The organism is Porphyrobacter sp. CACIAM 03H1 (assembly GCF_002215495.1).
Taxonomy (GTDB): domain Bacteria; phylum Pseudomonadota; class Alphaproteobacteria; order Sphingomonadales; family Sphingomonadaceae; genus Erythrobacter.
The window spans coordinates 3345922-3398945 of the sequence record NZ_CP021378.1 but is presented as its reverse complement, the minus strand read 5'-3'; the positions used below and the strand labels follow the sequence as shown (position 1 = coordinate 3398945).

The window sequence follows — 53024 nt, the reverse complement described above, 5'->3', positions numbered from 1 at the left end:
CGACGGTTCGCCGGTCGACCAGGAGATCGCGCTCTCGCTCGCGCCCGATGGCGGGATCGTCTGCGTCACCCGCGATGTCGGCGAGCGGCGCGGAATGGAGCGCGAGAAGGCGCGGCTGCGCGAACAGCTGATGCTGGCCCAGCGGCAGGAGGTCGTGGGCCAGCTCGCGAGCGGGATCGCTCATGATTTCAACAATCTCATCGCCGCGATCTCCGGCACGGCCGAGCTGCTGCGCCATATCGACGACAACCGCGTGCGGCACCATTCGCTGCGGATCCAGTCGGCCGCGACCACCGCGGCGGGGCTGGTCGAGAAGCTGCTGACCCTCGGGCGGCGGGTGCCGCACCCGCGGTTGGTCGATCTGCGCCGCACCCTGTGGGACGTGCGCGATCTGGTCGCGCCGAGCCTCACCGATCCGCTGCACCGCATCGAGCTCGAACTGCCGCCTTCGCCGCTGATGGCGCTGACCGACGACACCGAACTGAACCAGGTGGTGCTGAACCTCGTGCTCAATGCCCGCGACGCGCTGCGCCCGGGCGAGACCGCGCGGATCAAGCTCGAGGTGCTGAGTGCCGAAGGCTATCAGCCGACGGGCAAGCTGATGCTCGGCACCGTGCCTTCCGGGCCCGCCGCGCTGATCCGCATCAGCGACACCGGGATCGGCATCCGACCGGAGGAACTGGAGCAGGTGTTCGAACCCTTCTTCACCCACAAGGGCGAGGCCGGGACAGGGCTGGGCCTTGCGGTGGTGTCCGGGATCATCGCCAGCAATCGCGGCGCGCTGGCGATCCAGTCATGGCCCGATTGCGGCACGGTGTTCGAGATCTGGTGGCCGCTCGAGCCGGTCGGTGCGGGCGATCCGGCGAGGGTCGGCGAAGCAGCAGCGCGGCCCGGCCCGGGGCTTGCGGGCAAGGCGGTGCTGGTGGTCGACGACAACCCCGCCGTGGTCGACGTGGTTGCCGCGATGCTCGAACAGGTCGGCGCCGAAGTCGGCCCGTGCCTCGATCCGACCGACGCCATGGCAGTGGTCCGCGAGGATCCGGCGGCGTGGGATCTGGTGATCACCGATTACGACATGCCGAACATGAACGGCGCACAGCTCGCCAAGGCGCTGCGCCGCTACCGTGCCGACCTGCCGGTGCTGCTGCTGACGGCGCTGCCGCGCGTCCATCAGCTGCATCAGGGGCCGGAGGGCGGCTTCGACGGTGTGCTCGGCAAGCCGACCAGTGCGGCGCGCCTTGCGGGCGCTGCCGCCGCCGCCATCGAGGCGGCCCGCGAAAGGACGAAACGATGCGCATCCTGATCGCCGACGACCACGAACTGCTGCGCGACGTGCTGCGCTCCTATCTCGAGGCTGAGGGCGGCTTCGCGGTCGATACGGTTGCCGATCTGCCCCAGGCGCTCGCCGCCATCGCCGCGGCGACGCCGCCCTATGATCTCGTGGTGCTCGACTTCGGGATGCCCGGGATGGACGGCTATGCCGGGCTGGAGAAAGCGCTGGCAGCGAGCTTCGGGCGGCCGGTCGCGCTGATGAGCGGCCTTGCCCCGCACGATGTCGCCGAGCGGGTGCTGGCCTGCGGCGCGGCGGGCTATCTGCCCAAGACCCTGCCCGCGCGCTCGCTGGTCAACGCGATCCGCTTCATGGCGGCGGGCGAGACCTACATGCCGATCGACCTCCACCGCCCCGCGCGCAGTCCTGCGGGCGAGAGCGGCCTTTCCCCGCGCGAGCGGCAGGTGCTGGCGGGGCTGTGCGCGGGGCAGGCGAACAAGGAGATCGCCCGCGACCTCGACCTGCGCGAGCCTACCATCAAGCTCCACGTCAAGCTGATCTGCCGCAAGCTCGGCGCGAAGAACCGCACACAGGCGGCGATGATCGCGCGCGAGCGGGCGCTGGTTTGAGGCGCCCGCCGCTCAGTTGCGGCACTTGAGGGCGATCACCTGCCGCGCCAGCGCCGAGGGGCGCCCGCCCGCCCGCCGGAATTCGTCGTCGATGCATTGCTGCTTCGCGCCGCGGGTGTCGGGATAATCGCCGCGCACCCGGCGGTCGTAATCGAGGACGTCCTGCAATTCCTGCGGTGACAGGTCGCTGACCGACCGCCGCCCCTCGCGCAGCGCGACCAGATTGTCGCGCGCACGGGCGAAGCGCTCCAGCACGGCGGCTTGCTGGTCCGGTGTCGGCGTCGCTGGCACGGCGGGAGACGGCCGCACCACTAGCCGCGTCTCACCGGCCTGCTGTGCATGGGCAGGCGGGGCGAAGGCAGTCAGGGTCCCGAGCGTCGCCATCAGGAAAATCCGCATCATCACCACACTCCCTCGCGCATCGCCTGCTGGCGTACCGTCTCGCGTTCGCTGGTGCTCTGCTGCGGTGCGAAGTCGGGCATCGGCGGCAGGCTCCCGCGTTGTTCGTAAGTGGCGATGAGCGTGCCCTGAACGCCCGCGCGCTGCTCGACGAGGCTCAGCAGTCCCGGCTGGGTGCCTTCGCCGAACAGGCGCTTGCCCTGTCCCAGCACGGCCGGGAAGATCAGCAGCGTCAGCCGGTCGATCAGCCAGGCGGCGAGAAGCGGAGGATAGAGCGTGCTCGACCCCTGGATGACGAGGTCGGGGCCGTCGGTCTGCTTGAGCGCCGCGACCTCGGCGATGCCGGCGAGGCGATGGCTGTTCGCCCAATCGAGGTTCGGTGTGCCGCGCGACAGGACATATTTGCGGCAGGCGGTGAAGGCGCGGCTCATGTCCGCGCTATCGTCCTCCGGTTCGACATAGGGCCAGTAGCCCGCGAAGATGTCGTAGGTGCGCCGCCCCAGCAAGAGGTCGTAGTCGCGCCCGAACAGGCGGTCCATTTCCTCGCCCACCGTCGGGTCCCACAGCTTGAACACCCACCCGCCCTCGGTAAAGCCTCCGGTGACGTCCTCGTGCGGCCCGCCCGGGCCCTGCATCACCCCGTCGAGCGAAACGAAGGCGGCGGCGTGGATCTGGCGCATCAGCCTTCTCCCCGCCGCGCCGCGTCGATGCCGGCGACGTCGATCTTCTGCATGGTCATCATCGCGGCGAAGGCCCGCGCGGCCTCGTCTCCCCCTGCCGCGAGGGCCTCGGTGAGGCTGCGGGGCGTGATCTGCCAGTTGATGCCCCAGCGGTCCTTGCACCACCCGCAGGCGCTCTCGGCGCCGCCGTTCCCGACGATCGCGTCCCAGTAACGGTCCGTCTCGGGCTGGTCCTCGGTCATCACCTGGAAGCTGAACGCCTCGGTCTGCGGGAAGATCGGGCCGCCGTTGAGGCCGATGCAGGGGATGCCGAGCACGGTGAACTCGACGATTACCACGTCGCCAGCCCGGGTGCCGGGGTTGTCGAGCGGGGCACGGATGATCGCTCCGACGCTGCTATCGGGAAAGGTCGCGGCATAGAACCGCGCCGCCTCCTCGGCGGCGTTGTCGAACCACAGGCAGATCGTGTTCTTGTGCATTCCGGACTCCTTCATGCCTTGCGCGGGCCGACGAGGCCGAACCCGGCCCCTTGAGGATCGACGGCGCTCACCGAGAAGTCGCCGCCGGGGATCTCCACCGGATCGTGCAGCACCTGCCCGCCGCCCGCGCGGATTGCGGCGAGGCCTGCATCGATGTCGGGGACGACGAAATAGAAGGTCCAGCCCGGCTGCATCCAGGTGTCGCCGACAGGCATCACCGCGCCGATCATCGCGTCGTCGTGATGGAGAAAGCGATAGGCGCCGTGCTTGCCCATCGGCAGCTCGCCCTCCTGCCGCCAGCCGGAGAGCCCGGTGTAGAAGGCGATTGCCCGATCCGGGTCGTCGGCCGCGTATTCGTTCCAGGCGCAGTGACCGGGCGGGGGCGGGAACTGCGGCTCGCCGGTCGGGGTCGCGCCGTCATATTCCATCACGTAGAACGGCGCTCCTGCGGGATCGGCAGCGAGTGCGAAGCGGCCCATGCCGGGGATCGCGAGGCCCTCCATCGTCAGTTCCCCGCCGCTCTCGCGGATCGCTGCGCTGGCGGCGTCGAGGCTGTCGACCGCCAGATAGGCGGCCCAGACTGGTGTGGCACCGGCCTCGCGCATCCCCGCATCGAGACCGAGCATCCCGCCGATCGCCGTCTCGCCGGCGAGGATCACGTCGTAGCTTCGCCCGCCGACCTCGCCCGTATCGAAGCGCCAGCCCAGCACGCTGCCGTAGAACGCCTGCGCAGCCTCGGGTTCGTGTGTCATCAGCTCGTGCCAGGTCACCGCACCATGACGCGGGCGATGCTGAGCGCCGCTCACCGGCCCAGGTCCACGACCGGCTCGAAGCCGCCGAAGATCATGCGCTTGCCGTCGAACGGCATGGGGTTCTGCGCCTTGTCGAGGCGCGGGTCGTCGAAGTCCTCTGCCATCATCAGGGCGAAGGCCGCATCGCGGGTCGCCTTGTCGGGCCATTCGATCCAGCTGAACACGACGTCCTCGCCCTGTTCGGCGGCGACCGCGCGGCGGAAGTCGGTGACCTCGCCGTTGGGCACATCCTCGCCCCAGCACTCGACCACGCGGATCGCGCCGTTTTCAACGAAGAAGGGGTCGGCCTTGCTCGCGTGATCGATGAAAGCCTGGCGCTTGTCGGCCGGCACGGCAATCACGAAACCGTCGATATACATGGATTTTTCTCCTCCTCGGCGAGCCGGTCCCGACTCGCTCCCTTGCGTGTTGTCCGAGTGAGGGTTACTTTCGTCAACAATGAAGTTACCAAAAGAAACCAAAAACGGGACGAGCCGAGCCGCCACGGGACACGGGCGGTGGTACAACGACGCCTGCGGTACAGCCTTCGGTCTGGAGGTGATCGGCGAGCGATGGGCGCTGCTGGTGGTGCGCGAACTGATGATGGGCGCAAGGCGCTTTTCCGATCTGCGCAGTGCCTTGCCCGGCATCTCGGCCAAGGTGCTGACCGAGCGGCTCACAGCTCTTGAGGATGCGGGGGTGCTGGTCCGACGCAGCCTGCCGCCGCCCGGCAAGGCGCAGGTCTACGAACTGACTGCGTGGGGGCTCGCTGCCGAACCGCTGATCCAGGAGCTCGGACGCTGGGCCGCGCAGTCCTCGGCCCACGATCCGCGCCTGCCGCTTTCGGCAGTGTCGTTGATGCTGTCCTTGCGCACCATGCTCGACCGCGAAGCCTGTGCGGCCTTTGTCGGACGGATCGGTTTCGTGATCGGCGAGGACAGCTTCATCGCCGAGCCGCAGGGGCGCGAGCTTCCGATAAGACGTGGGGCGGTGGAGGGAGCGAATGCGGTATTCCGCGCGGCATCGGCCGATGTGATCGCGGCCGGAATCTATGCCGGAGTGCCCTGGGCGGAACTCGAGGCCGGGGCCGGGCTCGTCATCACCGGGGACCGGGAACGGGCAATTGAATTCGCGCGGCTCTTCGCCTTGCCGCCCCTGCTCGCCTGATCCGCGCCTCTCCCGCCTCGTTTTCTCCTGCCGCCGCAGATCGGCGCGAGGCGTGTTGCATCCTCCACAACATAAGTGAGGGCGCATCCGCGGCACCCTGTCAGGCATGGACCGGTCGAAAGCGATCCGGCGCGTGGCCGAATGGCGGCTGCCGACCGGACGGAAATCACCTCTCGGCAAGGAGAAAGCTCATGAACATCATCCTGATCATCATCATCGGAGGCATCCTCGGATGGCTTGCCAGCATGGTGATGCGGACCGACGCCCAGCAGGGCATCTTCCTCAACATCGTCGTCGGCGTGGTCGGCGCCCTGCTCGCCGGATTCCTGATCAACCCCCTGATCGGCGGCGGCAACATCACTGCCGGCGATTTCTCGATCAGCGCGCTGATCGTGTCGTTCCTCGGCGCGCTGGTGCTGCTCGCCATCGTCAACCTGTTCCGCCGCGGTTCGGTGCGGTAACTCCGGAGAAATGCACATGAAGAACACGATCATCACTGGTGCAGCCATGGCGCTCGCGGCTTTCGGCCTTGCCGGATGCGACAGCCCTGCCGAGGAGCGGGCCGAGGAACGCGCGGACGCCATCGAAGAGAACGCCGAAGCCAGGGCAGACGCGATGGAGCAACGCGCCGACCAGCTCGACCAGACCGCCAACGGCGCGGATCCTGCTGCCGAACAGAACCTCGAAAACCGGGCCGATGCCGTGCGCGAGCAGGGCGAGGCGCAGGCTGAACGGGTCGAGGAACAGGCCGAGTAGGCCTTCTTCCGACATACCGGCGGCGCGGGGTCCGAGGCACATCGCCCGCGCCGCTTGCATGCGGGCTCGCCGAAAGGCGGGCCCGCATCATGGCGTGTCGGGCAGATCAGCAGTCGGGCAGGGCCTCGCCGCCCTCGATGATCGCCCTGAGGCCCGCGCGGCCCCGGTTGATGCGGCTCTTGACAGTCCCGAGCTTGCAATCGGCGACCGCCGCCGCCTCCTCGTAGCTGAGCCCCGCGCCCGCGATCAGCAGCAGCATCTCGCGCTGGCCCGGCGGCAGCTGGTCGAGCGCGCCTTCGATGTCGGCGACATGGAGGCGCGTCTCCTGTTCGGGCTCCTGCACCAGCAGCCGCTCGGCTGCCTCAGGTTCCCAGGCGACCAGCCGGTTACGCTTCCTCACCGCATTGTAGAACTGGTTGCGCAGGATCGTGAACAGCCAGGGACGGAAGTTGCTCCCCGGCAGGAAGGTGTGGCGCGACGACCACGCCCGCACCATCGTTTCCTGCACAAGATCGTCGGCCATGTCGCGCTGGCGGCACAGCGAGCGTGCGAAGCTGCGCAGCGCGGGCAAGGAGGCGGTCATCTCGGCGGTGAAGCAGGGCGGTGCGGGGTCGCGCTGTTCGATGGCGGCTGGCTTGGGCATGGCACCTTGTCCTTGTGTTCCTCCCCCCTGCCTTTGTCGGACACCTCGCAACCGCGTTCCCTAAACTCGGCAAGGATTCCGCGCGCTTGCCCCGCGCCACCCCGCTAAAGCGGGTCACTGGCCTATGTGAATTCGCCTGCCGCCTCTCGTCCCTATCACAGGTGCCGCCCCGCAATCGGGGCCAAGCGCAATGAAAGGAATGAGGATGCGGATAGCCCTTATGATCACCGCGAGCCTGCTGGTGGCCGCCTGCGACGGTCGCGAGGCGACCGATCAGACCGTGGGCGACGGCACCGGCATGATGCAGACCGACGCCGCCGGCGAGGACTTCGCCGACCAGCCCCCCAGCGCGCAGGGTTTCGCCCAGGCCGTGGCCATGTCCGACATGTACGAGATCACCGCCGGCAGGCTGGCGCTCGAGAAGGCCGAGATGGGCTCGACCCGTGAATTCGCGCAGATGATGGTCGACGATCACACCCGGTCCAGCCAGGCGCTCAAGGATGCGGCAGGCAGCGGCAACCAGACCTTCAACATGCCCGCCAGCCTCGACACCGAGCGTCAGGCGCAGCTGGACATTCTCGAGCGGCTCGACGGACAGGATTTCGACCGCGAATACCTGAGCCAGCAGATGGCTGCGCACCGCAAGGCACTGTCGCTGCTCAAGGCCTATGCCGGCAATGGCGATGTCGCCGAGCTGCGCCAGTTCGCGCAGAGCACGATCCCGACCGTCCAGAAGCATCACGACTGGCTGGAGCGGAACAGCGCAGGCACCGGCGCGGCAGGCGGCGCGACCGGCGCCCCGCCGCAGGCGACGCCCGCGCCATAGGCGGACGCGCCTAGCGTCACGGATGACCCCCGCGCACGATCCCATCTGGCGCGGGGGTTGTCTTGTGCCCGCACCAAAGCCGCGGTCGTCCCGGGCGCGGGCTCAGGCCTTGCCGCCGCCCGCCTCAATAAGCTGCGGCCGGCTGTCCGGGCCGGGCACTTCGGCGAGCGCCTCCATGAAGGTTTGCGACCACCAGTTCACGTCCTGCCGGGTGATGCATTCGAGCATCGCCTTGTGCCGTTCCTGCCGTTCGGCGAGCGGCATTGCGAGCGCCCGGGCGATGCCGTCGGCGATGTCCTCGGCACTGTGCGGGTTGACGATCACCGCCTCCTTGAGCTGCGCGGCGGCCCCGGCGAAGCAGGACAGCACCAGCACCCCCGGATCGGCCGGATCCTGCGCCGCGACATATTCCTTGGCGACGAGGTTCATCCCGTCGCGCAAGGGGGTGACAAGGCCGACCTTCGAGGCGCGGTAGATGCCGAACAGCTCGTCGCGCGAGTAGCCCTGGTTGACATAGCGGATCGGCACCCAGTCGATCGAGGCGAACTCCCCGTTGATGCTGCCCGACAGCGCGCTCAGGTCGGCGCGGATCTGCTGGTAGCTCGGCACATCCCCGCGCGAAGGCGGGGCGATCTGCAGCAGCGCGATCTTCTCGCGCAGCTCGGGGCGCTTGGTGAGCAGCAGTTCGTAGGCGGCAAAGCGTTCCTGCAGGCCCTTGGAATAATCGAGCCGGTCGACACCCACGATCATGTCGCGCCCGACCGCGCTCACCACCAGCCGCGTCTCGGCCTGCTTGGCCGCGAGGGAATGCACCGCGCTGCCGAAATCGGCCGCATCGAGCCCGATCGGGCAGTCGAGCAGACGCGTGCGCCGTCCTTTGTGGCACGCGTATTCGCCGTCCATCTCGGCGTCGAACTGGGCCGTCACATAGTCGATGAAGGCCTGCCGCCATTCGTCCGACTGGAACCCGATCACGTCATAGGCGAGCAGGCTCTCGACGAGGTCGCGGTGGTTGGGGAGCGACATCAGCAGGCTCGAGGGGGGCCAGGGGATGTGCAGGAAAAAGCCGATCCGGTTGTCGAAGCCGCGCATCCGCAGGCGCGCGCCCAGCGGCATCAGGTGGTAGTCGTGCACCCAGATCAGGTCGTCGGGCTCGAGCAGCGGTCCCAGCGTCTCGGCGAAACGCTCGTTGACGCGCGCATAGCCCCCGGCGAAATCGCGCGCGATCTCGGTGAGGTCGAGCCGGTAGTGGAACAGCGGCCACAAGGTGCGGTTGGCAAAGCCGTTGTAGTATTCGTCGACGTCCTGCGCCTCGAGGTCGATCGTGGCGGTCGCTACCCCGCCTTCGCGGCGGAAGGTGATCTGGCCGGTAAACTCCTCCGTCTGTTCGCCCGACCAGCCGAACCACAGTCCGTTGCTGCTCCGCAAGGCCGCAGCGAGCGCCACCGCAAGGCCGCCGCGGTTCGCGTTCTCTCCTTCGGTCTCGACCTGGACGCGGTTCGATATGGCGATGAGGCGGGGCATGGAAGGCGCTCCGTTTGGCCGGCGGGGATGCCGTGCAAGGGGGGGTGCGGGCGTGACTGCGGCCTTCGCCCAAGGCACACGTGCAAAAAACCGCCTATGTGATGAAAGGTGCGGCAGGGGCCTCGTCGAGCAACAGGCGGATGCGATCATGGACCGCCTGCGGGTCGGCGAGCACCGCATCGGCGTGCTCCGCGATCCGCGGGCCGACCGCGATCCCCTGCCCGCCGAGCACGCGGGCGGCGTCGATCGCGGCGATGTCTGTCAGGTCGTCGCCAATGTAGACCGGCCGGCTTCCCGCGAAAGGCTGGCGCTGCATGATGGTGCGCACGGCGTCGCCCTTGTCCGCGCCTGGAAGGCGCAGCTCGCACACCATGTCGCCTTCCTGGATCACCAGGTCGTGCTCCGCGGCGCAGGCATCGGCCCATGTGCGCACCGCTTCGCGCAGGCGCGGCGCGAGGCGGTAATGGATGCCGAGCCCGTAGCTCTTCAATTCGATCACCACCCCGTTGCGGGCGCCGAAGCGGGCTTCCGTCTCGCGCGTCAGGCGAGCGAAGATCCGGGCCGGGGGCGGGGCGCGCAGCCGTCCGTCGTGGCGCAATTCGAGACCGTGGCTCGCGGCGACCGTCACCGGCCAGAGCGTGCGGCCCCACAGCGCGTCGAGCTGCTCGAGCGAACGGCCGCTGATGATCGCCAGCCGCCCGCCCAGGCGTTGCAGCGCCTCGGCGACGAGGGCGCGCAAGTCCGCGCCGATCTCAACGGCGTCGGGCGTGGGGGCGGTTTCGACGAGCGTTCCGTCGAAATCCAGAAGGAGCGAGAGCGGGGCCGCGGCGCTCATTGCTGCGTCCCGGGCTGCGGCGGGAATGGAGAAGCGGTCATGCGACGTCCGAGTGGCCCGTTGGTGGAGAGGGCTTGGCGCGCGGCGAGCTTCCGGACCTTAACCCGGGATAGGAAAGCAGGCGATGGCCGCATCAAAGGCGGATCCTAGGGTGACCCCACAAACCCGACTCCCCAACCCCCGAAGAGGAGGCTCTCCCATGTCCTTTCTGGACCGCATCGCCGCCGCACTCGCCCCGGCGGCTTCCGACGAACAGCGCGCGGATGCGCGACGGCAGCTCGAGGAACTGTCGGTGGGAGAGCCCTTCGCCGAGGACATCCTCGCCCAGCACCGCCAGATCGAGGCCCTGTTCGCCGAGGCGCGCGAGGCCGCCGGGCCCGGTGCCGAGGCGGCGGTCCGGGAGCTTGCCGTGCTGCTCAACGGCCATTCGATGGCCGAAGAAGCGGTGGTTTACCCCGATATCTCCGAGCACTCGGGCAAGGCCCATGCCGGCATGGCCTACGAGGAGCACGCCATGACCAAGGTGCAACTCGCCGAGTTGCAGAAGATGGCCCCCGGGACGCGCGAATGGCGCGAGAAGCTCGATCACATCGAGAGTGCGGTGCAGCAGCACGTCTATCAGGAAGAGAGCAGCTGGCTGCCCGATGTGATCCGCCATGCGCCGGTCGAGGAGCGCCAGCGCATCAGCATGGAGTTCCGCGAGTATTTCCAGCGCTTCGATCAGGGCTGACCCGATCCCGGCCGCGCGGTTTGCGACCCGCCGCGCACCTGCCGGGCTGCGCCCGCGAGACCGACGAGTTCCCCCGCCCCCGGGACTGCTCGCGGTCTTGCGGGCGCATTTACGTCAAGGGTCGGCACAACCGGTGAAGGGCGACAAAAAACCCCGCCCATCGCTGGGCGGGGAGTTGTTGGGGCAATGACCGGACGAAGTGGAAACCGAAGGCATGTCCGGCCATCGAGTTGTCAGAGGGATCGGGAAACCCAACGACCGTGACACTCTGCCCGACTGATTCGCGGCACGCTCTAACCTGAATTATATCCGCGTTAATTGTCATAAGAGGCACCAGCGATTCGCCCACGAAAAACCGCCCTCCGGACCGCGGGGACCGGAGGGCGGCAGGGGAGCGGCGACGGACGGGGGCGTGCCCGCCGCCGCAACGTTCAGCGCGAGGTAGACCCCGATTTTCCGGTGGCCTGGCTGCCCGAACTGCTCGAGCTGCCCGAGGACGATCCGCCCTCGCTGTCGCGCTTCTTGCGCCACTCGTCGAACTTGGAGTTGAACTCGTCCTGCTGCTGCTGGCGGTATTCGTTGTAGTCGTTGTCGAACTGTTCCATCTGGCGCTGGCGCCACTGGCTGTAGCTGTGGTCATGGTGGTGGCCCTGCTGGCCCTGACCCTGCTGGCCCTGACCCTGTTGGCCCTGGCCCCACTGGCTCTGGCCGTGCTGCGAGCCGCCCATCATGGCGCTCTGTCCACCCTGACCGCTCTGGCCGAAGCCGCCCTGGCCGCCCTGACCATAGCCGCCGCTCTGACCATAGCCGCTCTGGCCGCCATAGCCGCCTTGGCTGCTCTGCCCATAGCCGCTGGAGCCGCCGTAGCCACCTTGGCCGCTGAAGCCGCCCTGGCTGCCGTAGCCGCCGTGGCCGTGGTTGTCCTGGCCATAGCCACCGCTCTGGCCGCCGTAGCTGCTCTGACCACCATAACCGCCGCTCTGGCCACCATAGCCGCCCTGACCGCCCTGCGAGCCATAGCCACCCTGGGAGCCGTACGAGCCCTGACCCTGATCCTGCTGGCCCTGGCCATAGCGGCCCTGATCGCCCTGCTGGTCCTGGTTCCAGCCCGAACCGCTCTGGCCGTAGCCGCGCTGGTTCTCGCTCGCCTGCATCTGGTCGTTGCGATCGCCTTCCCGGTTCTGGCTCTCGCGGTTCTGATTGCGCTCGTTCGCCATCTCACATTCCTTTCCGTTATGAACCCCGATCCTGCGGCTGCCCCGCAAGACCGGGCCTCAACAAGAGTCCCACCGAAGCGGTTCGGACCCCCTATCCTGAATTACCCACGGCGGACGCCCTATCGCCGTGCCGTGACGCCCCGTCGAAAGCCATGTCGGGATCGACGCACTCGGTCGAATCGGTTGCAAGAATAGGGGAATTTCCGGAGGCCTCGCGCTCGGCCGATGCACCCGGCGCACCTCATTGCGACGCATTTGCGAAAACGGGAGTGAGACGATACGCTGCGTTTACGCGGTGAAATGCAGGGATTCGACAGCGCCGATAACTTTTGATCGAGAGACAAGGTCCATGTTGGGGGACAAGTGCAAGTCTCTCAACACCTCCAGAGGAGCAAGCACGTGTTCAACGCCTTCCTGCTGCGACTTATGCATGCTGCCGAACTGAGCGATCAGGAAATCGAGGCGGTCGAAGAATTGTGCCGGCAGCCGAAGGAGATCGGCGCCAAGAAATACCTGTCGCGCGACGGCGACGAGATGGTGTCCTTTCCTGTCGTTCTCAGCGGCTGGGCGGCGCGTTACCAGATCCTGCGCAACGGCGCGCGCCAGATCACCCGCCTGCTGGTGCCGGGCGATGCCTTCTACTTCGATTCCTCGCCCAACGGCATCGCGATCGAGGAAGTCATCACCCTGAGCCCGTGCAAGATCGTCAACATCCTCCACGCCGACATGCGCCGCGTGATCGACCGTTTCCCGGCGGTCGGCGAGGCGATGCGCAACTATGGCTGCATGGAGAACGCGGTGCTTTCCTCGTGGGTGGTCAATGTCGGTCGCCGCGACGCGCTCGAGCGGATGGCGCACCTCATTTGCGAGGCCCATTACCGGCTCTCGCTGGTCGATGCGCACCAAGGCAACCAGATCTACTTCCCCCTGGCGCAGGACGATCTGGCGGACGTGCTCGGCCTCACTCCGGTGCACATCAACCGCAAGCTCCAGCAATTGCGTCAGGAGGGGCTCATCACGCTGCGCTCGAAGCAGCTGACGATCCTCGACCTGCGCACGCTGCAGCAGATCGCCGGGTTCGACAGTTCCTATCTCGCCCCGCGGGTCCAGACCCCGCGCGAACGCGAGCGGCTCAAGGTGGTGGCGGCCTGACGGCCGCCGCTCGCCCTAGGTATCCCGCCTCACCAGACGTTCCAGCGTAGCCACTATGCGCGCCCCGTCTGCGGGCTTGCTGACATAGGCGCTGCCCGCGAGATCATCGGGCAGCGTCGCTGCGTCATATCCGGTGAGGAACACGAAAGGTATCGAACGGCGGCGCAGTTCGCGGGCGAAATCGAGCGACAGGCCGTGTCCGAGATTGATGTCGAGCAACGCGGCATCGATCGGACCGTCGGCCAGCAGCGTATCGACATCGGGCAGCGTGCCCGACATCGCGATCACCCTGGCCCCGGCCTCTTCGAGCAGATGCCGGCAATCCTGGGCCTGGTAATAGTCGTCCTCCAGAATAATCACGCGGCGGCCGTTCAGCACATGGTCGGTCATGCCCGCTTCTCCCTCACGATCGCGGATCGAGAATGCTGCCGGCATCGGACAGCGGAAATTCGAGCTCGGCAAGGACGCCCGTGTCGTGGAGCGCGAAGCGACCCTCGCCCTGCAGTTCGTAGGGTACCCGCTCCTCGATCAGCTTTCGCCCGAACCCCTTGCGGTTGTGCTTCGTCTTGCGCACCGGTGCGGTTTCCTGCCAGCGCAGGCTGACCCAGCGCTTCCCGTCCCTGTTCAGTAGCGTCCAGACGATCCGGATATAGCCGGTGTCGCCGAGCGCGCCGTACTTGATCGAATTGGTGGCGAGTTCGTGGATCGCGAGGGTGACGATCTCCGCCGCATGGGGGGAGAGCGCGACCTCCGGCCCGTCGACATGACACTTGTCGGGCTGGACGGCGTGGACCAGCAGCTCCTCGCGCACCAGTTCGGCGAGGTCCACGCTCCGGCCGGGGGAGCGGGTGAGGGTGCTCTGGGTGCGACCCATCGCCTGCAGGCGACCGATCAGGTGATCGACATATTCGTCGACATGGCGGTGGCTCGGGGCCGAGAGCCGCGCGACCGAGCGGACCATGCCGATCAGGTTGCGCACCCGGTGCTGGAGCTCGGCAACCAGCAACTTCTGCCATTCCTCCTCGCGCCGCCGCTGGGTCGTGTCGATCATGGCGCCCAGCATCCGCACGGGCTTGCCCTGCTCGTCATAGAGAAAGCGCCCGCGGGCCGAGAGCCAGACGACCTCGCCGCCCGGATGGCAGACGCGGTATTCATTGAGATATTCCTCCCCGGTGCGCATGGCCTCGGCAATCACGGCTTCGGTGCGGGCGCGGTCTTCCGGGTGGACACGTTCGGCCCACACTTCGAAGCTCGGCGCGATCTCCCCCGGCTCGTAGCCTTCCATGCGGTAATGCTCGTCCGACCAGATCAGCTCACCGGTCTCGACGTTCCAGTCCCACAGGCCGACCCTGCCGATCCCGCTCGCCACCCGCAACATCTCGGCGCCGTGGGCCAGCTGGCGTTCGGCATGGCGCCGGCTGGTGATGTCTGTCGCCATGCCGAACCATTCGGTGACCTCTCCGCCATCGTCGAACACCGGGACGGCGCGCGAATAGAGCCAGCCCACCTCGCCATCGGGCCTGAGATAACGGTGCTCCAGCTCGAGCGGCTGGCGCGTTTCGATCGCCTCCTGGAGGAGGTGCCGCACCCTGTCCCGATCGGTCGGAGCGACGAAGCTCCCGATCCAGTCGATCTCCCCGCTGACCTCGCCCAGCAGGCTGTTGCCGCCGAGCTGTTCCATCAGCGTGCCCTGCGGGTTCATGCGGAAGATGAGGTCCGAGGTCGCCTCGATCAGCGACTGCAACCGGTTCTCGGAGTGCCGGAGCGCCAGTTCCATCGTTTTGCGCTCGCCGATGTCCTCGAACAGGATGCCCACCAGATAGGGCGGCTGCTCGCCGATCGGGAAGGCGAAGACATCGAACCAGCGGCCCATCGCGGGCGATTCGTTCTCGAACCGTTCGGCGACGCCGGAAAGGGCGATCCGCGCATAGGTGGCCACCCACTTGTCCTCGATGTCGGGCTGAAGCGTGCGCATCGTCTTGCCGACCGGATCCTCGAGCCCGGTGTGCTCGACGAAGGCCGCGTTGCATTCGAGGAAGCGGTAGTCGACCGGGTCGCCCGCATCGTCGAAGAGCACCTTGACGATGCAGAACCCCTCGTCGATCGCGTCGAAGATCTGCTTGTAGCGCGTGTCCGCTTCGCGCTTCTCCTCACGCGCCGCATGCTCTTGCGTGATATCGCGGATCCGCACCATGATCGCGTCGCCGGCCCCTAGAGGGGAGAAGCAGACCTCGAAGATCAGGGACTCCGTTGCGTGCTGGCGTGCAAGCGTTTCCGGAATGCCCGTGGCGCGCACGCGGGCAAAGTCGGTGAACCATTCCTCGGGCAGATCGGGATGGGCCTCGCGGAGCGTCTTGCCCACGAGATCGTGCCGACCAAGCAGGTCCGCGTGCCTGAGGTTGCTTGCGAGATAGCGCCAGTCGTCCGGCTCCGCGTCCGGACCCGTCACCGGCTCGAGGATGCAGGCTGCATCGGGGAGCGCGCGAAACGCGGCCCCGAGCAGGCTCTCGTCGCAATCGTGAGGGAAGTCCGCCATTTCGCTCGTCTTTCGCAACCCGGAGCATAGGGAGCAGGGGCCGAAGCCTGACTAACATATATCAGCCCGAGGGCCACCCCTTGTCGCTGCTGATCGAAGTTAGGGACGCTGCGGGCAGCGCACCGCTAGATCCTGGCACAGCGGCGTGCCGCTCGCGACTCCGGCCCGGAGACACGGCGGGCCGACGGGAGACAGTTGATGCGCATGATTCTAGGCCTTCTTGCCCTCGGCGCCGGCGCCTATGTGCTCGCGCGGCGCTCTGCCGGTTCCGGCACGTCGCGCGCTGCTTTCGCCGAAGGTCAGGCCGCGGGTGGAGCCAATCCGGTGCGCGATGCCGGGCCCGCGGCGATGCGCGATCCTCCCGTGCAGCCTTGGACCGAGGTGGACGAGGCAAGCGACCAGAGCTTCCCCGCGAGCGACCCTCCCGCCACTTACTGAGGCTATGTCCCCCCGGGGCCGCGGTCAGGATCTTCGCAGCCGGTTTACGGCCCGTTCCGCCGCGCCGACATGGCGCGGATCATCACACAAGTTAGTGTCATGATCCGCAGGTTCGCCTTGAGGCGGGGATGTCCAGTCCGACCAACCGGGGGTGAAGATCATGCCGACTTTGACCGCTGCAGGCATCGAGCCGTTGTTCCGCCTGCTTGGCCGGTACATGCCGCTCGACGAGCATGATCGTGCCGCGCTTTCGTCGCTCGAGACCGGCCCGGTCTGCGCCCGCGACGCGCGGACGGACATTGCCCGCGAGGGCGAAAATCCGACCGTTATCCGCCTGCTGATCTCGGGGTGGGCGTGCCGCTACAAGGACCTGCCCGACGGGCGCCGCCAGATCGTCGGCTTTTTCCTTCCCGGCGATTTCTGCGATCTCAACATCTACATCCTCTCCGAGCTGGACCACTCTATCGGCGCGCTCACGGCGGTGCGGTTCTACGAGATCCAGCCGCACCAGTTCCACGAGGTGATCGACGAACGCCCGCACCTGCTGCGGGCGCTGCTGTGGCACGAGATGGTCTCCGCGGGGATCCAGCGCGAATGGCTGCTGTCGATCGGCCAGCGCTCTCCGCTGGAGCGGCTCGCGCATCTGTTCGTCGAGCTATATTATCGCCTCAAGGCGGTGGGGCTGGCGACGGGGCTCGGCTTCGATCTGCCGATCACCCAGAACCACCTTGCCGAGGCGAACGGGCTGAGCCTCGTCCATCTCAACCGCACGCTCCAGGAAATGCGCCGCGAGGAGCTGATCGAGCTGTCCGACCGCCAGCTCAGGATCGTCGATCTCGACCGGCTGAAGCGCGTGGCCATGTTCAACAACAACTACCTGCACTTCAACCGCTAGGGGCAGCGGCGCTCAGATCTGCGGGAGGCTCTGCGCGGCGAAGCCCCAGCCCTTGAGACCCGCCGAACGCGCGCGCTTCAGCAGCGCGGGGGCATCATCGATGGCGAAGGGGTGAGCATTTTCCATCTCTTCGAGCTCGCTCCATGTCACGGGCACGGCCACCGGCGCGCCGCTGCGGGCCCGGGCCGAATAGGGCACCACCGCCGTGGCCCCCCGCTGGTTGCGCAGCCAGTCGATGAAAATGCGCCCCTTGCGCTTCGCCTTGCTCATGGTTGCCGTGAAACGGTCGGGCTCCGCCTGAGAGAGCGCCTCGGCGAAGCGGCGGGAGAAGTCCTTGTGCGCGTCCCACGAATGGCCGGGGGTAAGCGGCACGACCACGTGCACGCCCTTGCCGCCCGAAAGCATGGCAAAGCTGGCAAGGCCGATATCGGCAAGGTGCCGGCGGATGTCGCCGGCGGCCTGCTTGACACGGTCGAAATCGAGCCCCTCGTCGGGGTCGAGATCGAAAATCATGCGATCGGGCGCCTCCACGGCCTCGGCGCGGGCGGCCCAGATGTGGAACTCTATCGTTCCCATCTGGACGCATTGCAGGATGCCCCTTGCGTCATTGACGAAGAGGTAATCCTCGGTGCCGCCGTCCTTCTCGCGGATCGGCACATGATGCACCCCGTCGCCGAATGACCCGCTGTCGTGTTTCTGGAAGAAGCATTTGCGCGCCCGCCCTTGCGGGCAGCGAACGAGGCTGACCGGGCGGGCGCCGAGGAAGGGCAGCATCAGCGGCGCGATGGCGGCATAGTAATCGGCAAGCTCGCCCTTGGTCTGGCCGCTGTCGGGAAAGATCACCCGCTCGCGGCTGGAAATGGTCACGTCGGGCGCAGGATCGGGTGCGGGCTCGGGTCGCTCGGGCTTCACGGCCTTGGCCGACTTGTCGGAGCGAAGGGCGATGAAGCTCGCGTGGCGCACGCTGCCCGACGCCGTGAATTCGGCGAAGGCGATCTCGGCGACCAGCCTGGGGGTGAGCCACGTTACCCCGCGCGCCGCGGTGGCGTCCACTGCGACCGGCGGCGTCTTGCGGACGAGCGGCTTCATGCGGGCGGCGAGGTCCGCCATGGTGTCGGTGTCGAAGCCGGTGCCGACATTGCCCTTGTGGACGAGCGTGCCGCCGTCGTGCTGGGCGAGCAGGAGCGAGGCGAAGGGGCGACCGCGCGCGGACGAGGCCTTGAAGCCGGCGATGACGAATTCCTGCCGCATCGTGCACTTCACCTTGACCCAGTTGCGGGTGCGACCGTGAGCATAGGGAGCATCCGCCGCCTTGGCGATGATCCCTTCCTGCCCGGCACCGCACATCGCGGCGAACAGGCGTTCGCCCGCGCCGATCACGTGGTCGGCGACATGGACGGGCGGCGGCGCATCGCCGAGCAGCGCCTCGAGCCGTTCCTTGCGCTCGATATTCGAAAGGCCGGTCAGGTCCTCGCCGCCGACTTCGAGCAGGTCGAAGGCGTGGAAGGCCAGCGCGTCGCCCGGGCCCTGTGCGCCGTGGCCGCGCTTGAGCACGCTCTGGAGCGTCGAGAAGTCCGGATTGCCATCAGGACCGGTCGCGACGATCTCCCCGTCGATCAGCGCGCCCGGCAGGTCGAGATCGGCAATCGCGGCTACGAGGGGCGCGAACTTCTCGGTCCAGTCCTGACCCGACCGTGTGTAGACCTTCACCGTGCCGCCACCCGCCGAGACAAGCGCGCGGTACCCGTCGAACTTGATCTCGTGCATCCAGCCGTTCCCGGTCGGCACGGCATCGACGAGCGTTGCCAGCTGCGGCTTGCGGAAGCTGGGCAGCTTGCCCACCCCGGCGTTGGCGGCGCGCCCTGGCTTCTTGCGGGCCTTCGGCTTCGGCGAGGTGGGGGAGGGGATCGGCTCGGCCGCCTTGCCGGCCTCGATCTCGGCCATCGAGCGGCCTGTGGCGATGCTGGTGAGGGCCTGCTCGACGAGGGCGTCACCCTCCTCCGCATACGCGTCCGTCACCTTCCTCAACAGCCAGTTCTCGCGCTTCTCACCGGGGCGCGGCTTCAGGCGCACGAGCAGCCACTCGCCCTTCATTCGCTCACCGTGGAGCGTGAAGTGAAGGTGTCCGTCCTCCAGGTCGCCGGCGCTCTTGCCGGCCACCGGCGCCCAGGTGCCGCGGTCCCACAGCATCACCGTGCCGCCGCCATATTCGCCCTTGGGAATGGTGCCCTCGAAGGTCGCGTAGCTGAGCGGATGATCCTCGGTGCGCACCGCGAGACGCTTGACGGATGGATCGAGGGTCGGCCCCTTGGTCACCGCCCAGCTCTTGAGCACGCCGTCCACCTCCAGCCGCAGGTCCCAGTGGAGCCGGGTCGCGGCGTGCTTCTGGACCATGAAGGTGTTGCCGTGGCCTTCGCCCTTGCCGGTGATCCTGGCGGCTTCGCCCTTGGGTTCGGCGGTGCGCGCGAAATCGCGCTTGGCGTTGTAGGCCGCGAGGGGATCAGGCTTCCGCGGCATCGTCGGTTCCGGCGAGGGAGTTCCGCTTCGCCTTGCGCTCGAGCAGGGAGAGCAGCGAGAGCACCACCAGTCCGATCGGCGCGGCGGTCGCCACAAGTGGCCACTGTGCCGCTCCGCAAGCGACGCCGATGACACTTGTCAGGAACAGGTGCACGGCAGTGGTGATGTTGTGCACCTCGCCCTTGTTGAAGACGATAAGCCCGGCCCCGACGATACCAACGAATGCGCCTGCCGCCTCGAACAGGCGCAGCGGATCGCCGTTCTCCATCGGCATGGAACGGTAGAGGCCGAGTACCGAAATCGTCAGTGCGGCCGCCGCAAGGCAGATCAGGCCGTGGGTGCGCAGGCCCGCCGCATGGCCGCGCAATTCGCGGTCGAGACCAAGCAGCAGGCCGAGCATCGCCGCCATGCCGAGCCTCAGCACGAGGTCGAACTCGATCGCCGCAAGCGGCACAGGCGGGTTGAGGAACATCAGGCGCTCTTCCGCTTCGCCGCGGGCGCCCTCTTCGCGGGCGTCTTCTTGCGCGACGCAGCCCCGTCCTCGCTCCCGACCGATTTCTTGAGTGCCGCCATCAGGTCCACGACATTGCCTGCGCCCCTGCCGGCCGGCTCGCCCGCATCCTCGATGATCGCCTTGCCGGTCTTGGATTTCGCCTTGCGGGCGATCAACGCCTTGAGCGCCTCGACATAGCGGTTCTCGAACTCCCCGGCATCGAAGGGGGCGGTGCGCTTGTCGATAAGGGTGGTGGCGAGATCGAGCAACTCGGCATCGGGCTTCGCGTCGTCGATGTCGGCAAAGAAGCTGCGTCCGGCGCGCACCTCGTCGGCATAGCGCAAGGTCTCGAGCAGCAGGCCCTTCCCGCAGGGCTTCAGCGCCACGAGCTTTTCGCTCCCCCGCATCGCGAGTTGTCCGAGCGCGATCTTCTTCGACTGTCGCAGCGCCTCGCGCAGCACCACGAAGGCCTCCTCGGCCAGCTGGTCCTTGGGGGCGACATAATAGGGCTTCTCGAAATAGAGCGGGTCGATCTCGTCGCCGGAAACGAACTGCACCAGTTCGAGCGTGCGCTTGCTTTCCAGCTTCACCGCCTCGATCTCGCGCTCCTCGAGCAGGACATATTGCCCCTTCTCGACCTCGTAGCCCTTGATGATGTGGTCGCGGTTCACCGGGCCGATGCCGGGCACGACCTTCTCGTAGGCGATGCGCTTGCCGCTCGGCTTGTGGACCTGGTTGAAGCGGATGGCCGCGCCCGACTTGGTGGCGGAGAAGATCTCCACCGGGATCGAGACCAGTGCGAGGCGGATCTGGCCGGACCAATAGGCGCGGGCTGCCATGCTGTCTCCTTGCCGGTGTGCGGGCCGGATCGTCCGCCCGCTGCGCTGTGCCGCTCGCCGGAAAGGGTCGCACTAACATAGGCGTGTGCCGCCCCGGCGGGCGCGGGCGACAAGGTTCGCGAGGCCGCAACACGACTCGATCAGCGGCCGCCCAAGGAGAGAACCGATGTCCCGCGCCCCTGCCCGCAAGACCCGCCGTTACGAACCCTCGAACAACGGCAGCGTTCTCGCCAATACTGCCAAAAGCGTGCTGGTCACCGCCGGTGTCGCGGCGATCGCCAACATCGGCCGCAAGATGGTCACCCAGGCGCCGACCGCCATGGCGCGCGACTGGTGCGAGGGCCTGACCCGCGAGCACGAGGCAACGCTGGCTGCGATCGACAAGCTTGCCGCGACGTCGGCCGATCACCCCCAGCGCCGCACGGTGCAGCTAACCGCGCTCAAGCACATGATCGGCAAGCACGCGCTCCAGGAGGAGAACGTCGTCTATCCGATGCTGCGCCGTAGTCCCGAGGGCGGCGAGACCTTCGGCGATCTCCACAAGGACCACGGCGAGGTGAAGGCGATGCTTTACGAGCTGACCGAGACCGACAAGGCCGATCCCGCCTTCGATGCCACGCTCCGCAACCTGCGCGATGCGCTGGAGGAGCATATGCGCGAGGAGGAGGAGGTGCTGTTCCCGGCCCTGCGCGAGCGACTGTCCGAGGCCGAGAACCGCAAGCTCACCCGCGCCATGAACATGGCCGGCGTGATGGTCGCCTGATCGCAATCCGGACGAAAGGAACCCCATCATGGCCAAACAGGACGACAAGCGCGACGCCTTGCAGATGCTCGCAGCCGATCACCGCAAGGTCGAGGACCTGTTCGAGAAGTTCGAAAGCGCCCGCGGCGGCGCGGCCCGCAGCAAGATCGTGCGGCAGATCTGCGAGGAGCTTACCATCCACGCGATGATCGAGGAGCAGGTCTTCTACCCGGCGGTGCGCGATGCGGTGGAAGACGACATGCTCGACGAGGCGCAGGTCGAACACGACAGCGCCAAGGCGCTGATCCTCTCGCTGCGCGAAGCCGATCCCGGCGACGAATTCTACGAGGCGAAGGTCAGCGTGCTCAAGGAGCAGGTCGAACACCACGTCTACGAGGAAGAGCGCCAGCGCGGCAGCCTTTTCGCGCAGGTCCGCAAGGCCGATGTCGATCTCGTGGCGATCGGGCAGGAGATGGCCGCGCTCAAGCGGCAGCTCCAGGAACAGGCCAAATCCGGCAGTCTGCCGCCGCCGGACATGGTCGCCTTGCGCAGCTGATGACGCCCATGCCCGATCTCGCCGAACGGACGGTCCCGAAACTGGCGCAGCTCCATGCTGCGGCGCGCTCGCTGCTAGAGACGCTCGACGAGGCGGGGATGTCGCTGGTGACGGCCGAAAGCTGCACCGGCGGTTTCCTCGCCTCGCTGCTTACGGATATCGAGGGGCTGAGCCACGGCTTCGACCGCGGCTTCGTCACCTATTCCGACGCCGCCAAGCAGCAGATGCTGGGGATCGATCGCGCGCTGATCGACCGCGCCGGGGCGGTCAGCGAACCGGTCGCGCGCGCGATGGCCGAGGAAAGCCTCAGCCGTTCGCGCGGCGGGCTGGCGCTGGCGATCACGGGGTTCGCGGGGGATGCCGACCCCGAGGAGAAGGAGGGGCCGGGCGTCACCTTCGTGGCCGCTGCGATCCCGCACCAGTCATGGGTGTACCGCATCGACTACGGCGAGCGTCCGCGCCACGAGGTGCGCAATCTCGCGGCGGCTGCCGCGCTGGCGGTGGGGATGCGTGCCCTCGCGTGGCGGCAGGCGCTCTAGCCCTGACGCCTCAGCAGGCATCGTCCGGCGCGCGGGTGATGGCGAGGGCGATGTCGTGTGCGCCGCCGACGGCCAGCACCACCAGCGTGCCGTCCTGCCGCGTATGCACCGCGCTGGTCTCGCGGCGGCCCGTGACGGTGTCGACCCTCGTGATGCTGTAGCAGCCCGGTTCGAGCCCGGTGATCTCGACATGGCTGGCGATCGAATCCTGCATCCCGCCCCGCATAAGGCAGACGATTGCCTGGCGCCCGTCGCCGCAGCCTACCGCGAGCCCGGCGAAGTCGTGCACGGTAAGCCGCTCGCCCAGCGGCGCGCGAGCGAAGCTGCGCCAGTCGATGAGCGGCAAGAAGCCGGCTAGCACGCCCTGCGCTTCGTGCATCGCGGGCAGCAGCACGTGCGGATGGCGATAGGGCCAGCGCATCCCTCCGCCCGCTCCGCCGGCGGCAAGGTGCGCCCATTGGGTGCGGCGGAAGCAATCGGTATCGAACGCCTCGGGCAGGGTCGCGCGGCGATCGTTGAAAGCGTGGATTGGGCCGTGCTCGGTGTCGAGCAGCGGCCGCATCGGCGAACATTGCGCAAGAGCCTCGGAAACCAGCCGCGCGGTCGCTTCCGCAGGGGCGAGCGAGTTTTCCGGGGCATCGATGGTGCCGCGCTCGTAGAGGTGCAGGCTGACGAAATCGAGCGACGGGTGGCGCAGCACCACATCGGCAAGATCGGGGCGGGCGATGAGGTTGGGGTGATAGACCGAAACGGTCTGGAGGTGCGTCCGGCCGTGGAGGCGCTGTTCCTCGGCGCGTAGCGCGGCGGAAATCTCGGTCACGAAGTCGTGCACCGCGGCCATGTCGCCGCCCGCATACCAGGCGTCGATCTCGTTCCACAGGTCCCACGCGAAGATCGCCGGGCTTGCTCCCCAGCGCGCGGTGGCGAAGCGCAGCCGCTCGATGATCGCCGCGCGAGTGTCCGCGCAGGTGAACATGGCTTCCGGCGAGGTGCAGGGTCCGCCGCGGGCGCGCGAATAGGGGTGTCGCGACCAGTGCCGCGCCATGAAGAAGGTGTCGAAGGGGGTGACGAGAAAGCGGATGCCATGCCGTTCGCCCAGCGCGAAAATGTCGTCCCACAGCCTTACCATCGCCGGACTGAACCGGCCCACGCGGTGTTCGAGATGGCGGTGGCGTACCTGGCTGTAGTCGAGCATCAGCCTGAGGCAGGTGACGCCCTGCTTTGCGAGCGCGGCAAAGTGGCGCTCCGCCGCCTCGGGATCACGGCGCCGGTGGAGCCCGGCGAGATTGGGCCAGGTGATCGCCTCGTTGTGACCGACAGGCGTCCAAGCGGTGCCCGACTCGGTCTCGAAGTAGGGCGCCGCCTCGGCGCAGCGCACCCAGCCCCCGAGCCGGGGCTCGGGCGCGGCGACGACGCGCAGCGCCTTGGCGGCAATGTCATCGGCGCGCTTCATTCTGCCGCCACCGCTCCGGCCCCGGCCATCGCCTCGCTCCGCCAGCGCGCATCGAGCCGCCGCCACGTGGCGAGCGCCTGCCCCACGATCTGGTCCATGTTGTAGTAGCGATATGTCGCCAGCCGGCCGACGAAGGTGACGTTGGCACAGGCCCGCGCCAGCGCGTCGTAACGCTTGAACATCGCCTGCGCCGCATCGTTGGGAACGGGGTAGTAGGGATCACCCTCGTCCGCCGGATATTCGCGGGTGATGCTGGTGACCGGCGCGCGCTGGCCGGTGAGGTGCTTGTATTCCGTGATCCGGGTGTAGGGCACGGCCTCGTCGGGATAGTTCACGACCGCCACCGGCTGCGCCTGCTCGCAGGGCAGGGTCTCGTGCTCGAAACGCAGCGAGCGATAGGGCAGCTTGCCGAGCCGGTGACCGAAATACTCGTCGATCGGGCCGGTCCATACCAGGTGATCCCAGGTGATGTCGTCGGGCAGATCGTCGAAGCTCTGGCCGGTCATCACCGTGATGCGCGGCTCGTCGAGCATTCTCGCGAACATCGCGGTGTAGCCGTCTGCCGGCATGCACTGGAAGGTGTCGGTGAAGTAGCGATCATCGGTGTTCGTCCGCGCCGGCACGCGGGCGGCGACCGACTTGTCGAGCTGGCTCGGATCGAGGCCCCACTGCTTGCGGGTGTAGCCCTCGAAGAACTTGGCGTAGAGGTCCTCGCCGACCTGCGCGACCACGGTGTCGCGCGAGCTCCTGATCTCGGGCACGTCGACCGCCACCGATTTCAGATAGGCCTCGGCCTCGGCCTCGGTCGCAAGGCCCAGCCCGTAAAGCGCGTTAAGTGTGGTGCGGTTGATCGGCATCGGCACCAGCTGGCCATCGACCTCGGCGAGAACGCGGTGCTCGTAGGGCCGCCAACGGGTGAAGCGCGAGAGATACTCGAGGATGTCGCGGCTGTTGGTGTGGAAGATGTGCGGGCCATACTGGTGCACCAGCACGCCCGCCGCGTCCCTGTGGTCGTGGGCATTGCCCGCGATGTGGTCGCGCTTGTCGATGACCAGCACCGAGCGGCCCGATCCGGCGGCGATCCGTTCGGCCATCACCGTGCCCGCGAAGCCTGCGCCCACCACCAGCACGTCGAAGTGGCGCCGCTGCGGCTGCTTGGCGATCCCTGCCATCTGGCGGGTCACCAGTGCGGTCTCGACCAGCCGCGTGATCCGCGCAGCGATCCCGTCCCAGCTCTTGTCGGCAAGGCAATCACGAGCCTCGGCCCGCCAGGTGGCGTGCGCCGTGTCGGGTGCGGCGACGAGATCCTCGCAGGCTTCGACGAAGCCGGGAGCGTCGGCTGCGATGCGTACGCAATTGAGGTCGCCGTAGCCGCTCACCACGTCGCGGATCGGGGTGGAGACCACCGGCAGCCCTGCGGCCATGTATTCGGGGGTCTTGGTCGGGCTGATGAATTCGGTCGAGGCGTTGCGCGCGAAGGGCATCAGCGCGACGTCCCATCCCGCGGCATAGGCGGGTAGCTCGGCATAGTCCTTGCGGCCCAGCCAGTGGATGTTGGCGACGCGCGGGAGATCGGCCTCGGCGATCTTGACCACCGGCCCCACCATCACGAAGGCCCAGCCGGGCTGCATCCGCGCTGCCTCGGCGAGCAGCGCGAGGTCCATGCGTTCGTCGATCACGCCGTAGAAGCCGAGACGCGGGCGAGGGAGATCGGCCTGGTCTGCCGGTTCGGGCAGGCCTTCCGCCCCGCGCGCGAAATGGGCGACGTCGACGCCCGAGGGCACGCAGTGGATGTTGTCGTGACGGTCGCGGCGTGCCTCGTAGAGGCTTCTCCCGCCGCACAGCACGATGTCCGCCCGCGCCATCAGCATCGCCTCGCGCGCGGCGATATCGGCCGGCGCGAAGGCGAAATTGGCGAGCTCGTCCATGCAGTCGTAGACCACCAGATCGGCCCGTGTCCCCGAGCTGAAGCCGAGCATCATCGGGGTGTAGTACCAGAACACCCGTGGGCCAGCCCGGTCGGCGAGCGCGCCGTGCAGCAGCTCGCGCAGGGCGACGTCGGTTTCGCCCGCGTCGAGCCCTGCAGGCAGCACCGGCACGATCCGTTCGAGGCCCTCGGCCAGCGTCTCGCGCTCGAGCCGCGGTGCATCACAGCCGGGCTCCTCGCGCGGTTCCTCCCAGTAGAGCACGTCGAAGCTGTCCGCGAGGCGGGTCATGATGTGCTGCGGGCGCTGAAAGACGAGGTTCCAGCGCAAATGCGAAAAGCAGACGATTGCAGGGCGCTGAGCGGGCGTGACGGGAAAACGAGTCTGTGACGGGCGGTGCATTGCCGGAGAGCCTTTGCGGATCGAAGGGTCGTTACCGGCAAAGGGCCGGCAGCATCGCGGGGAGCGACGAGACCGCTTAGCCCCTGCCGCTGACTTCGCGGCTCACATAGATCACCAACAGCCAATTAGAGCGCAAAATTGGGAGGTTGCGAACTCATGTTATGGGGTCTTCGTATGCCCGCGTGCAGTCTTGATCATTCCAGAGACCCGAATTCCGGAAGCCGGAACGGAGTATTTGCAATGAACAGTTTCTCGATCGTCAACCTTCTACCGTTCTGGATACTCGGTTTGCCGCTGATTGTCGCAGTCTTTAGCTATTTTCGTATGCCCAGACACGCCGACCTTGTGCCACGCGATCGGCGTGCCGAGCGCCACAACATCGTCAGGGAATCGCACATCCACGCCGGCGACACCGCCGCATCGAGAGGATAAATCCCGCCATGTTCAGCCATAACAAGCGCCTGCAATACACTGTCCGCGTGTCCGAGCCGAACCCGGCGCTCGCGTCGCTGTTGCTCGAGCAGTTCGGCGGGCCCGACGGCGAGCTGGCAGCGGCGATGCGCTACTTCACGCAAGGGCTCGCCGAGGAAGACCCGGGCCGCAAGGACATGCTGCTCGACATCGCCACCGAGGAGCTCTCCCACCTCGAGGTGATCGGATCGATCGTCGCTATGCTCAACAAGGGTGCGAAGGGCGATCTGGCCGAGGCGGCGCTCGAGGAAGCCGAGCTCTACCGCTCGCTCACCGCGGGCGGGAACAGCCACACCCAGTCGATCCTCTACGGCGGCGGACCTTCGCTGACCAATTCGTCGGGCGTTCCGTGGACCGCTGCCTACATCGATTCGCGCGGCGATCCGACCTGCGACCTGCGGTCGAACATCGCCGCCGAAAGCCGTGCGAAGATCATCTACGAACGCCTTATCGCGATCACCGACGATCCGGGCATCAAGGATGCACTGGGCTTCCTGATGACCCGCGAGATCGCGCACCAGAAGAGCTTCGAGAAGGCGCTCTATTCGATCGCCGACAACTTCCCGCCCGGACGCCTTGCCGGGATGCCCCCCTACGACAGCCTCTACGTCAACGCCTCGACGGGACCGGGTGATACCGAGGGGCCGTGGAACAGCGGTCCGGAATGGGAGCGCACCGACGAGAACGACATGGACAAGCCCGCCGATGGTGGCGAGGGGACGGCGCAGGTCGAACTGCCCGCCGACAAGCTCGAAACCCTGCGCGCAATGGCGCAGCGCACCGCCTCGGGCCCCGACAGCGATCCGCTGACCGGCGCCGACCTCGGCAGCGGCAACGTCGTCGACTGAGCGGAACCGCGCCGTGGCCGATCCGGCTCTCCTCGGGATCACGGCGAGCCTCGGCGCGGGCGCGGCAACGGGACTCGGCGGCCTCGCCGTCGCCGCCTCCGGCGCACCCGATGACCGGCGGCAGAACCTGCTGATAGGATTTGCCGCCGGGGTCATGATCGCCGCGGCCTGCTTCTCCCTGATCCTGCCTGCCTTCGCGCAGATGCGGAGCGGCGGCGCCTCGGTCGCCTGGGCGTTGGCCGGGGTGATCGCGGCGGTATGGCTGGGGGCGGGCGTCATGGGCCGGCTCGGACTATGGGCCGATGCCCTCGCGGCGCGCGGCCTCGCGCCTGCGCAATTTGCGGCTTCTCCCCATAACGCCGAGGTGCGCCGCATCGCCCTCTTTGTCGTCGCCATCACCTTGCACAACGTGCCTGAAGGCGCAGCGGTCGGGCTGAGCTTCCTGACGGATGACCCCGCGCTCGGCTGGGCGACGGCGCTCGGTATCGGCATCCAGAACGTGCCCGAAGGGATGGCCGTCGCGGCCCTGCTCGCCAGTCTTGGCTGGAGCCGCGCGCGCTGCGCCGCCGGGGCGCTTGCCACCGGCCTCGTGGAGCCGCTCGGCGGCGCACTGGCGGTGGCCGTCGCACAGATTTCCGCTGCCGTGCTCCCTTGGGCGCTCGGCTTTTCGGCAGGGGCCATGCTCTTCGTGGTCGCTGCCGAGATCATTCCTCACACCCGGCGGCGGATCGAGCACGGCTCGGCCACCCCGGCATTGATGGCCGGCCTCGTGCTGATGATGGTGCTCGATATCTCGCTGGCCTGACCAGCGCCCCCCTCTCTCCCCAAACCCCCGAAGGAGTTCCCCCATGTCCGACATCGTCCCCAAGCTCGAGGAGGGCAATCTGCCCGGGCTCGAGGCCAATCTCGATCCGCAGCCCGACTGGGAGCCGCGCTATCCCGGCTCCGGGCGGCTCGAGGGCAAGGTCGCGATTGTCACCGGCGGCGATAGCGGCATCGGTCGTGCCGTCGCCGTGCTGTTCGCGCGCGAGGGCGCCGACATCGTCATTTCCCACCTCGAGGAGGAGGAAGACGCGATGGCCACCGCCGAGATGGTCGAGGACGAGGGCGCGCGCGCCGTCACCATCGCCGGCGACATCGGCGAGCGCGACCACTGCCGCGAGATCGTCGACCTTGCGATCCGCAAGTTCGGGAAGATCGACATCCTCGTGAACAACGCGGGCGAGCAGCACCCCGACAAGGAGGTGACCGAGATCAGCAAGAAGCAGCTGAAGCGCACCTTCCAGACCAACGTCTTCGGGATGTTCTACATGGTGCAGGCCGCCATGCCCTACCTCGGCAAGGGCGCGAGCATCATCAACTGCACCTCGGTGACCATGTACCAGGGCGCGGAGGAACTGCTCGACTACTCGGCCACCAAGGGCGCGATCACCGCCTTCACCCGCTCGCTCTCGCAGAACCTCGCCGGCAAGGGCATCCGCGTCAACGGCGTCGCGCCGGGGCCGATCTGGACCCCGCTCAACCCCTGCGGCGGGGCAAGCGAGGAAAAGCTGGAGCACTTCGGCGAAAGCACCCCGATGGGCCGTCCGGGCCAGCCCAACGAGGTCGCGCCCTCGTTCCTGTTCCTCGCCTCCGAGGATTCAAGCTACATGACGGGGCAGGTGCTGCACCCCAATGGCGGGATCATCGTCGGTAGCTGAGGCATGGACTTGCCCGATCTGACCACGCTCCTGCCCGCCGGCGAGGGGCTGAGCGCGCTGCTGTGGACGCTCGCCGTGGCGGCCATGCTGGCGCTCGCGGCGCTGATGCTGCACGCCGTGCTCGGAGCGATCGCCCGCCGGGTGGCGCGCGGCACCCGCACCGAAACCGACGAGCTGCTGCTCGGCCATGTCTTTCGCCCCTTGCGCTGGATTGCCGTGGCGCTCGCCCTGCTGGCGCTCGACGAATTCGCGGTACCTGACGAAGCCGCCGCCGCGCGCATCGTCGCGGTGGTCCGCACCCTGATGCCGCTGCTGTGGGGCTGGCTCGTGATCGCGCTGATCCGCTTCGGCAAGGCCTATGTCGATGCCCGGTCGGACATCGGCGCGGAGGACAACCTCGTCGCCCGCCGCCGCCGGACCCGCGCGGACATCCTCGCGCGAATCGCGGTGGTGGTGGTGATGCTGGTGAGCGCCGGGCTGATGCTGCTCAAGATTCCCGAGGTGCGCGAGATCGGTCTCGCCCTCGTCGCCTCGGCAGGGCTGGCGGGCCTCGCCGTCGGGGTCGCCGCCCAACCGCTGCTCAAGAACATCGTCGGCGGCTTCCAGCTCGCCTTCACCGAGCCGGTGCGCATCGACGACGTGGTCGTCTATCGCGGCGAATGGGGGCGGATCGAGCGCATCGGCCTCACCTACGTGGTGCTGCGCATCTGGGACCAGCGGCGGCTGGTGATCCCGGTCTCCAAGCTGGTCGAGGAGCCGATCGAGAACTGGACCCGCCAGACCAGCGACCTGCTCGGCACGGTGATGATCTACACCGACCATGCCGCCGACATTGCCGCCCTGCGCGAAGTGGCGCTGGATGCGGTGCGGAGCCACAAGTTGTGGGACGGGCGCGCGGCGGCGGTGCAGGTCACCGACATGACCGCAGAGGTGCTCGAATTGCGCGTCCTGATGAGCGCGCGCGGCGGCAGCGAGATGTTCGAACTGCGCTGCGACGTGCGCGAGGCGGTTGTGCGGGCGCTGGCGCGGGATTGGCCGGATGCGCTCAACCGGGCGCGGGTGGTGCTGGAGGAGAAGCAGCTGTCATGAACATCGACTGGATCACCGTGGTGGGCACGATCGGCGCCTGCGCCTCGGTGGCGAGCTTCACGCCGCAGGCCTGGAAGATCATCCGCGAACGCTCGACCGACGGCCTCTCGCTCGGGATGTTCGCGCTCACGAGCCTCGCCTTCGCCGCATGGACCACCTTCGGTCTCCTCCAGAGCGAGTGGACGCTGATCATCCCCAACGCGATCTGCCTGGTGTTCGCGCTGTTCATCCTCGTCATGATCGCCTTGCCGCAGCGCGAGACCGAGGAGGTGGCCGAGGCGCTCGATCCGGAGGGGTGACGGCCCCGCAGCGGGGGCGCGGGGCCGTCGACGGCGCGGCTCAGTAGGTCACGCCGTAGTAGGAATAGACCTGCCGGTTGTAATCGGCATTGTAGTCGGGCTCGTCGTTGTCCGCATAACGCGGCGCATCGTTCAGCACGTCCTTGTCGAGATCGACGACATAGCCGCCGTGATCGGTGTTGTAGGTCAGCATCGACCAGGGGACCGGATAGTGATCGGCCCCGATGCCGAGGAAGCCCCCGAACTGCATCACGGCGTATTCCGCCTTGCCCGAACGCTTGTCGACCATGAAGTTGGTGATCGTGCCGAGCCGTTCGCCTTCGAGATCGTAGACGGCGGTGCCCTCGACCTTGTTCGAGGCGATCAGTTCGCGGGTTTCGTCGGTATTGACTGCGTCTGCCATGGGGTTGCTCCTCCTGTGATGGTCCGCGAAGGCTGGGGCGGGGCGGCGCTTGCGGCACTCACATAGGTCAGACGGGGGGCGAGCCGCCCTGCAGCTGCGGCGGAGCCGCGGCAGGCGAGCGGGGAGGCGCTGCCTGTTGCAATTTCGAGTAAGTCGGGTGACAGAAAACCGGGGGCGCACAGGGGGGAGTGCATGGAACAGCGGGGAGTTGGCTCGCCGGGTGATCGCCGGGATGCGGGTGCGGGAGGGCAGTCACGCCAGTCGGCGCGGAACGGCGCGATGTTCACTGCGGCGTTGGTGTCGGCCGCAGCCCTTGCCTACCCCGTCGCGGCGCAGGAGCCGGTTGCCGTTCCCGCAGCAGCCGGACAGGCACGGCTCGATGCCATGTTCGCCGCAGCCGATGCGCTCGACGAAGGCGCCGATCCGGCCGCCTATCGCCGCTCTTTCGAGGAGGTGCTCGCCTATGGCCGGACGATCTATCCCGCCGAGCACCCCGAACTCGCCTGGGTCGAATCCGAGCTCGCCACTGCCGATTACCTGCAAGGCGACATCAAGGGCGCCGAGGCTCGCCTGAGCAGGCTCGCGCCGGTGATCGAGGCTGCCATCGCCGCGCAGCCGGACGAACCCAAGTGGCGCGAGCGGCGGATGCTGATCGCCAATGCTCAGGTGGTGATCTATCTCACCCTGAGCGCCTTCGACAAGGCGAGCGTGCTGGCCCAGCAGGTACTCGAATGGCGGCTCGGACAGGCGATGACCGACACCGGCGAGCTGCGCGCCAGCACCGAGCTTTCGGCGGCGTGGTCCAATCTCGCCAATGCCCAGATCCGCAACGGCGAGACCGATCGCGCCATCGCCAGCGTGCGCGAGGCGATCGCGATCAATCGCAGGCTCGACCCGATCCCCGCCAACGCCGCTCCGCATTTCGCCAATCTCGTGACCTTCCTTTACGCCGCCGGGCGGCTCGAGGAAGCGGCCGAGGAAGGCCGCCGTAGCCAGAGCGTGCTGGAAAGCTTCCTCCCGGAACGTCACCCCTTCCTTGCCGTCAACCTCAACAGCCTCGCCCGGGTGCTGGCCGATCTCGGCCGGTTGGAGGAAGCGGAAAGCGTCGCGCGCAAGGGGCTCGACATGGCCTATGCGAGCTTCGGCGAGAGCCAGCAGACGCTCAGTTACCTTGCGACGCTCGCCCATGTGCTGACGCAGGGCGGGAAAGCCGCCGAGGCCGAGGTGCTGGCGCGCGCGGCGGCGGAGAAGATGACCCGCGATCTCGGGCCTGAGGCCGACCGCACGCTGCTCGCACGTGATGCCCTTGCCGAGGCGCTGCTCGAGGGCGGCAGGGCGGCGGAGGCCCTCGCCGAGCTTTCCGCCATCTCCGGGGTCCGCAGCAACCGCTATCCCGCGCACCACCGCGAGCGGATCGAGGGGGAGGACAAGCTTGCACTTGCCGCGCTTGAGGCGGGCGATGCGGCGCGGGCGCGGGCGGTGCAGCAGGGGGCGCAGGCGCTGCGCGCGGGCAGCGGGGCGGGCGACGACACCGCGGCCGTGGGGGGCGAGGCCCGGCTGGCGCTCTTCGAGGCGCTCGCGGGCGATGTTCCCGCCGGACGCGAGCGTGCCGTGGCCGCTGCCGCCCGGCTCGACGCGCGGCTGGCCGAGCTGGAAGCGGGCGGGGCGCGCCGCTCAGGGCTCGACCGGCAGCTGCGCAAGGGCTTCGGCTGGGCACTCGAGGCGATCGCGTTGTCGGACGACGTGGCGCAATCCTTCGTGCTGGCGCAGCCGGTGGTCGAAGGCGCGGCCGGGATCACCGCGCGCGCTGCCCAGCGCCGGATGGCGGCGCGCGATCCGGCCACCGCCGCGCTGCTGCGCGATCGGCAGGATGCGGCGCAGGCGCTCCAGACCCTGCTCGACCGCCAGTTGCGGCTGGCCGGCCTCGGCGCCGCGCCCGAGCGGCTGGCCGCTCTGGAGGCCGAGCGCGCCGAGGCGGCCCGGCGGTTCGAGGCCGCCGCCGCTGCGCTTGCCGCCGCCGCCCCCGATCTCGCACAGGGCGAGGCGGGCGAGCGGCTCACGCTTTCGGAGGCGCAGGCGTTGCTCGCCCCCAACGAGGCGCTGCTAATGATCGCGCCGGGGCCGCAAGGCGTGACGGTGATCGCCGCCACCACCTCCGGCGCGGCGGTGGTGCGCCACGGTTCGAGCCGCCGCGCCGAGCAGCTGGTGCGCACCCTGCGCGAGGGGCTGGAGCGGCCGGGCGGCTTCGATCACGCCGCCGCCGCCGAACTGCGCGCGCTGGTGCTGCCCGAGGCGATCGCCCGGGTGATCGGCAAGCGCGAGCGTGTGCTGGTCTCGGCAGGTGGGGCCTTCTCGTCGCTGCCCTTCGCCGTGCTGGCGGGTGGCACCCCCGAGCGCCCGCACTGGCTGATCGAGGATCACGCGCTCGTCACCCTCCCGTCGCTGGCGAGCCTGCGGCAGGCGTCGAGGCCCGGCGCGCCGCCGCAGCTGCGCGGTTTTCTGGCGTTGGGCGCGCCCGTGCTGGCGGACAGCCGACCTGTCCAGCTTGCCGCTGCCGCCGGGGCCAGCACGCTGCCCCCGTTCCGCTCGGCCGAGAATGCCAGCCGCCTTGCCGACCTGCCGCCGCTTCCGGCCGCAGCTGGCGAACTGGCGGCGCTCGGCAAGGCGCTCGGCGCGCGCGAGAGCCGTGTGCTCACCGGCCCCGACGCGACCGAGGCCGCGCTGCGCAGCGCCGACCTTGCGCGGGTCGACGTGCTGGCGCTTTCCACCCACGGCCTCGTTGCGGGCGAGCTGGACGGGCTCGACGAGCCCGCGCTGGTGCTGACACCTGACGGCACGGCGCAGGGCGACGGACTGCTCACCATGGAGGAGATCATGGACCTGCGGCTCGCTGGTGCGTGGGTTGTGCTTTCGGCCTGCAACACCGCCGCAGGTACGGGAGCCGACGGAAGCGGACTTGCGGGTCTGGCGCGCGCCTTCCTCCACGCGGGCGCAGGCAACCTGCTGGTCTCGCACTGGGCGGTGCGCGACGACGTCGCCGCGCGGCTCTCGACCGCGACACTGGCGCGCTATGCCAAGGGCGGCGATCCGGCCGAGGCGCTGCGCCGTGCGATGCTCGCGATGGCCGGGGGCAGGGACACCGCCCTGCGCGATCCGGCCCTGTGGGCACCTTTCGTCTTCGTCGGACGCTGAGCGTCAGTCGAAGACGATGTAGAACCGCGCCGTCGTATCGCCGGTGTTGACGATCTCGATGCTGTGGCGCTGGGTGTAGAGCGGGACCCAGCGGCAATTCACCGGATCGCGGACGGCGCGGCAAACCTCGCGGGCAGACTGGTCGCGGACCATCATCCGCGGTGCCGGCCCTTCGGCGACGCGGACCACGATCTGCGCGCTGCGCCCACCGAGGAAGGTCTGGTGAAGCTGCGTCGTCGCGCCCGGCATCAGCACCTCCGATCGGTAGCCGGGGCCGAGCGCCCGGCCGCGCAAGGGGGCGGTGCCGGGGGGGAGGGCGGTGCGCCAGCGGCGCAGGGTTTCGGCATCGGCATCGGTCCGGGCGCTCGGGGCGAGCCGGTCGATCGTCAATGCTGCCTCGGCCAGCGCGGCGGCATCGCCGCTGCGGTCTGCGCGGTCGGCCAGCAGAAGCGCGGTCGCCAGCTGTTCGGCGCGGTCGGCAGGAACGGGCGTCGCGTCGGGCGTCGCGCCGCGCGGCCGGGCCCCGGGCGCGCAGCCCGCGAGTGCCAGCGCCGCCATCGCGCCAGCGACCCGGGTGAAAGCGCGGCTCATGGCGCCGGCGCGATGCGGAACACCGCGCCTCCCGGCCCGCCCTCGGCAGGCGCCTCCAGCGTCAATGCCAGCCCGTGGCGCTCGGCAATGGCCTGGGCGAGCGCAAGGCCGAGTCCGCTGCCCGGGGTCTCCTCGCCCGACCCGCGCCCGCGGTAGAAGCGTTCGAAGATGCGCTCGCGGTCGCGCGGGTCGATGCCGGGGCCGTCGTCGGCGATGACCAGCATCGGCCCGGGTTCCAGCGTCACCGTCACGTGCCCGCCGGGCGGGACATATTTGATCGCGTTGTCGAGCATGTTCGTCACCAGCCTGCGCAATTGGCGCGCGTCGCCCGCGATCAGGACTCCGGGTGCGACTGTCCAGGCGAGGTCCAGCCCCGCCTCCTCCGCGCTCCCCGCATAGAGGTCGCAGATCCCGCTCACCAATCCGCTGAGGTCGACCGGCGCGAGCCCCGCGCGGTCGCCGCGATGGGCTTTGCTGGCGGCGATATCGAGCAGGGATTCGAGCGTCTGGACGATCCGCCGGATCTCCCCCCGCGCCTCGGCGAGGCGTTCGGCGACAGCGGGTTCGGGCTGGCTGGCCAGCGCCTTCACCAGCCGGTTGTCCAAGTGCGAGAGCGGCGTGCGGATCTCGTGGGCGAGCTGTTCCGAGGTGTCCTTGTAGGCCGCCAGCAGGTCGTTCACCCGCAGCAGAGCGGCGGCGCTGTGCGCGGCGAGTTCGTCGATCTCGTCGCCGTCGGCCTTGCCCGCCGTCACCAGCCCCGCCGCATCCTGCGGCTCGCGGAAAGCGAGGTTGATGCGCGCGATGCGGCCATGGAGCCCGTGCGCCGCCAGGCGCCCGAGCAGTGCCACCAGCCCCACGAACACCGCGCCGCCCCCGGCGAAGGCGGCGGTGATGCTGGCGAGGACGGGCGTCTCCAGATCGGTGCCGCGCGCCACCAGCAGCCTGAGGCCGGGGGCGAGCTGTACGGCCCGCGCATAGGCCTTCTCTTGCGTGCCGATCGCGATCACACCGCTTTCCGACACCGCCGGATCGAGCGCCGGCCACTTTTCCAGATCCCCCGCGATACGCCTCCCGCCGTCGTCGGCGAGCAGGTAATGCGCCGCGCCGCCTTCGGCGGGGGTGAAGGCGATGCGGTCGGCGATGCGTGCTTCGAGGTCGGCCTGCCCGCCGGTCGCGTAGATATCGACCATCCCCGCCAGATCGACATCGACCTTGCTGCGCGCGGCGTCTTCGAGCGTGGCGCTGACGCTGGCATGGGTCAGCCACCAAAGCGCGGCGAGCAGCACCAGCGACAGCAGGATCGCAGCGCCCACCAGCCGGGTGAAGATCGAGCGCGGCGCGCCCGTCATGGCCGCCCGTCGAGCAGGCGGTAGCCCGACCCCAGGATGGTCTCGAGCGCGGGCCGTTCGAACCCGTCCTCGAGCTTGCGCCGCAGCCGCCCGATGTTCACGTCGACCACGTTGGTCTGGGGGTCGAAGTCCATCTTCCACACGTGATGCAGCAGCATCTCGCGGGTGACCACCTCGCCGGCATTCTCCATGAAATAGCGGAACAGCTCGAATTCCTTGGGGCTCAGCGCGAGATGGCGGTTGTCGCGGAAGGCGGTGCGAGCCTTCACGTGGCATTCGAAGGCGCCGTAGAGGATGACGGCGCTGTGCTCGCGCCCGCTCGCGCGGCGGTGCAGGGCGCGCAGACGGGCGACCAGTTCCTCGGGCTCGAATGGCTTGGCGAGGTAATCGTCCGCGCCCGTGTCGAGCCCGTCGGCCCGGTCGCTGCCGCGGCCCAGCGCCGAGAGGATCAGGATCGGGGTGCTGATGCCCCCCTCCCGCAGGCGGCGGGTGATGGTCAGCCCGTCGATGTCGCCGAGCATCCGGTCGAGGATGATGACGTCGAAATGCTCCATGCCCGCGCGCAGCAGGGCCGCGCTGCCGCTGGCTTCCCACACCAGCACATCGCCGTTCGCGGCGAGAATGTCGCCCACCATCGCCGCCGCGCGCGGATCGTCCTCGACGTAGAGGATCCTCATCGGCCCCGCTTCCATCCTTCGCGATTGCACGGACAGCACCGCCTCCCCTGCGACAGTGCTGCCACCGCCCGGCGCGACGCGCAAGCGATGGCAGCAGGTGCGCCGGGGCTGCCGCCGCATCGGCGGGAGGTCAGTTGAGGCTCTCGACCGAGACCCAGCCGGTGGTGCCGAAGCTGTCCTTGGCCTCGATGAACAGCCCGTCGCGCTTGCCGGTGGGGGTGAGGGTCGTGCCAACCCTGAGGTTGCGCACCACCTTGGCGTTGGCGGCGGGCGTTTCGAGCATGGCGGTGGTGGCGGCGACCGTCGCAAGCGAGGTCGCGGCGGAGGCAGCGCCGCCGGCTCTGGGGGCCGAGGCGATGGTCTCGCGCTGGGCGACGAGATCGTTGAAGGCGAGCACGAAGGCCTCGACCAGCATCTTGCCGTCCTTGCTGGCGCCGTATCCGGCAGCATTCGCCCCCGCATTCCACGCCCCCGCGCCGCCGAAGGTCAGCGTGCTCTTCTTGACCACGCCCTGTCCGGTCGCGACGGTCAACCCGTTGGCGGGGCTGAGGAGCTTGATCCCGGCGGCGAGTTTCTTCTTCTTGCCGCCGAGCCCGCCGAACATCCCCAGCACCGCGCCTGCGCCCGGAACGCTGCCGAGCAGCGAGCCCGCCGCGCCCGAACGCACCAGCCCCTCCATCGCCGCGCCCTTGGCGAGTTCGATCGACTGGTCGACCTCCTCGCTGTCACCCGCGACAACGTTCATGAGGAAGTCTGCGGAGGTGCCGCCGGCCGGGTTGTGCGGGGTGAAGCAGCCGCTTTCGGTGGCGAGAGCGTTGATCAGCGCGCGCGGGCTGCCGAGGCCGTAATCGGACCAGCCCTGCGTGTCGCCCTCGACCACCGCGATGGTGCCGAGGCTTTCGGTGCATTTCGCCAGATCGACCGCATCATCATCGTCCTTGTCCCTGGCATGGGCCGGAACGCTCGCGGCGAGCATCGCCGTTGCGGCCAGCATGGCCACGGCGGTTGCACGGGCCGGGCGGCGCTGGAAGGGTGTCGTCATCGTCATACTCCCCGTTGCATTCGATGACGCGAGCTTGCCGCGGGGCATCGGGGGCCGCCACACACATGGCCTGTCATGGAGATGACAAGTGCTGTTAGGTGCCCGGGAGAGCGGCGAGGAGGGGAGCCGAGGGGGCCTCGTCTAGCCGTTCAGCCACTCGGCCGTGAGCGTGCCCCTGTGCCCGTCCGGTGCCAGCGCGGCGCGCAGAGCCTCGAGCAGCGGCGGCAGCTCTTGCGTGAAGGCATAGGGCGGGTTGACGATGAACAGCCCCGCGCCGTTGTAGAGGCCCGGCTGGTCGGCATCGTAGAGCCAGTGCTCCACCGTCAGGAATTTGGGGATGCCGAGCCGCTTGAGCTGCTGCTTCCACCGCAGGTGCGCGGCCCTGTCCTTGAGCGGATACCAGATCGCCGTGACGCCGTGCGCCCATTTGCGGTGCGCGGCGGCGAGGGTTGCGGCGATGCGCGCGCGCTCGTCGGTCTGTTCGTAGGGCGGGTCGATCACCACCAGCCCGCGCGGGGTGCGGGTCGGCAGCAGGGCCAGCCAAAGCTCGTAGGCGTCGCGCGCGTGGATGGCAGCGGGCAGGCCGCGCATCGCGCCGCGCAGGATGGCGGCGTCCTCGGGGTGCTTCTCGTTGAGGATCAGCCCATCCTGCGGGCGGAGCAGCTGCGACAGGATGCGCGGGCTGCCGGGATAGAGACGCGGCTCGCCGCCCTCGTTCACCGCGCGCACCGCGGCGCGGTAGTCATCGAGCAGGGGGTCGGTGTCGGCAAAGGCCCGCAGCACGCCCCCCTCGGCCTCGCCGGTGCGCCCTGCCTCCTCGCCCTGGAGGTCGTAGAGCCCGCAACCCGCGTGGGTGTCGATCAGGGTCAGTGCCGACGGTTTGAGCTGCAAGGCGCGCACCAGCGCGATCAGCAGCGCGTGCTTGACGACATCGGCGCTGTTGCCGGCATGGAAGGCGTGGCGGTAATTCATATGGAAATTTCCACAAAAGCGCCCGGTGCGATCCCTGCGACGGTCCAGTCGCCGATCGACCAGCGCACCAGCCGCAGGGTCGGCAGGCCCACTGCCGCCGTCATCCGGCGCACCTGCCGGTTGCGCCCTTCGCGGATGGTGATCCTGAGCCAGCTGTCGGGAACGGATTTGCGCACGCGGATCGGCGGGTCGCGGGGCCACAGGTCCGGCGGGTCGATGCGCAGGGCCTCGGCGGGCAGGGTCAGGCCGTCCTTGAGCCGGACGCCCTTGCGCAGGGGTTCGAGATCCCCGTCTTGCGGATCACCCTCGACCTGCACGAGATAGGTCTTGGGCAGCTTGAAGCGCGGTTCGGCGATGCGAGCCTGCAATCGCCCGTCGTCGGTGAGCAGCAGCAGGCCCTCGCTGTCCCGGTCGAGCCGACCGGCGGGATAGACGCTCTTCGCCGCGATGAAGTCCGACAGGGTCGCGCGCTCCGTCGGCGATCCGCGGTCGGTGAATTGCGACAACACGCCGAAGGGTTTGTTGAACAGGAGCAACCGGGCCATCGCGCGCTCTTATCGCGCGGCGGCGGCATTGTCTCCATGCACCGCCGGCAACGCTGCCGTTCGGCGCCAAGGGCCGGGCCGGCACTGAGCGGAGGCGGATCATGCAGACCAAACCTGAAGAACCGATCCAGTCTTCCGGCCGCGCAGCAGCCATCGCCTCATCTTGCACCATGCACGCGAAATCTTGCCGGGCGAAACAATCGCCTCCGGCCCTGCCTAGGCCCATGCATGGGCATGGATGCCCGCAAACGAAGGAGACCACACATGCAACGCAACGTGACATCCGCCGTGTTCGAGACCCGGGCCGAGGCCGAGGCCGCCATCGACCAGCTGCGCCGCAGCGGGGTCGGGGACAAGGCGATCTCGGTGATCAGCAAGCACGACGACAGCTTCGAGCGCGATCACCATTCCGATCGCGACGACCATCACCACGCCGACACCAAGGGCAGCGGCGCCGCCAAGGGCCTCGCGATCGGCGCGGGCGGCGGGGCCATCGCCGGGCTTGCCGCGCTCGCCATCCCGGGGGTCGCCCCGTTCTTCGCCGCCGGGGCGGTGGCCGAGGCGCTTGGCATTATCGGCAGCACCGCGGCGACCAGCGCCGTTGTCGGCGGCGCCATCGGCGGGCTGACCGGTGCGCTGATGAACTACGGGGTCGACGAGGAGGACGCGCGCTTCTTCGACGAACGCCTGCAGCGCGGCGGCTACTGGGTCGGCGTCGACCTCGACGAGGTCCGCGGCGACCGGCGCGAGGTCGACCGCATCCTGCACGACCACCGCGGCCTCACCCGCCACAGCGCGCAGGACAACCTCGGCCGTCCGGCAAGCGCCAACGACGTGGACGGCGTGCCCGCTTCGATCGTGGAGGGCACGCGCGTGGGCCGGGGTGCAGGCACCGATCCGACCCGCTGAGGGACGTCGCCCGAAAGTGCGGGGGCGCGGGCGCGCCCCTGCCGTCCTGATCTTGTGTCGCCCCTACTCGATCGGACGGTCGGTATCGAGCAGATCCCGCTCCCGGGTCGCGCCGCGCTCTTCGCTGACCAGGTTCTCGACGGCGCGCTCGGGCTCTGCGTGATCGCCCTCGACGGCCGACGCGCGTGCGGACCTCGGCGCCCCGTCGCGCTTCTTGTCGTTCGGGTGCAGCAGCTTGCTGCGATCATCGACACGGATCCGGTAGATCGGCTCGGGCAATTCGTAACCGGCTTCCTCCAGCGCGCGCTTGGCCGCCTGGATCGCGAGGCTTCGACCTTTCAGGAAATCGGTCGCGCGCTGATCGACCCAGGCGAAGAAGCGCAGAACGATACTTGATTCCCCGACGGTATGGATCACCGCGAAGCTGCGCGGTTGCTCGAGCACAAAGGCCAGCGACCTGATCGCCGCGAGCCCCACCGCGATCGCGCCGAGCGGATCGTCGGCCGAATCCACCCCGAGATCGAAATCGAACCGGCGCTGGGGATTGCGCGTGTAGTTGAGGATGTTGGCCTTGAAGACGGTGGCGTTGGGAATCCTCAGGTGATTGCCGTCGAGCGTCATGAGCACCGTCGCGCGCGACGTCAGGCGGATCACCCGCCCCTCCAGATCGTCGATCAGCACATGGTCGTTGGCGCGGAACGGCTGGCGCAGGCTCAGCATCAGGCTCGAGACGTAATTGTCGACGGTATCGCGCACCGCGAAACCCAGCGCGATGCCGATGATCCCGGCGCTGCCGAGGACGAGACCGAGCAGGGTGACGGCATCGAGGATCTGGAGGGCGATGATGAGCGCAGCGATGATGGCCATGAACCGGATCGCGCCGGCCAGCAGTTCCGCCAGAAAGGGGTTGGGCGCCACCCGGTTCCAGAACCACTTCTGGCCGGCAAGCAGGTAACCCGCCCCGCCGACCAGCAAGGCAACCAGCAGCGCGACCCCCAGCAGCGGCAGCGAGCGGACCAGCGAGCGGGCATCGTCGCGCAGCGCTCCAGTTGCCGCGGACAGGTTTGTGTCGACCTCGAAGGTGCGCTCGATGGCGTTCTCGACCGTCACCACCCCGGCGATACGCCCGGCGATCTGCGCCGCCTGCTCGCGGTCGGCCTGCCCGGCGACGCTTCCGGTCAGGGTGACGACGCCCGACCGTACCGAGACATCGACGTCGCTGAGGCCGTCGATCTGGGCGAAGATATCGGCAAGACCGGCAGCGATCTCTCGGTCCGACTGCCGCGTCAGGTCCGCGATCTCGATCGTGTCCTGCGTTCCGGTCCCCGGGTCGTCGGCCGGGATAGCCGGGACGGCATCCGATACGGTCTGGCCATGCAGCGCGGTGGAGCTCGCTACCCACAGAAGCGCGCCGAAAGCGGACCCGATGATCCGGGGTGCCGGTTGGAGACGGGAGCGTGCCCAGCGGCCGAAGCGACTGTCACCGAAGTGCGCGATCAATCCTGACAGCCTAGCGATGCCCGGCCTCCCGTCGAAGCTTGCCGCAACCCGTGAATGCGGTTCCAGCTGTGACAGAGGACTAGACCGAGGAAATCACCCGTCGCCAAACTGGTTGATTGTCCGGCAATGACCGCAAGGCGGAAGGGCTTTCGTGGAGCCATCATGGGAACGACGCCCTCACGAAGAGGAAAGCCAGCTTTTCAGAGGCCGGTGGCGGAGACGGAGGGATTCGAACCCTCGGTACCCTGATAGAGTACGGTTCCTTAGCAGGGAACTGGTTTCAGCCACTCACCCACGTCTCCGGGCAGCACATCGGGCTGTAGGGGCGGCGCTATAGTCGGCCCTTGGGCCAGCGGCAAGGTGGGTTCGACAAAAAAGGCCCCCCGCTTCCGGACCCGCTGTTCGGTGGTGACGCCGACGCGCCGGTTCGGGACACATTCAGCCCCGCGCCCCTAGGCCCGCCAACGGCTCGTCGCAATTTCGATTCGCCCCGGCGACGGGCGGTTGCCTCGCAGGCGGGAAGCGATTCTCGTCGCATGCGCAGTTAACCGGGGCTGACACGTCGTAGCGAAAGGCTGCACCATGAGGATGATGATCGCCCATTCCCCCGCCACCGGCCTGGCCCTTGCGGCGCGGCGCATCGCCAGCGCCGCGCTGGCGGCGATGGCGGCGCTCTCGCTCGCCGCCGCACCGGCTGCGGCGCAGGATCTCGAGACCTTCGATCCCGATACCGCCTTCGGCCAGCAGCAGGACAATGCCGCCGGGATCGATGCCGACCTGGCGAGCCCGCAGGCTCCTCCGGCATCCGCCCCCACGCCCGTCCCCGCGCCGCCGCCGACCGACCCTGCGTTCGATCAAACCTTCGACGACTACGCCGCGGCTCCCTCCGCAGCCGCCGCGCCTCCGCCCGCCGACGGCGGTGTCGCCCCCGTCACCACCGCCGCCCAGAACGCCGGGCAGACCTATGGCGAGGACGACCTCATCGGCGCCGCCGAGGGCGTGTTCGGCAAGGGCGCTGAAGGGCTCGCCAAGCTGATCGAGGACCTCCTGAGGAAGCAGGGCGAACCCAACGGCTACATCGTCGGGCGCGAGGCCGGGGGTGCCTTCATCGTCGGCGCGCGCTACGGCTCGGGCACGCTCCACCACAAGGTCGAGGGCACGCAGCAGGTCTACTGGACCGGCCCCTCGGTCGGGTTCGACGCCGGGGCCAATGCCGCCAACACCTTCGTGCTGGTCTACAACCTCTACGACACCGAGGACCTGTTCAAGCGCTTCCCGGCGGGCGAGGGGCAGGCCTATTTCGTCGGCGGGCTGCATGCCAGCTACCTGCGCCGGGGCGATATCGTGCTGATCCCGATCCGGGTGGGCGCGGGGCTGCGGCTCGGGGTGAACGCCGGCTACATGCGCTTCTCCAAGGAGCATCGCTGGTCGCCTTTCTGAGGGTTTCCGGCAAAACCCGGTTGCGGCGCGGCGCACGGCGCGCCATGCGCGTGCCCCATGATGCTCGACCGACTCAGCCCTCAGGCGCCCGACGCCCTGCTCGCCCTGATCCGCCTCCACGCCGCCGACCCGCGCGAGGACAAGATCGACCTCGGTGTCGGGGTCTACCGCACCGAGGACGGCGCCACCCCTGTCTTCGCCGCGATCAAGACGGCCGAGCAGGCGCTGGTCGACAGCCAGGAGAGCAAGTCCTACCTCGGCCCCGAGGGCGACATGGGCTTCGTCAACGCGCTTATGCCCTACATCTTCGGCAGCGCCGACCCGACGATGGGCGGGCGCATCCAGGGGATGCAGACCCCGGGCGGCACGGGCGCGGTGCGGCTCGCACTGGCGCTGGCGCAGAAGGCTGGCGTGAAGCGCGTTCACATGGGCGTGCCGAGCTGGCCCAACCACGCGCAGATCCTCGCCGACCTCGGCATGGAGCTGGTGCCCTTCGACCACGCCAATCCGGACGGCACGGCGAATCTCGAGGCGGTGCTGGCCGCGATCAACGGCGCTTCGGCCGACGAGGCCGTGCTGCTCCATGCCTGCTGCCACAACCCCACCGGCATCGACTACACCGCCGACCAGTGGGAGGCGATCGCCGCCGCATTTGCCGCCAGCGGCACCTTCCCGATCATCGATTCCGCCTATCAGGGCCTCGGTCACGGCATGGACGAGGATGCGGCCGGGATGCGCGGCCTGCTCGCCGCCGTGCCCGAGGCCTTCGTCGCTTATTCCTGCGACAAGAACTTCGGCCAGTACCGCGACCGGGTGGGCGCCTTCTACGTGATGGCGGCCGAGCCGGGGGCGCTCGATACGGCTTTCTCGAACGCCAACGCGCTGGCACGCGCGGCGTGGTCGATGCCGCCCGATCACGGCGGCGCGGCGGTGCGGATCATCCTGCGTGATCCCGACATGACCGAGGCCTGGCTCGCCGAACTCGACACGATGCGCGCCCGGATGCGCTCCGTGCGCGACGCGCTGGCGAAGGCGGGCACGGCAGGCCGGATCGACCTCACCCCGCTCGGCACCCAGAACGGGCTGTTCTCGATGCTCCCCGTCACCAAGGAAGAGGTCGCGGCGCTGCGGGAAGACCACGGCATCTACATGGCCGCCTCGGGCCGCATCAACATCGCGGGCCTCACCAGGGACAACCTGCCGAAGTTCATCGCTGCCCTCGCGGCAGTGGCGGGATAGGCGGTGATGCTCGACCGCCAGCCCGTGCTGGAGGGCGAGCATGTCACCCTGCGCCCCTTGCGCGCGGAGGATTGGGACGCGCTCTTCGGGGTCGCCTCGGACCCGCTGATCTGGGAACAGCACCCTGCGCATGACCGCTGGCAGGAGCCGGTGTTCCGCGCCTTCTTCGAGGACGCGCTGGCGAACCGGGGCGCGCTGCTGGTGCTCGATGCCCGAACTGGCGCGGCGATCGGCTCCTCGCGCTTCCAGGGGCTTGAGGAGGCGGATGGCGGCTCGGTCGAGATCGGCTGGACTTTCCTTGCCCGCTCGCACTGGGGCGGGCGCTGGAACCACGAGATGAAGCGCCTGATGCTGGCCCATGCCCTCGCCAAGGTGGCCGAGGTGCGCTTTCTGGTGGGCGAGACCAACACCCGCTCGCGCAAGGCGCTGGAGAATATCGGCGCGCAGCTGACCGACCGGCGCGAGGAGCGCATCATGGCGGGCGGCGAGATCATCCCGCACCTCACCTACGCGATCACGCGGGAGAGCTTCGCGCAGGGCCCGCTGGCGCGCTGACCGCGCGGAACCTTGCCCGCGCGGGTGGAGTAAGCCCCGCATGTTCTTCGACAGCCTTCACGACCTCCTGAGGGTCGTCCTGATCGCGATGCTGGCCTATGCCACCCTCGTCGGAGTGCTGCGCCTTGCGGGCAAGCGCGCGCTGGCCAAGCTCAACGCCTTCGATCTGGTGGTGACCGTGGCGCTCGGCTCGACGCTGGCGACGGTGCTGCTGAGCAAGGACGTATCCTTCCTTGAAGGCGCGCTCGCCTTCGCGATGCTGGCGCTGCTGCAATGGACCGTATCGCGCCTGTCGATCGCCTTGCCCTTCTTCCGCGATCTGGTGCGCAGCCAGCCGCGCATCCTGTTCGAGGATGGCGAATACCGCCGCCGGGCCATGCGCGAGGAGCGTGTCACCGAGGACGAGATCCTCGCCGTGATCCGCTCCGCCGGGGTAGGCCGGATCGAGGATGTCGCCGCCGTGGTGCTGGAGACCGACGGCACGCTGAGCGTGATCGAGGGCCGGGGACGGACATTGACCGCGCTCGCGGGCGTGCGGCGGTAAGGGGCACGTTCCGCGCCGCCGGTTGTCGCCTATTCCGCCGCCTCGCTCAGCGCGATGCGGTTGCCTTCGCTGTCGGCGATCTCGGCGACGAAGCCAGCCGCGCCGATGTCCTTCTTGGGATAGAGCACCGCGCCCCCGCGCGCCTCGGCGCGGGCGACCACGGCATCGATGTCGGGCACGTCGAAGTAGAGGATCGCGCCGTCTTTCGTCGGCTTGTAGACGTCGCCCTGGGCCAGCGCGCCGCTTGCCCCCGGACGGCCGTCGGCGCGGGGGAAGAAGGCCATCGCATAGCCATCGACCTCGCGCCGCTCGAGCTTCACTGCGAAGACCGCCTCGTAGAAGGCGACCGCGCGGTCGATGTCGGTGACGGGAATCTCGAAATGGACGACGGGGTTGATCACGGCATCACCGGCGGCAGGAGCGGCGGGGTCGGACCCGGCGGGCGTGCAGGCCGCGCCGGCGAGGCAGGCGGCGGCGAGGATCGCGGCGCGCAACCGCTCAGCCTGCCGCGGCGAGGGTTTGCATGCGCTTGAGGTAGCGCGCCAGCACGTCGATCTCGAGGTTGACCGCGTCGCCCTCCTTCAGCGCGGCGAGCGTCGTGACGGCGGCGGTGTGGGGGATGATGTTGAGCAGGAAGTCGCAGGTCCGATCCTCGCGGTCGCGCACGTCGTTGACGGTCAGCGACACGCCGTTGACGGTGATCGAGCCCTTCTCGGCGATGAAGGGCGCCATCTCGGCGCGGGCGCGGATCGCGACCTGCCAGCTGTCGCCGGACTGCGCCACCTTCACCACCTCGCCGACCGAATCCACGTGGCCGGTGACGATGTGACCGCCCAATTCGTCGCCGAGGCGCAAGGAGGGCTCGATATTGAGCCGCGCGCCGGCGTTCCACATGCCCGGCACCGTGCGGCTGACGGTCTCGCCCGAAAGGTCGACGTCGAACCATGCATCGCCCGCGCTGCCGCCGCGCTCGACTACGGTGAGGCACACGCCCGAGCACGCGATCGAGGCGCCGATGTCGATCCGGGCGGGATCGAGCGGGGCGGTGATGCGCAGCCTGAGGTCGCCGCGCTGCTCGGCGGCGGCGATGGTGCCGATGGCGGTGACGATGCCGGTGAACATGGGCGCGTGGGTCCTCTGGGGGGTTATCGGGTCCGCAGATAGGCGGCGAAGCTGTCGCTGCCAAGCTGGCGGCGTTCGGCGATCTGCCAGCGGCCATGCGCCGCGTCGAGCTGCGCGAGGCCCAGCGGGCCGAGTGCGCGCTTCCCGTCCCCGATGAGGATGGGAGCGGTGTAGAGGTGGAGCTCGTCGACCAGATCGGCTGCGAGGAAGGCGGCGGCGGTCGCCGCGCCGCCCTCCACATAGAGATATTGCACGCCCGCAAGGCCCGCGATGGCTTCGGGCGCGGGGAGGGCGGTGGTGCCCTCGGGCGCGGGGCCGCGGGTCAGCACCACGCGGCTTGGCGAGCGGCTCTCCAGCCCCGGCAGTCGCGCATCGAGCCGCGGCGCGTCGGTGCGCCATGTCCCGCCGCCGACGAGGATCGCGTCATGCCGCGCGCGCTGGGCGTGGACATGGGCGCGGGCCGCCTCGCCCGTGATCCAGCGGCTGGTGCCGTCGGCGAGCGCGATGCAGCCGTCGAGGGAGGTCGCGAGCTTGAGCGTCACGCGCGGGCGGCCCAGCGTCAGGCGGGTGAGGAAGCCTGCAAGGCTTGCGGCCGAGGCGGCGTCGTCGAGCAGGGTCACGGCGATTCCCGCCGCGGCCAGCCGCGCCATGCCCTCGCCGGCGGTGCGCGGGTCGGGGTCGCGCTGGCCGACCACCACCCGGGCGGGGCGCGCGGCCACGATCAGGTCGGCGCAGGAGGGCCCGCGCGCCGAGACATGGGCGCAGGGCTCGAGCGTGACGTAGAGCGTCGCCTCGGCGAGCTGCGCCGGGGCGAGGCCCGCCAGCGCCTCGGCCTCGGCATGGGGGCGTCCGCCGGCGCGGGTCCAGCCGCGCGCGATCACCCGCGCGCCTGTCACCACCAGCGCCCCGACGCCGGGGTTGGGACGGCTGAGCGGCCGCGCGCGCGCGGCGAGGCGCGCGGCGGCGGCCATCCATTCGTGATCGGAAGGCGGCAGGTGTGCTGCTATTGTCCGGCGCTTTCGCTGACGGGCGCGGTCGCTGCCGCAGCCTCACGGCGCTTCGCGGCGGCGGCTGCCTCGGCGGCGCGCTCGGCCTCGGCCTTGCGCTCGATTTCCTCGACATCCATCCCCGCCGCCCGGCCGAGCGCCTTGTACATGTCGCGCTTCCTCGCCGCGATCCGCGCTTCCTCGGCCTCGCGCAGGTCCTTGATCTGCTGGTTGGCGAGGTTCTCGGCGATGATCTCGGCATCGCTGCGGCCGGCATCGAGGGTGGTGATGTAGGTGATCCGCGGCCGCTCGGGCTCGGCGTAGACCGTGCTGTTCATGCCCCACCACAGCATCCCCGCCACCGGCAGGATCGACAGGCCGAGGATCGGCCAGCGATACGGGTTGGGGCGGCGGATCTCGTGCCAGAAATCGGCGATGCCGTTGGCCGGATTGAAGCGGGCGGGGAGGATGCGCATGGGCGCAATATAGGGGTGCGCGCGAGGATGGCAAAGCCCCGTGCGGGCGGCCCGCCTTACCCGAAGCTCGCGTAGAGGCTGCGCCCGTGGTCCTTGAGCCAGCGGTCGGCGGCCCGGATCTCGCCCTCGAAGATCTCGGCGAGCAGGGCGTGGAAGGCGGGGGAGTGGTCGAAATGGACGAGGTGCGCGACCTCGTGCGCCACCACCGAGCGACGCACGAAATCGGGGGCCTGCACCAGCCGCCAGTTGATGCGGATGCGCTGCCGGTCGGAGCACGAGCCCCAGCGCCGCTGCGCGCGGGTCAGCCCGATCGCCACGGGGGCAAGGCCGGCGGCAGCGCAGTAATCGCGCATGTCGGCCTCGGCGAGGCGCAGCGCCTCGGCCTCGAGCCAGCGTCTGAGGCGTGTCTCAAGCCCCGCCTGCGGCCCGCCGATGCGCAAGGCGCCGCCGCTCTCCAGCACCGGACGGCGCGCGGCGCGCGGGTCCCATGCGAGGCGCAGCGTCTGCCCGCGATAGCGCACCTCGCCGCCCGGCTCGGGCGCGGCGCGCTTGGGGAGCTTGGCGTGCTGTTCGGCGAGCCAGCCCGCGCGCGCATGGGCGAAGGCGATCGCCTCGCGACCCTCGGCCCAGGCGGGGAGGGTAATGCGCACCTCGCTGCCGTCGGGCGCGAGGCGCAGCGTCAGCCGCCGCGCGGTCTTCATCCGCTTGAGCACGATCGGTACCCGCGCTCCGCCAAGGTCGATCTCGGGATCGAGCGCCCGGTGGACCGAGGCGCCGCGCAGCCAGTCGATCATGCGCTCTCCTCCTCGCGGTCCCAGTCGCGGCGGGGCGCGGGCCATTCGGTGACGTGGTGCTCCATCGGCCCGGCGTCCACCTCGCTCACCACCCGGCCGATCACCGAGACGCCCGCCCGGCGCACCGCGTCACGATCGCCCGAGAGGAGGTAGTGCCACCCCGGCAGGGGCCGCCCGTCGGCGCGCAGGCGGTAGGCGCAGGTCGAGGGCAGCCAGCTCACCTGCTCGACGATCCTGAGGGTCAGGCGCAGGCAATCGGGGACGAAGGCCTTGCGGTTGCGATAGTCGCTGCACTGCGCCGTCTTGGTGTCGAGCAGGCGGCAGGCGATGTTGGTGTCGACCACCTCGCCGGTGTCCTCGTCCTCGAGCTTGTGCAGGCAGCAGCGCCCGCAGCCGTCGCACAGCGCCTCCCACTCGGGCCGGGAGAGCTCGCCCAGCGGCAGCTCCCAGAAGCGGTCCCTCAGCTCACCCATCGTTCCAGTTCCGCCGCCACCGCCGCGCCGCCCTTGTCGGTCGGCAGGGTGGCGATCGGCTCGCCGTCGGGGCCGAACAGGTAGGTGACGTTCGAGTGATCGACCAGATAGCCCCCGCCGGGCTGCGCCTCGCCCTTCTGGTAGAACACCTTGAAGGTCTTCGCGGTCGCGGCGATCTGCTCGGGCGTGCCGGTCAGGCCGATGATGTCGGGCGAGAAGGCGGCGGTGAATTCGCCCACCACGGCCTGCGTATCGCGTTCCGGATCGATGGTGATGAAGATCGGCTGGATGCGCGCGGCCTTTTCGGGATCCTTGGCCTTCAGCTCCTTGAGCCCCTGCGCCACGCGCTGCATGTCGGTCGGGCAGATGTCGGGGCAATAGGCGTAGCCGAAATAGACCACGCGGTACTTGCCCGCGAAATCGCTCCAGCGCACGGTCTGGCCCTTGCTGTCGGTCAGCGTGAAATCCCCGCCGATCGCGGCGCCGGCCAGCGGCGGTTCCTGCTGCGGCGCGCCGCCCGTGCCGCAACCGGCGAGCATCAGGGCGGCCGCCAATGCGACGGCAAGAGTGGCGGAAGGCTTGTTGATGCGGTTCATGCTCTGCTAACTGGTCGCTTGTGAAAGGCGCTGCGGCGCAAGCCCCCCGCGCTGTCCCACGCCCGAGGGTGTGGCAGGAAATGCGAAAGGATCAAACCTTGGCTCATGGTGTTTTGCGCAAGTTAGGGCTTCGCGCCGCGATTGCCAGTGCGGCCGTGCCCGCGCTGGCCTTCGCGCTGGCCGCCCCGGCCGCCGCGCAGTTCCAGTCGGAAGGCTACCAGTTCCTCGAAGCGGTCAAGGACCGCGAGGGCGACAAGGCCACCGACATGCTGTCGAAGCCCGGGACCCAGATCGTCAACAGCCGCGACCTCACCAGCGGCGACACGGGCCTCCATATCGTCGTCGCGCGCAGCGACCTGCTGTGGATACGCTTCCTGCTCCAGCGCGGGGCCGATCCCAACATCCGCAACAAGAAGGGCATGACCCCGTTGCAGCTCGCCACGGCAATGGGCTTCACCGACGGGGTCGAGGCGCTGATCAAGGGCGGGGCGAGCATCAACGTCGCCGACCAGACCGGCGAGACGCCGCTGATCGCCGCCGTCCATGCCCGCAACGTGCCGCTGGTGCGGCTGCTGCTGGACAAGGGCGCGGACCCGGACCGCAACGACAATTCGGGCCGCTCGGCGCGCGATTACATGGAGCTCCAGAGCGGCAACACGCTCATGAAGCAGGAATTCGCCGCCGCCGACGCCAAGCGCGCCGAGGCGGGAACCAAGAAGAACTACGGGCCTTCCTTCTGACATGACCGATTTTTCAGACCTAACGCTCGACGAGCTGCGCATCGCGCTCGCCCCCGACATCGCCGCCAGCGCGATCTTCGACGGGTGGAACGAGACTGCGCTGATGGCCGCGGCCGAGATGGCGGGGGCTGATCCCGATGTGGTGCGGCTCGCCTTCCCGGGCGCCAAGCCGATGGACATGATCGAGGCATGGATCGCGAGCGTGGATCAGGCGATGGAGGCCGAATGGCCGGCCGAACGCCTCGCGACGCTCAAGATCCGCGAACGCATCCGCACTCTCGTGGCGTTCCGGCTCGAGGCAGTCGCCCATATCGACGAGGCAGTGCGCCGCGCGCTTGCCGTGATGGCGCAGCCGCAGAACGCACGGCGGGCTCTGAAGCTCGGCTGGCATTCGGCGGACATCATGTGGCGGCTCGCGGGCGACACCGCGACCGATTACAACCACTACACCAAGCGCGCGATCCTTGCCGGCATCTACTCGGCGACGCTCGCGGTGTTCGTGAACGACGATTCGGAAGGCAAGGCGGATACCTACGCCTTCCTCGACCGCCGGATCGACGGGGTGATGCGGTTCGAGAAGGTGAAGGCGCAGTTCCTGAACAAGGACCGCGAATTGCCGAGCCTGACGCGCTTTCTCGGCCGGCTGCGCTATCCGGCGCGGTGACCTTGCAGCCTCAAGCGGTGGATTAACCTTCCGCGGCGGTCGCGCCTGCCGCCGCGCTTCCCTATTGCCTGTGACAGATTCGCGGCGCATCCTGTGCGCCTGCGGGGTCAAGACATTGACGGGAAGGACAAATCGATGGCGGGTTCGCTCAACAAGGTCATGCTGATCGGCAATCTGGGCGCGGACCCGGAAGTGAGGACCTTCGCCAACGGCGGCAAGGTGTGCAACCTGCGCATCGCCACCTCCGAAACCTGGAAGGACCGCAACACCGGCGAGCGCCAGGAAAAGACCGAATGGCACACCGTCGCGATCTTCAACGAGGGCCTGGCGGGCGTCGCCGAGCGCTATCTGAAGAAGGGCTCTAAGGTCTACATCGAGGGCCAGCTCCAGACCCGCAAGTGGCAGGACCAGCAGGGCAATGACCGCTATTCGACCGAAGTCGTGCTGCGGGGCCCCAATTCGGTGATGACCATGCTCGATGGCGCGTCGGGTGGTGGCGGCGGCATGGGCGGCGGTGGCGGCGGTGGCCGTTCGGGCGGCTATGGCGGCGGCTCGGGCGGGGGCGCGGGCGGCTATGGCGGCGGGTCCGCTGGCGGTTCGGGCGGCGGCTTCGGCGGCGGTTCCTCGGGCGGCGGCTACGACGATCTCGACGACGACATCCCGTTCTGATCTGGCGCGAACGGCAGGCTTGGGCACGACCTGCCCGCACCCCCCTGCCGTTGTCCGGTCATCCCCCTGTCATCCCGCGCCCGTTGCACGACCGCGGCGTGTTCCACGTGGAACATCGCGCCCCCGTGCGGGGCTCAGAAGGTCATGAACAGGTTGACGTTGGCCGTGTGATCGATCCGGTCCGGCCCGCCGCGGACGACATACTGGTTGAGGTAGCCCGGTACCACCTCCACCCCCTTGGCGAGCGGGATCGAGACCCCGGCGAAATTGCGCCAGATCGCCAGCCCCCCGCGCTGCACCGGCCCCTCGCTGAGGTCGACGAAGGGTTCGGTGAAGATCACCAACCGGTTGTTCTTGATGATCGGCGCGCGCAGCTGGACGAACTGCCGCAGCCGCCAATCGGTGCCGCCGCGCTCCTCGAAGGTGCGCTGTTCGAGCCGGGTGCGCGAATCGAGCGTGGTGCCGCCGGGTGTCGTCAGCAGGCGGATGTTGAGCTCCTGGTAGAAGCGGTGCTCGTTGAGCTTCACCGGCCCCACCGGATCGGTCAGCACATAGGCGTAGCCCGCCCCGATATTGACCTCGCGGTTGATCCTGTATGCGACCAGGGAGCGCAGGAGGAGCTGGCCCAAACGCTCGGAATCATTGGTGAACCGCTCCTGCGCCTCGAGCCGGACAAAGACCTTGTCCGAGGTATTGATGGTGGCGA

Annotated in this window: 60 protein-coding genes and 1 tRNA gene (2 of these 61 only partly in view); 28 read left to right on the top strand and 33 right to left on the bottom strand. The window is 68.8% G+C overall.

Features of this window, described 5'->3' with window-relative positions; all coding sequences use genetic code 11:
* On the top strand, positions 1 to 1303 hold the 3' portion of the coding sequence (locus CBR61_RS16135; RefSeq protein ID WP_088915289.1) for a PAS domain S-box protein. Its footprint begins 1172 nt before the window's first position; only the last 1303 of its 2475 coding nucleotides appear in the window; its start codon lies beyond the left edge, outside the window; its stop codon occupies positions 1301 to 1303.
* A complete protein-coding gene (locus CBR61_RS16130) occupies positions 1291 to 1899 on the top strand; it encodes a response regulator transcription factor (protein ID WP_088915288.1) in 609 nt (202 codons plus the stop codon). Before CBR61_RS16135 ends, CBR61_RS16130 begins: the two co-directional genes overlap by 13 nt.
* A gap of 12 nt (positions 1900 to 1911) precedes the next feature.
* On the opposite strand, the gene CBR61_RS16125 is transcribed toward CBR61_RS16130, so the two are convergent.
* From CBR61_RS16125 to CBR61_RS16105, 5 genes are read right to left on the bottom strand one after another with little or no spacing between them, the layout of a single operon-like run.
* The gene (locus tag CBR61_RS16125) at positions 1912 to 2301 is read right to left on the bottom strand and encodes a hypothetical protein (protein ID WP_088915287.1); all 390 of its coding nucleotides are present in this window, start codon (positions 2299 to 2301) and stop codon (positions 1912 to 1914) included.
* Positions 2301 to 2978: a dihydrofolate reductase family protein gene (locus CBR61_RS16120; RefSeq protein ID WP_088915286.1), complete on the bottom strand. Its 678-nt coding sequence runs from the start codon at positions 2976 to 2978 to the stop codon at positions 2301 to 2303. Before CBR61_RS16120 ends, CBR61_RS16125 begins: the two co-directional genes overlap by 1 nt.
* Positions 2978 to 3457: a VOC family protein gene (locus CBR61_RS16115; RefSeq protein WP_088915285.1), complete on the bottom strand. Its 480-nt coding sequence runs from the start codon at positions 3455 to 3457 to the stop codon at positions 2978 to 2980. The genes CBR61_RS16120 and CBR61_RS16115 overlap by 1 nt, the downstream gene beginning before the upstream one ends.
* 11 nt (positions 3458 to 3468) lie before the next feature.
* A complete protein-coding gene (locus tag CBR61_RS16110; RefSeq protein WP_088915682.1) occupies positions 3469 to 4209 on the bottom strand; it encodes a VOC family protein in 741 nt (246 codons plus the stop codon).
* A gap of 50 nt (positions 4210 to 4259) precedes the next feature.
* Positions 4260 to 4628: a DUF1428 domain-containing protein gene (locus CBR61_RS16105; protein WP_088915284.1), complete on the bottom strand. Its 369-nt coding sequence runs from the start codon at positions 4626 to 4628 to the stop codon at positions 4260 to 4262.
* 79 nt (positions 4629 to 4707) lie between these two features.
* Here CBR61_RS16105 and CBR61_RS16100 point away from each other — a divergent pair, with 79 nt between their 5' ends.
* The 3 genes from CBR61_RS16100 to CBR61_RS16090 all read left to right on the top strand — a co-directional run bounded on the left by CBR61_RS16100 (position 4708) and on the right by CBR61_RS16090 (position 6171).
* Positions 4708 to 5415 (top strand): winged helix-turn-helix transcriptional regulator, encoded by a 708-nt coding sequence (locus CBR61_RS16100; protein WP_088915283.1) that lies wholly within the window; start codon positions 4708 to 4710, stop codon positions 5413 to 5415.
* 191 nt (positions 5416 to 5606) lie between these two features.
* Positions 5607 to 5876, top strand: coding sequence for a GlsB/YeaQ/YmgE family stress response membrane protein (locus CBR61_RS16095; RefSeq protein WP_088915282.1), 270 nt, complete (start codon positions 5607 to 5609; stop codon positions 5874 to 5876).
* 16 nt (positions 5877 to 5892) lie between these two features.
* Complete coding sequence (locus tag CBR61_RS16090; protein WP_088915281.1) at positions 5893 to 6171, top strand: hypothetical protein; 279 nt, start codon at positions 5893 to 5895, stop codon at positions 6169 to 6171.
* Positions 6172 to 6277: 106 nt separating this feature from the next.
* On the opposite strand, the gene CBR61_RS16085 is transcribed toward CBR61_RS16090, so the two are convergent.
* Positions 6278 to 6814 carry a sigma-70 family RNA polymerase sigma factor gene (locus CBR61_RS16085; RefSeq protein ID WP_088915280.1) on the bottom strand — a complete coding sequence of 179 codons (537 nt, stop codon included), beginning with the start codon at positions 6812 to 6814 and terminating at the stop codon, positions 6278 to 6280.
* A 205-nt stretch (positions 6815 to 7019) separates the two neighbouring features.
* Between CBR61_RS16085 and CBR61_RS16080 the strand changes: the two genes are divergently transcribed.
* The gene (locus CBR61_RS16080) at positions 7020 to 7640 is read left to right on the top strand and encodes a DUF4142 domain-containing protein (RefSeq protein ID WP_157696646.1); all 621 of its coding nucleotides are present in this window, start codon (positions 7020 to 7022) and stop codon (positions 7638 to 7640) included.
* A 102-nt stretch (positions 7641 to 7742) separates the two neighbouring features.
* On the opposite strand, the gene CBR61_RS16075 is transcribed toward CBR61_RS16080, so the two are convergent.
* Together CBR61_RS16075 and otsB are read right to left on the bottom strand one after the other, a co-directional pair.
* Positions 7743 to 9164: an alpha,alpha-trehalose-phosphate synthase (UDP-forming) gene (locus tag CBR61_RS16075; RefSeq protein WP_088915278.1), complete on the bottom strand. Its 1422-nt coding sequence runs from the start codon at positions 9162 to 9164 to the stop codon at positions 7743 to 7745.
* 94 nt (positions 9165 to 9258) lie between these two features.
* Positions 9259 to 9999, bottom strand: a complete 741-nt coding sequence (gene otsB / locus CBR61_RS16070) for a trehalose-phosphatase (RefSeq protein ID WP_088915277.1) — start codon at positions 9997 to 9999, stop codon at positions 9259 to 9261.
* Between the two features lie 199 nt (positions 10000 to 10198).
* Between otsB and CBR61_RS16065 the strand changes: the two genes are divergently transcribed.
* Complete coding sequence (locus tag CBR61_RS16065; protein ID WP_157696645.1) at positions 10199 to 10729, top strand: hemerythrin domain-containing protein; 531 nt, start codon at positions 10199 to 10201, stop codon at positions 10727 to 10729.
* Between the two features lie 431 nt (positions 10730 to 11160).
* On the opposite strand, the gene CBR61_RS16060 is transcribed toward CBR61_RS16065, so the two are convergent.
* The gene (locus tag CBR61_RS16060; protein ID WP_088915275.1) at positions 11161 to 11946 is read right to left on the bottom strand and encodes a hypothetical protein; all 786 of its coding nucleotides are present in this window, start codon (positions 11944 to 11946) and stop codon (positions 11161 to 11163) included.
* Between the two features lie 399 nt (positions 11947 to 12345).
* Between CBR61_RS16060 and CBR61_RS16055 the strand changes: the two genes are divergently transcribed.
* Positions 12346 to 13098: a Crp/Fnr family transcriptional regulator gene (locus CBR61_RS16055; protein WP_157696644.1), complete on the top strand. Its 753-nt coding sequence runs from the start codon at positions 12346 to 12348 to the stop codon at positions 13096 to 13098.
* Positions 13099 to 13113: 15 nt separating this feature from the next.
* On the opposite strand, the gene CBR61_RS16050 is transcribed toward CBR61_RS16055, so the two are convergent.
* On the bottom strand, positions 13114 to 13488 hold the full coding sequence (locus CBR61_RS16050) for a response regulator (protein ID WP_157696643.1): 375 nt from the start codon (positions 13486 to 13488) through the stop codon (positions 13114 to 13116).
* Positions 13489 to 13501: 13 nt separating this feature from the next.
* Positions 13502 to 15634 carry a PAS domain-containing protein gene (locus tag CBR61_RS16045; protein WP_088915272.1) on the bottom strand — a complete coding sequence of 711 codons (2133 nt, stop codon included), beginning with the start codon at positions 15632 to 15634 and terminating at the stop codon, positions 13502 to 13504.
* Between the two features lie 198 nt (positions 15635 to 15832).
* Between CBR61_RS16045 and CBR61_RS16040 the strand changes: the two genes are divergently transcribed.
* Both CBR61_RS16040 and CBR61_RS16035 read left to right on the top strand, forming a co-directional pair.
* The gene (locus CBR61_RS16040; protein ID WP_233996774.1) at positions 15833 to 16072 is read left to right on the top strand and encodes a hypothetical protein; all 240 of its coding nucleotides are present in this window, start codon (positions 15833 to 15835) and stop codon (positions 16070 to 16072) included.
* A gap of 160 nt (positions 16073 to 16232) precedes the next feature.
* A complete protein-coding gene (locus CBR61_RS16035) occupies positions 16233 to 16967 on the top strand; it encodes a Crp/Fnr family transcriptional regulator (RefSeq protein WP_199797442.1) in 735 nt (244 codons plus the stop codon).
* A 12-nt stretch (positions 16968 to 16979) separates the two neighbouring features.
* On the opposite strand, the gene ligD is transcribed toward CBR61_RS16035, so the two are convergent.
* The 3 genes from ligD to CBR61_RS16020 are packed head-to-tail and all read right to left on the bottom strand — an operon-like array spanning position 16980 to position 20816.
* Positions 16980 to 19484, bottom strand: coding sequence for a DNA ligase D (gene ligD, locus CBR61_RS16030; protein ID WP_088915271.1), 2505 nt, complete (start codon positions 19482 to 19484; stop codon positions 16980 to 16982).
* Positions 19468 to 19956 (bottom strand): MgtC/SapB family protein, encoded by a 489-nt coding sequence (locus CBR61_RS16025; protein ID WP_088915270.1) that lies wholly within the window; start codon positions 19954 to 19956, stop codon positions 19468 to 19470. Before CBR61_RS16025 ends, ligD begins: the two co-directional genes overlap by 17 nt.
* Complete coding sequence (locus CBR61_RS16020) at positions 19956 to 20816, bottom strand: Ku protein (RefSeq protein WP_088915269.1); 861 nt, start codon at positions 20814 to 20816, stop codon at positions 19956 to 19958. Before CBR61_RS16020 ends, CBR61_RS16025 begins: the two co-directional genes overlap by 1 nt.
* A gap of 166 nt (positions 20817 to 20982) precedes the next feature.
* Between CBR61_RS16020 and CBR61_RS16015 the strand changes: the two genes are divergently transcribed.
* The 3 genes from CBR61_RS16015 to CBR61_RS16005 are packed head-to-tail and all read left to right on the top strand — an operon-like array spanning position 20983 to position 22653.
* Positions 20983 to 21579 carry a hemerythrin domain-containing protein gene (locus CBR61_RS16015; RefSeq protein WP_088915268.1) on the top strand — a complete coding sequence of 199 codons (597 nt, stop codon included), beginning with the start codon at positions 20983 to 20985 and terminating at the stop codon, positions 21577 to 21579.
* Between the two features lie 28 nt (positions 21580 to 21607).
* A complete protein-coding gene (locus CBR61_RS16010) occupies positions 21608 to 22114 on the top strand; it encodes a hemerythrin domain-containing protein (RefSeq protein ID WP_088915267.1) in 507 nt (168 codons plus the stop codon).
* Between the two features lie 8 nt (positions 22115 to 22122).
* The gene (locus CBR61_RS16005) at positions 22123 to 22653 is read left to right on the top strand and encodes a CinA family protein (protein WP_233996773.1); all 531 of its coding nucleotides are present in this window, start codon (positions 22123 to 22125) and stop codon (positions 22651 to 22653) included.
* 10 nt (positions 22654 to 22663) lie between these two features.
* Here CBR61_RS16005 and CBR61_RS16000 read toward each other — a convergent pair whose 3' ends face one another.
* Together CBR61_RS16000 and glf are read right to left on the bottom strand one after the other, a co-directional pair.
* Complete coding sequence (locus CBR61_RS16000; protein ID WP_088915265.1) at positions 22664 to 24106, bottom strand: hypothetical protein; 1443 nt, start codon at positions 24104 to 24106, stop codon at positions 22664 to 22666.
* On the bottom strand, positions 24103 to 26322 hold the full coding sequence (gene glf, locus CBR61_RS15995) for a UDP-galactopyranose mutase (protein WP_088915679.1): 2220 nt from the start codon (positions 26320 to 26322) through the stop codon (positions 24103 to 24105). The genes CBR61_RS16000 and glf overlap by 4 nt, the downstream gene beginning before the upstream one ends.
* A 351-nt stretch (positions 26323 to 26673) precedes the next feature.
* Between glf and CBR61_RS16950 the strand changes: the two genes are divergently transcribed.
* Genes CBR61_RS16950 through CBR61_RS15970 form a run of 6 tightly spaced genes read left to right on the top strand, consistent with a single transcriptional unit; the run spans position 26674 to position 30840 of the window.
* Positions 26674 to 26865 (top strand): hypothetical protein, encoded by a 192-nt coding sequence (locus CBR61_RS16950; RefSeq protein WP_157696642.1) that lies wholly within the window; start codon positions 26674 to 26676, stop codon positions 26863 to 26865.
* Between the two features lie 8 nt (positions 26866 to 26873).
* Complete coding sequence (locus CBR61_RS15990) at positions 26874 to 27752, top strand: manganese catalase family protein (protein WP_088915264.1); 879 nt, start codon at positions 26874 to 26876, stop codon at positions 27750 to 27752.
* Between the two features lie 13 nt (positions 27753 to 27765).
* Positions 27766 to 28557: a ZIP family metal transporter gene (locus CBR61_RS15985; protein WP_088915263.1), complete on the top strand. Its 792-nt coding sequence runs from the start codon at positions 27766 to 27768 to the stop codon at positions 28555 to 28557.
* Between the two features lie 43 nt (positions 28558 to 28600).
* On the top strand, positions 28601 to 29452 hold the full coding sequence (locus CBR61_RS15980) for a glucose 1-dehydrogenase (RefSeq protein ID WP_088915262.1): 852 nt from the start codon (positions 28601 to 28603) through the stop codon (positions 29450 to 29452).
* 3 nt (positions 29453 to 29455) lie between these two features.
* The gene (locus CBR61_RS15975) at positions 29456 to 30541 is read left to right on the top strand and encodes a mechanosensitive ion channel family protein (RefSeq protein WP_088915261.1); all 1086 of its coding nucleotides are present in this window, start codon (positions 29456 to 29458) and stop codon (positions 30539 to 30541) included.
* Positions 30538 to 30840, top strand: coding sequence for a SemiSWEET family sugar transporter (locus CBR61_RS15970; RefSeq protein ID WP_088915260.1), 303 nt, complete (start codon positions 30538 to 30540; stop codon positions 30838 to 30840). The genes CBR61_RS15975 and CBR61_RS15970 overlap by 4 nt, the downstream gene beginning before the upstream one ends.
* Positions 30841 to 30880: 40 nt before the next feature.
* Here the strand turns inward: CBR61_RS15970 and CBR61_RS15965 are convergent, their stop codons facing one another.
* Positions 30881 to 31243, bottom strand: coding sequence for a PRC-barrel domain-containing protein (locus CBR61_RS15965; RefSeq protein ID WP_088915259.1), 363 nt, complete (start codon positions 31241 to 31243; stop codon positions 30881 to 30883).
* Between the two features lie 192 nt (positions 31244 to 31435).
* On the opposite strand from CBR61_RS15965, the gene CBR61_RS15960 reads away from it, so the two are divergent.
* Entirely contained in the window at positions 31436 to 34435 is a 3000-nt protein-coding gene (locus tag CBR61_RS15960) for a CHAT domain-containing tetratricopeptide repeat protein (RefSeq protein ID WP_157696641.1), read from the top strand.
* A gap of 3 nt (positions 34436 to 34438) precedes the next feature.
* Here the strand turns inward: CBR61_RS15960 and CBR61_RS15955 are convergent, their stop codons facing one another.
* From CBR61_RS15955 to CBR61_RS15930, 6 genes are all read right to left on the bottom strand, one after another.
* The gene (locus CBR61_RS15955) at positions 34439 to 35026 is read right to left on the bottom strand and encodes a hypothetical protein (protein WP_157696640.1); all 588 of its coding nucleotides are present in this window, start codon (positions 35024 to 35026) and stop codon (positions 34439 to 34441) included.
* Positions 35023 to 36375: a sensor histidine kinase gene (locus CBR61_RS15950; RefSeq protein ID WP_088915256.1), complete on the bottom strand. Its 1353-nt coding sequence runs from the start codon at positions 36373 to 36375 to the stop codon at positions 35023 to 35025. The genes CBR61_RS15955 and CBR61_RS15950 overlap by 4 nt, the downstream gene beginning before the upstream one ends.
* Positions 36372 to 37052 carry a response regulator transcription factor gene (locus CBR61_RS15945; RefSeq protein ID WP_233996772.1) on the bottom strand — a complete coding sequence of 227 codons (681 nt, stop codon included), beginning with the start codon at positions 37050 to 37052 and terminating at the stop codon, positions 36372 to 36374. The genes CBR61_RS15950 and CBR61_RS15945 overlap by 4 nt, the downstream gene beginning before the upstream one ends.
* 130 nt (positions 37053 to 37182) lie before the next feature.
* A complete protein-coding gene (locus CBR61_RS15940; RefSeq protein ID WP_088915678.1) occupies positions 37183 to 38094 on the bottom strand; it encodes an SH3 domain-containing protein in 912 nt (303 codons plus the stop codon).
* A 141-nt stretch (positions 38095 to 38235) separates the two neighbouring features.
* Positions 38236 to 39066: a 23S rRNA (adenine(2030)-N(6))-methyltransferase RlmJ gene (locus CBR61_RS15935; protein ID WP_088915254.1), complete on the bottom strand. Its 831-nt coding sequence runs from the start codon at positions 39064 to 39066 to the stop codon at positions 38236 to 38238.
* Positions 39063 to 39611: a pseudouridine synthase gene (locus tag CBR61_RS15930; RefSeq protein ID WP_088915253.1), complete on the bottom strand. Its 549-nt coding sequence runs from the start codon at positions 39609 to 39611 to the stop codon at positions 39063 to 39065. The genes CBR61_RS15935 and CBR61_RS15930 overlap by 4 nt, the downstream gene beginning before the upstream one ends.
* Positions 39612 to 39875: 264 nt before the next feature.
* On the opposite strand from CBR61_RS15930, the gene CBR61_RS15925 reads away from it, so the two are divergent.
* A complete protein-coding gene (locus CBR61_RS15925; protein ID WP_088915252.1) occupies positions 39876 to 40520 on the top strand; it encodes a general stress protein in 645 nt (214 codons plus the stop codon).
* Between the two features lie 63 nt (positions 40521 to 40583).
* Here the strand turns inward: CBR61_RS15925 and CBR61_RS15920 are convergent, their stop codons facing one another.
* Both CBR61_RS15920 and CBR61_RS15915 read right to left on the bottom strand, forming a co-directional pair.
* On the bottom strand, positions 40584 to 42020 hold the full coding sequence (locus CBR61_RS15920; protein ID WP_233996771.1) for a mechanosensitive ion channel domain-containing protein: 1437 nt from the start codon (positions 42018 to 42020) through the stop codon (positions 40584 to 40586).
* Between the two features lie 211 nt (positions 42021 to 42231).
* Positions 42232 to 42322 (bottom strand) — tRNA-Ser (locus tag CBR61_RS15915).
* A 280-nt stretch (positions 42323 to 42602) separates the two neighbouring features.
* Between CBR61_RS15915 and CBR61_RS15910 the strand changes: the two genes are divergently transcribed.
* From CBR61_RS15910 to CBR61_RS15895, 4 genes are read left to right on the top strand one after another with little or no spacing between them, the layout of a single operon-like run.
* Positions 42603 to 43460: a DUF1134 domain-containing protein gene (locus tag CBR61_RS15910; RefSeq protein WP_088915251.1), complete on the top strand. Its 858-nt coding sequence runs from the start codon at positions 42603 to 42605 to the stop codon at positions 43458 to 43460.
* Between the two features lie 60 nt (positions 43461 to 43520).
* Complete coding sequence (locus CBR61_RS15905; protein ID WP_088915676.1) at positions 43521 to 44699, top strand: aromatic amino acid transaminase; 1179 nt, start codon at positions 43521 to 43523, stop codon at positions 44697 to 44699.
* A gap of 6 nt (positions 44700 to 44705) precedes the next feature.
* Positions 44706 to 45254 (top strand): GNAT family N-acetyltransferase, encoded by a 549-nt coding sequence (locus CBR61_RS15900; RefSeq protein WP_088915250.1) that lies wholly within the window; start codon positions 44706 to 44708, stop codon positions 45252 to 45254.
* Between the two features lie 40 nt (positions 45255 to 45294).
* Complete coding sequence (locus CBR61_RS15895) at positions 45295 to 45798, top strand: DUF421 domain-containing protein (protein WP_088915249.1); 504 nt, start codon at positions 45295 to 45297, stop codon at positions 45796 to 45798.
* Between the two features lie 29 nt (positions 45799 to 45827).
* On the opposite strand, the gene CBR61_RS15890 is transcribed toward CBR61_RS15895, so the two are convergent.
* From CBR61_RS15890 to CBR61_RS15860, 7 genes are read right to left on the bottom strand one after another with little or no spacing between them, the layout of a single operon-like run.
* Positions 45828 to 46292 (bottom strand): VOC family protein, encoded by a 465-nt coding sequence (locus CBR61_RS15890; protein ID WP_199797441.1) that lies wholly within the window; start codon positions 46290 to 46292, stop codon positions 45828 to 45830.
* 4 nt (positions 46293 to 46296) lie between these two features.
* Positions 46297 to 46920: a riboflavin synthase gene (locus CBR61_RS15885; protein WP_088915248.1), complete on the bottom strand. Its 624-nt coding sequence runs from the start codon at positions 46918 to 46920 to the stop codon at positions 46297 to 46299.
* A gap of 23 nt (positions 46921 to 46943) precedes the next feature.
* Positions 46944 to 47915: a bifunctional diaminohydroxyphosphoribosylaminopyrimidine deaminase/5-amino-6-(5-phosphoribosylamino)uracil reductase RibD gene (ribD, locus tag CBR61_RS15880; RefSeq protein ID WP_324616836.1), complete on the bottom strand. Its 972-nt coding sequence runs from the start codon at positions 47913 to 47915 to the stop codon at positions 46944 to 46946.
* Between the two features lie 8 nt (positions 47916 to 47923).
* Positions 47924 to 48382 (bottom strand): hypothetical protein, encoded by a 459-nt coding sequence (locus tag CBR61_RS15875; protein WP_088915246.1) that lies wholly within the window; start codon positions 48380 to 48382, stop codon positions 47924 to 47926.
* 56 nt (positions 48383 to 48438) lie between these two features.
* Positions 48439 to 49176, bottom strand: coding sequence for a M48 family metallopeptidase (locus tag CBR61_RS15870; RefSeq protein WP_172835986.1), 738 nt, complete (start codon positions 49174 to 49176; stop codon positions 48439 to 48441).
* Positions 49173 to 49649, bottom strand: a complete 477-nt coding sequence (locus CBR61_RS15865) for a YcgN family cysteine cluster protein (protein ID WP_088915244.1) — start codon at positions 49647 to 49649, stop codon at positions 49173 to 49175. The genes CBR61_RS15870 and CBR61_RS15865 overlap by 4 nt, the downstream gene beginning before the upstream one ends.
* A complete protein-coding gene (locus tag CBR61_RS15860) occupies positions 49637 to 50245 on the bottom strand; it encodes an SCO family protein (protein WP_088915243.1) in 609 nt (202 codons plus the stop codon). The genes CBR61_RS15865 and CBR61_RS15860 overlap by 13 nt, the downstream gene beginning before the upstream one ends.
* 98 nt (positions 50246 to 50343) lie before the next feature.
* Here CBR61_RS15860 and CBR61_RS15855 point away from each other — a divergent pair, with 98 nt between their 5' ends.
* From CBR61_RS15855 to ssb, 3 genes are all read left to right on the top strand, one after another.
* The gene (locus CBR61_RS15855) at positions 50344 to 50985 is read left to right on the top strand and encodes an ankyrin repeat domain-containing protein (protein ID WP_233996770.1); all 642 of its coding nucleotides are present in this window, start codon (positions 50344 to 50346) and stop codon (positions 50983 to 50985) included.
* 1 nt (position 50986) lies between these two features.
* Complete coding sequence (locus tag CBR61_RS15850; protein ID WP_088915241.1) at positions 50987 to 51649, top strand: COQ9 family protein; 663 nt, start codon at positions 50987 to 50989, stop codon at positions 51647 to 51649.
* 135 nt (positions 51650 to 51784) lie between these two features.
* Positions 51785 to 52318 carry a single-stranded DNA-binding protein gene (gene ssb, locus CBR61_RS15845; RefSeq protein WP_088915240.1) on the top strand — a complete coding sequence of 178 codons (534 nt, stop codon included), beginning with the start codon at positions 51785 to 51787 and terminating at the stop codon, positions 52316 to 52318.
* Positions 52319 to 52452: 134 nt separating this feature from the next.
* On the opposite strand, the gene CBR61_RS15840 is transcribed toward ssb, so the two are convergent.
* A protein-coding gene (locus CBR61_RS15840) for a DUF2490 domain-containing protein (RefSeq protein ID WP_088915239.1) crosses the window boundary here: on the bottom strand, positions 52453 to 53024 show its 3' portion. Its footprint extends 100 nt past the window's final position; 572 of the gene's 672 nt are visible here — the last part of the coding sequence; the start codon falls outside the window, past its right edge; the stop codon is at positions 52453 to 52455.

What these genes read in the sequence shown, in the direction of transcription:
- CBR61_RS16130 (WP_088915288.1), top strand. Translation starts at nt 1,291, where the DNA reads ATGCGCATCCTGATCGCCGACGACCACGAACTGCTGCGCGACGTGCTG.
- CBR61_RS16125 (WP_088915287.1), bottom strand. Translation starts at nt 2,301, where the DNA reads ATGATGCGGATTTTCCTGATGGCGACGCTCGGGACCCTGACTGCCTTC.
- CBR61_RS16120 (WP_088915286.1), bottom strand. Translation starts at nt 2,978, where the DNA reads ATGCGCCAGATCCACGCCGCCGCCTTCGTTTCGCTCGACGGGGTGATG.
- CBR61_RS16115 (WP_088915285.1), bottom strand. Translation starts at nt 3,457, where the DNA reads ATGCACAAGAACACGATCTGCCTGTGGTTCGACAACGCCGCCGAGGAG.
- CBR61_RS16110 (WP_088915682.1), bottom strand. Translation starts at nt 4,209, where the DNA reads ATGACACACGAACCCGAGGCTGCGCAGGCGTTCTACGGCAGCGTGCTG.
- CBR61_RS16105 (WP_088915284.1), bottom strand. Translation starts at nt 4,628, where the DNA reads ATGTATATCGACGGTTTCGTGATTGCCGTGCCGGCCGACAAGCGCCAG.
- CBR61_RS16100 (WP_088915283.1), top strand. Translation starts at nt 4,708, where the DNA reads ATGAAGTTACCAAAAGAAACCAAAAACGGGACGAGCCGAGCCGCCACG.
- CBR61_RS16095 (WP_088915282.1), top strand. Translation starts at nt 5,607, where the DNA reads ATGAACATCATCCTGATCATCATCATCGGAGGCATCCTCGGATGGCTT.
- CBR61_RS16090 (WP_088915281.1), top strand. Translation starts at nt 5,893, where the DNA reads ATGAAGAACACGATCATCACTGGTGCAGCCATGGCGCTCGCGGCTTTC.
- CBR61_RS16085 (WP_088915280.1), bottom strand. Translation starts at nt 6,814, where the DNA reads ATGCCCAAGCCAGCCGCCATCGAACAGCGCGACCCCGCACCGCCCTGC.
- CBR61_RS16080 (WP_157696646.1), top strand. Translation starts at nt 7,020, where the DNA reads ATGCGGATAGCCCTTATGATCACCGCGAGCCTGCTGGTGGCCGCCTGC.
- CBR61_RS16075 (WP_088915278.1), bottom strand. Translation starts at nt 9,164, where the DNA reads ATGCCCCGCCTCATCGCCATATCGAACCGCGTCCAGGTCGAGACCGAA.
- otsB (WP_088915277.1), bottom strand. Translation starts at nt 9,999, where the DNA reads ATGAGCGCCGCGGCCCCGCTCTCGCTCCTTCTGGATTTCGACGGAACG.
- CBR61_RS16065 (WP_157696645.1), top strand. Translation starts at nt 10,199, where the DNA reads ATGTCCTTTCTGGACCGCATCGCCGCCGCACTCGCCCCGGCGGCTTCC.
- CBR61_RS16060 (WP_088915275.1), bottom strand. Translation starts at nt 11,946, where the DNA reads ATGGCGAACGAGCGCAATCAGAACCGCGAGAGCCAGAACCGGGAAGGC.
- CBR61_RS16050 (WP_157696643.1), bottom strand. Translation starts at nt 13,488, where the DNA reads ATGACCGACCATGTGCTGAACGGCCGCCGCGTGATTATTCTGGAGGAC.
- CBR61_RS16045 (WP_088915272.1), bottom strand. Translation starts at nt 15,634, where the DNA reads ATGGCGGACTTCCCTCACGATTGCGACGAGAGCCTGCTCGGGGCCGCG.
- CBR61_RS16040 (WP_233996774.1), top strand. Translation starts at nt 15,833, where the DNA reads ATGCGCATGATTCTAGGCCTTCTTGCCCTCGGCGCCGGCGCCTATGTG.
- CBR61_RS16035 (WP_199797442.1), top strand. Translation starts at nt 16,233, where the DNA reads ATGCCGACTTTGACCGCTGCAGGCATCGAGCCGTTGTTCCGCCTGCTT.
- ligD (WP_088915271.1), bottom strand. Translation starts at nt 19,484, where the DNA reads ATGCCGCGGAAGCCTGATCCCCTCGCGGCCTACAACGCCAAGCGCGAT.
- CBR61_RS16025 (WP_088915270.1), bottom strand. Translation starts at nt 19,956, where the DNA reads ATGTTCCTCAACCCGCCTGTGCCGCTTGCGGCGATCGAGTTCGACCTC.
- CBR61_RS16020 (WP_088915269.1), bottom strand. Translation starts at nt 20,816, where the DNA reads ATGGCAGCCCGCGCCTATTGGTCCGGCCAGATCCGCCTCGCACTGGTC.
- CBR61_RS16015 (WP_088915268.1), top strand. Translation starts at nt 20,983, where the DNA reads ATGTCCCGCGCCCCTGCCCGCAAGACCCGCCGTTACGAACCCTCGAAC.
- CBR61_RS16010 (WP_088915267.1), top strand. Translation starts at nt 21,608, where the DNA reads ATGGCCAAACAGGACGACAAGCGCGACGCCTTGCAGATGCTCGCAGCC.
- CBR61_RS16005 (WP_233996773.1), top strand. Translation starts at nt 22,123, where the DNA reads ATGCCCGATCTCGCCGAACGGACGGTCCCGAAACTGGCGCAGCTCCAT.
- CBR61_RS16000 (WP_088915265.1), bottom strand. Translation starts at nt 24,106, where the DNA reads ATGAAGCGCGCCGATGACATTGCCGCCAAGGCGCTGCGCGTCGTCGCC.
- glf (WP_088915679.1), bottom strand. Translation starts at nt 26,322, where the DNA reads ATGACCCGCCTCGCGGACAGCTTCGACGTGCTCTACTGGGAGGAACCG.
- CBR61_RS16950 (WP_157696642.1), top strand. Translation starts at nt 26,674, where the DNA reads ATGAACAGTTTCTCGATCGTCAACCTTCTACCGTTCTGGATACTCGGT.
- CBR61_RS15990 (WP_088915264.1), top strand. Translation starts at nt 26,874, where the DNA reads ATGTTCAGCCATAACAAGCGCCTGCAATACACTGTCCGCGTGTCCGAG.
- CBR61_RS15980 (WP_088915262.1), top strand. Translation starts at nt 28,601, where the DNA reads ATGTCCGACATCGTCCCCAAGCTCGAGGAGGGCAATCTGCCCGGGCTC.
- CBR61_RS15975 (WP_088915261.1), top strand. Translation starts at nt 29,456, where the DNA reads ATGGACTTGCCCGATCTGACCACGCTCCTGCCCGCCGGCGAGGGGCTG.
- CBR61_RS15970 (WP_088915260.1), top strand. Translation starts at nt 30,538, where the DNA reads ATGAACATCGACTGGATCACCGTGGTGGGCACGATCGGCGCCTGCGCC.
- CBR61_RS15965 (WP_088915259.1), bottom strand. Translation starts at nt 31,243, where the DNA reads ATGGCAGACGCAGTCAATACCGACGAAACCCGCGAACTGATCGCCTCG.
- CBR61_RS15960 (WP_157696641.1), top strand. Translation starts at nt 31,436, where the DNA reads ATGGAACAGCGGGGAGTTGGCTCGCCGGGTGATCGCCGGGATGCGGGT.
- CBR61_RS15955 (WP_157696640.1), bottom strand. Translation starts at nt 35,026, where the DNA reads ATGAGCCGCGCTTTCACCCGGGTCGCTGGCGCGATGGCGGCGCTGGCA.
- CBR61_RS15950 (WP_088915256.1), bottom strand. Translation starts at nt 36,375, where the DNA reads ATGACGGGCGCGCCGCGCTCGATCTTCACCCGGCTGGTGGGCGCTGCG.
- CBR61_RS15945 (WP_233996772.1), bottom strand. Translation starts at nt 37,052, where the DNA reads ATGAGGATCCTCTACGTCGAGGACGATCCGCGCGCGGCGGCGATGGTG.
- CBR61_RS15940 (WP_088915678.1), bottom strand. Translation starts at nt 38,094, where the DNA reads ATGACGACACCCTTCCAGCGCCGCCCGGCCCGTGCAACCGCCGTGGCC.
- CBR61_RS15935 (WP_088915254.1), bottom strand. Translation starts at nt 39,066, where the DNA reads ATGAATTACCGCCACGCCTTCCATGCCGGCAACAGCGCCGATGTCGTC.
- CBR61_RS15930 (WP_088915253.1), bottom strand. Translation starts at nt 39,611, where the DNA reads ATGGCCCGGTTGCTCCTGTTCAACAAACCCTTCGGCGTGTTGTCGCAA.
- CBR61_RS15925 (WP_088915252.1), top strand. Translation starts at nt 39,876, where the DNA reads ATGCAACGCAACGTGACATCCGCCGTGTTCGAGACCCGGGCCGAGGCC.
- CBR61_RS15910 (WP_088915251.1), top strand. Translation starts at nt 42,603, where the DNA reads ATGAGGATGATGATCGCCCATTCCCCCGCCACCGGCCTGGCCCTTGCG.
- CBR61_RS15905 (WP_088915676.1), top strand. Translation starts at nt 43,521, where the DNA reads ATGCTCGACCGACTCAGCCCTCAGGCGCCCGACGCCCTGCTCGCCCTG.
- CBR61_RS15900 (WP_088915250.1), top strand. Translation starts at nt 44,706, where the DNA reads ATGCTCGACCGCCAGCCCGTGCTGGAGGGCGAGCATGTCACCCTGCGC.
- CBR61_RS15895 (WP_088915249.1), top strand. Translation starts at nt 45,295, where the DNA reads ATGTTCTTCGACAGCCTTCACGACCTCCTGAGGGTCGTCCTGATCGCG.
- CBR61_RS15885 (WP_088915248.1), bottom strand. Translation starts at nt 46,920, where the DNA reads ATGTTCACCGGCATCGTCACCGCCATCGGCACCATCGCCGCCGCCGAG.
- CBR61_RS15875 (WP_088915246.1), bottom strand. Translation starts at nt 48,382, where the DNA reads ATGCGCATCCTCCCCGCCCGCTTCAATCCGGCCAACGGCATCGCCGAT.
- CBR61_RS15870 (WP_172835986.1), bottom strand. Translation starts at nt 49,176, where the DNA reads ATGATCGACTGGCTGCGCGGCGCCTCGGTCCACCGGGCGCTCGATCCC.
- CBR61_RS15865 (WP_088915244.1), bottom strand. Translation starts at nt 49,649, where the DNA reads ATGGGTGAGCTGAGGGACCGCTTCTGGGAGCTGCCGCTGGGCGAGCTC.
- CBR61_RS15860 (WP_088915243.1), bottom strand. Translation starts at nt 50,245, where the DNA reads ATGAACCGCATCAACAAGCCTTCCGCCACTCTTGCCGTCGCATTGGCG.
- CBR61_RS15850 (WP_088915241.1), top strand. Translation starts at nt 50,987, where the DNA reads ATGACCGATTTTTCAGACCTAACGCTCGACGAGCTGCGCATCGCGCTC.
- ssb (WP_088915240.1), top strand. Translation starts at nt 51,785, where the DNA reads ATGGCGGGTTCGCTCAACAAGGTCATGCTGATCGGCAATCTGGGCGCG.